General features: G+C 62.2%; 52 protein-coding genes, 1 other RNA gene and 1 pseudogene (2 of these 54 running past the window's edge). 26 read left to right on the top strand and 28 right to left on the bottom strand.

Annotated features, from left to right (window positions below):
- On the top strand, window positions 1-196 hold the final stretch of the coding sequence (locus tag CKW37_RS17905) for a hypothetical protein (RefSeq protein WP_095157045.1). Its footprint begins 254 nt before the window's first position; the window shows 196 of its 450 coding nt (coding positions 255-450); the start codon falls outside the window, past its left edge; it ends in the stop codon at window positions 194-196.
- A gap of 123 nt (window positions 197-319) precedes the next feature.
- On the opposite strand, the gene CKW37_RS17900 is transcribed toward CKW37_RS17905, so the two are convergent.
- From CKW37_RS17900 to CKW37_RS17860, 11 genes and pseudogenes are all read right to left on the bottom strand, one after another.
- The gene (locus tag CKW37_RS17900; RefSeq protein WP_143502029.1) at window positions 320-901 is read right to left on the bottom strand and encodes a hypothetical protein; all 582 of its coding nucleotides are present in this window, start codon (window positions 899-901) and stop codon (window positions 320-322) included.
- A gap of 32 nt (window positions 902-933) precedes the next feature.
- The gene (locus tag CKW37_RS32490; RefSeq protein WP_143502027.1) at window positions 934-1533 is read right to left on the bottom strand and encodes a hypothetical protein; all 600 of its coding nucleotides are present in this window, start codon (window positions 1531-1533) and stop codon (window positions 934-936) included.
- Entirely contained in the window at window positions 1505-1963 is a 459-nt protein-coding gene (locus tag CKW37_RS32985; RefSeq protein WP_177454440.1) for a hypothetical protein, read from the bottom strand. The genes CKW37_RS32490 and CKW37_RS32985 overlap by 29 nt, the downstream gene beginning before the upstream one ends.
- A 262-nt stretch (window positions 1964-2225) precedes the next feature.
- Complete coding sequence (locus tag CKW37_RS17890) at window positions 2226-2612, bottom strand: PAAR domain-containing protein (protein WP_095157043.1); 387 nt, start codon at window positions 2610-2612, stop codon at window positions 2226-2228.
- A gap of 458 nt (window positions 2613-3070) precedes the next feature.
- Entirely contained in the window at window positions 3071-3295 is a 225-nt protein-coding gene (locus CKW37_RS32485) for a hypothetical protein (protein WP_143502025.1), read from the bottom strand.
- Window positions 3296-3692: 397 nt separating this feature from the next.
- Window positions 3693-3794 (bottom strand): annotated as a pseudogene (locus CKW37_RS33275) (hypothetical protein); the annotation flags it as partial.
- Window positions 3795-4186: 392 nt separating this feature from the next.
- Window positions 4187-4283: signal recognition particle sRNA small type (gene ffs / locus CKW37_RS17880), an RNA gene on the bottom strand.
- A gap of 121 nt (window positions 4284-4404) precedes the next feature.
- Entirely contained in the window at window positions 4405-6762 is a 2358-nt protein-coding gene (gene ligA / locus CKW37_RS17875; RefSeq protein WP_095157041.1) for an NAD-dependent DNA ligase LigA, read from the bottom strand.
- An 87-nt stretch (window positions 6763-6849) separates the two neighbouring features.
- The gene (gene zipA, locus CKW37_RS17870; RefSeq protein ID WP_095157040.1) at window positions 6850-7716 is read right to left on the bottom strand and encodes a cell division protein ZipA; all 867 of its coding nucleotides are present in this window, start codon (window positions 7714-7716) and stop codon (window positions 6850-6852) included.
- A gap of 201 nt (window positions 7717-7917) precedes the next feature.
- Window positions 7918-11406, bottom strand: a complete 3489-nt coding sequence (gene smc / locus CKW37_RS17865) for a chromosome segregation protein SMC (protein ID WP_095157039.1) — start codon at window positions 11404-11406, stop codon at window positions 7918-7920.
- Window positions 11407-11408: 2 nt separating this feature from the next.
- Window positions 11409-12068 carry a GntR family transcriptional regulator gene (locus CKW37_RS17860; RefSeq protein ID WP_095157038.1) on the bottom strand — a complete coding sequence of 220 codons (660 nt, stop codon included), beginning with the start codon at window positions 12066-12068 and terminating at the stop codon, window positions 11409-11411.
- A gap of 398 nt (window positions 12069-12466) precedes the next feature.
- Between CKW37_RS17860 and xdhA the strand changes: the two genes are divergently transcribed.
- The 4 genes from xdhA (at window position 12467) to guaD (ending at window position 18591) form a co-directional block, all read left to right on the top strand.
- Window positions 12467-13921, top strand: coding sequence for a xanthine dehydrogenase small subunit (xdhA, locus tag CKW37_RS17855; RefSeq protein WP_095157037.1), 1455 nt, complete (start codon window positions 12467-12469; stop codon window positions 13919-13921).
- Window positions 13914-16313, top strand: coding sequence for a xanthine dehydrogenase molybdopterin binding subunit (gene xdhB / locus CKW37_RS17850; protein WP_095157036.1), 2400 nt, complete (start codon window positions 13914-13916; stop codon window positions 16311-16313). The genes xdhA and xdhB overlap by 8 nt, the downstream gene beginning before the upstream one ends.
- A 117-nt stretch (window positions 16314-16430) precedes the next feature.
- A complete protein-coding gene (gene xdhC, locus CKW37_RS17845) occupies window positions 16431-17276 on the top strand; it encodes a xanthine dehydrogenase accessory protein XdhC (protein WP_095157035.1) in 846 nt (281 codons plus the stop codon).
- 10 nt (window positions 17277-17286) lie between these two features.
- Entirely contained in the window at window positions 17287-18591 is a 1305-nt protein-coding gene (gene guaD / locus CKW37_RS17840) for a guanine deaminase (RefSeq protein ID WP_095157034.1), read from the top strand.
- A gap of 90 nt (window positions 18592-18681) precedes the next feature.
- Here the strand turns inward: guaD and CKW37_RS17835 are convergent, their stop codons facing one another.
- Complete coding sequence (locus CKW37_RS17835) at window positions 18682-19452, bottom strand: GntR family transcriptional regulator (protein WP_095157033.1); 771 nt, start codon at window positions 19450-19452, stop codon at window positions 18682-18684.
- A gap of 469 nt (window positions 19453-19921) precedes the next feature.
- Between CKW37_RS17835 and CKW37_RS17830 the strand changes: the two genes are divergently transcribed.
- A complete protein-coding gene (locus CKW37_RS17830) occupies window positions 19922-21157 on the top strand; it encodes an NCS2 family permease (protein ID WP_225422462.1) in 1236 nt (411 codons plus the stop codon).
- Window positions 21158-21329: 172 nt separating this feature from the next.
- Here the strand turns inward: CKW37_RS17830 and uraH are convergent, their stop codons facing one another.
- Window positions 21330-21683 (bottom strand): hydroxyisourate hydrolase, encoded by a 354-nt coding sequence (gene uraH / locus CKW37_RS17825; protein WP_095157031.1) that lies wholly within the window; start codon window positions 21681-21683, stop codon window positions 21330-21332.
- Window positions 21684-22073: 390 nt separating this feature from the next.
- Between uraH and puuE the strand changes: the two genes are divergently transcribed.
- From puuE to CKW37_RS17805, 4 genes are all read left to right on the top strand, one after another.
- A complete protein-coding gene (puuE, locus tag CKW37_RS17820; RefSeq protein WP_095157030.1) occupies window positions 22074-23003 on the top strand; it encodes an allantoinase PuuE in 930 nt (309 codons plus the stop codon).
- Window positions 23000-23515, top strand: a complete 516-nt coding sequence (gene uraD, locus CKW37_RS17815; RefSeq protein ID WP_095157029.1) for a 2-oxo-4-hydroxy-4-carboxy-5-ureidoimidazoline decarboxylase — start codon at window positions 23000-23002, stop codon at window positions 23513-23515. Before puuE ends, uraD begins: the two co-directional genes overlap by 4 nt.
- Before the next feature lie 68 nt (window positions 23516-23583).
- Entirely contained in the window at window positions 23584-24087 is a 504-nt protein-coding gene (locus tag CKW37_RS17810; RefSeq protein ID WP_095157028.1) for an ureidoglycolate lyase, read from the top strand.
- A 48-nt stretch (window positions 24088-24135) separates the two neighbouring features.
- Window positions 24136-25488, top strand: coding sequence for a urate hydroxylase PuuD (locus tag CKW37_RS17805; RefSeq protein WP_095157027.1), 1353 nt, complete (start codon window positions 24136-24138; stop codon window positions 25486-25488).
- Between the two features lie 46 nt (window positions 25489-25534).
- Here CKW37_RS17805 and CKW37_RS33270 read toward each other — a convergent pair whose 3' ends face one another.
- Window positions 25535-25669 (bottom strand): hypothetical protein, encoded by a 135-nt coding sequence (locus tag CKW37_RS33270; RefSeq protein WP_256587794.1) that lies wholly within the window; start codon window positions 25667-25669, stop codon window positions 25535-25537.
- On the opposite strand from CKW37_RS33270, the gene CKW37_RS17800 reads away from it, so the two are divergent.
- The 3 genes from CKW37_RS17800 (at window position 25668) to CKW37_RS17790 (ending at window position 29097) form a co-directional block, all read left to right on the top strand.
- The gene (locus CKW37_RS17800; RefSeq protein WP_095157026.1) at window positions 25668-27023 is read left to right on the top strand and encodes a nucleobase:cation symporter-2 family protein; all 1356 of its coding nucleotides are present in this window, start codon (window positions 25668-25670) and stop codon (window positions 27021-27023) included. The two genes, CKW37_RS33270 and CKW37_RS17800, sit on opposite strands and share 2 nt — an antisense overlap.
- Before the next feature lie 138 nt (window positions 27024-27161).
- On the top strand, window positions 27162-27950 hold the full coding sequence (locus CKW37_RS17795) for an outer membrane protein OmpK (protein WP_095157025.1): 789 nt from the start codon (window positions 27162-27164) through the stop codon (window positions 27948-27950).
- 361 nt (window positions 27951-28311) lie between these two features.
- Window positions 28312-29097, top strand: coding sequence for an outer membrane protein OmpK (locus CKW37_RS17790; RefSeq protein WP_095157024.1), 786 nt, complete (start codon window positions 28312-28314; stop codon window positions 29095-29097).
- Here CKW37_RS17790 and CKW37_RS17785 read toward each other — a convergent pair.
- Window positions 29081-30772, bottom strand: coding sequence for a phosphoethanolamine transferase (locus tag CKW37_RS17785; protein WP_095157023.1), 1692 nt, complete (start codon window positions 30770-30772; stop codon window positions 29081-29083). The two genes, CKW37_RS17790 and CKW37_RS17785, sit on opposite strands and share 17 nt — an antisense overlap.
- 51 nt (window positions 30773-30823) lie before the next feature.
- Window positions 30824-31117, bottom strand: a complete 294-nt coding sequence (locus CKW37_RS17780) for a hypothetical protein (RefSeq protein ID WP_095157022.1) — start codon at window positions 31115-31117, stop codon at window positions 30824-30826.
- 231 nt (window positions 31118-31348) lie between these two features.
- On the opposite strand from CKW37_RS17780, the gene CKW37_RS17775 reads away from it, so the two are divergent.
- Window positions 31349-33298 carry an LTA synthase family protein gene (locus CKW37_RS17775; RefSeq protein ID WP_095157021.1) on the top strand — a complete coding sequence of 650 codons (1950 nt, stop codon included), beginning with the start codon at window positions 31349-31351 and terminating at the stop codon, window positions 33296-33298.
- Between the two features lie 34 nt (window positions 33299-33332).
- Here CKW37_RS17775 and CKW37_RS17770 read toward each other — a convergent pair whose 3' ends face one another.
- On the bottom strand, window positions 33333-34241 hold the full coding sequence (locus tag CKW37_RS17770; RefSeq protein WP_095157020.1) for a DUF808 domain-containing protein: 909 nt from the start codon (window positions 34239-34241) through the stop codon (window positions 33333-33335).
- Window positions 34242-34418: 177 nt separating this feature from the next.
- On the opposite strand from CKW37_RS17770, the gene CKW37_RS17765 reads away from it, so the two are divergent.
- The gene (locus tag CKW37_RS17765; RefSeq protein WP_095157130.1) at window positions 34419-35027 is read left to right on the top strand and encodes a TetR/AcrR family transcriptional regulator; all 609 of its coding nucleotides are present in this window, start codon (window positions 34419-34421) and stop codon (window positions 35025-35027) included.
- Between the two features lie 84 nt (window positions 35028-35111).
- On the opposite strand, the gene CKW37_RS17760 is transcribed toward CKW37_RS17765, so the two are convergent.
- The gene (locus tag CKW37_RS17760) at window positions 35112-35552 is read right to left on the bottom strand and encodes a heme-binding protein (protein ID WP_095157019.1); all 441 of its coding nucleotides are present in this window, start codon (window positions 35550-35552) and stop codon (window positions 35112-35114) included.
- Between the two features lie 255 nt (window positions 35553-35807).
- Between CKW37_RS17760 and gcl the strand changes: the two genes are divergently transcribed.
- The 9 genes from gcl to CKW37_RS17715 all read left to right on the top strand — a co-directional run bounded on the left by gcl (window position 35808) and on the right by CKW37_RS17715 (window position 47518).
- On the top strand, window positions 35808-37583 hold the full coding sequence (gene gcl / locus CKW37_RS17755; RefSeq protein WP_095157018.1) for a glyoxylate carboligase: 1776 nt from the start codon (window positions 35808-35810) through the stop codon (window positions 37581-37583).
- Between the two features lie 57 nt (window positions 37584-37640).
- Complete coding sequence (hyi, locus tag CKW37_RS17750; RefSeq protein ID WP_095157017.1) at window positions 37641-38423, top strand: hydroxypyruvate isomerase; 783 nt, start codon at window positions 37641-37643, stop codon at window positions 38421-38423.
- 160 nt (window positions 38424-38583) lie between these two features.
- Window positions 38584-39477 (top strand): 2-hydroxy-3-oxopropionate reductase, encoded by an 894-nt coding sequence (locus CKW37_RS17745; protein ID WP_095157016.1) that lies wholly within the window; start codon window positions 38584-38586, stop codon window positions 39475-39477.
- Window positions 39478-39639: 162 nt separating this feature from the next.
- Entirely contained in the window at window positions 39640-40920 is a 1281-nt protein-coding gene (locus tag CKW37_RS17740) for a glycerate kinase (protein ID WP_095157015.1), read from the top strand.
- Window positions 40910-42325: a pyruvate kinase gene (gene pyk, locus CKW37_RS17735; protein ID WP_095157014.1), complete on the top strand. Its 1416-nt coding sequence runs from the start codon at window positions 40910-40912 to the stop codon at window positions 42323-42325. The genes CKW37_RS17740 and pyk overlap by 11 nt, the downstream gene beginning before the upstream one ends.
- 157 nt (window positions 42326-42482) lie before the next feature.
- The gene (locus CKW37_RS17730; RefSeq protein WP_095157013.1) at window positions 42483-43349 is read left to right on the top strand and encodes an urea transporter; all 867 of its coding nucleotides are present in this window, start codon (window positions 42483-42485) and stop codon (window positions 43347-43349) included.
- A 110-nt stretch (window positions 43350-43459) separates the two neighbouring features.
- Window positions 43460-44284, top strand: coding sequence for an ion transporter (locus tag CKW37_RS17725; RefSeq protein WP_095157012.1), 825 nt, complete (start codon window positions 43460-43462; stop codon window positions 44282-44284).
- Between the two features lie 91 nt (window positions 44285-44375).
- On the top strand, window positions 44376-45377 hold the full coding sequence (locus CKW37_RS17720; RefSeq protein ID WP_095157011.1) for a sulfate ABC transporter substrate-binding protein: 1002 nt from the start codon (window positions 44376-44378) through the stop codon (window positions 45375-45377).
- Window positions 45378-45502: 125 nt separating this feature from the next.
- Entirely contained in the window at window positions 45503-47518 is a 2016-nt protein-coding gene (locus CKW37_RS17715) for a mechanosensitive ion channel family protein (RefSeq protein ID WP_256587798.1), read from the top strand.
- Between the two features lie 63 nt (window positions 47519-47581).
- Here CKW37_RS17715 and CKW37_RS17710 read toward each other — a convergent pair whose 3' ends face one another.
- A complete protein-coding gene (locus tag CKW37_RS17710; RefSeq protein ID WP_095157009.1) occupies window positions 47582-48502 on the bottom strand; it encodes a class I SAM-dependent methyltransferase in 921 nt (306 codons plus the stop codon).
- A 32-nt stretch (window positions 48503-48534) separates the two neighbouring features.
- Window positions 48535-49437: a DMT family transporter gene (locus CKW37_RS17705; RefSeq protein ID WP_095157008.1), complete on the bottom strand. Its 903-nt coding sequence runs from the start codon at window positions 49435-49437 to the stop codon at window positions 48535-48537.
- A 134-nt stretch (window positions 49438-49571) separates the two neighbouring features.
- Here CKW37_RS17705 and CKW37_RS17700 point away from each other — a divergent pair, with 134 nt between their 5' ends.
- Window positions 49572-50009 (top strand): Lrp/AsnC family transcriptional regulator, encoded by a 438-nt coding sequence (locus tag CKW37_RS17700; protein ID WP_095157007.1) that lies wholly within the window; start codon window positions 49572-49574, stop codon window positions 50007-50009.
- 21 nt (window positions 50010-50030) lie between these two features.
- Here CKW37_RS17700 and CKW37_RS17695 read toward each other — a convergent pair whose 3' ends face one another.
- From CKW37_RS17695 to CKW37_RS17685, 3 genes are all read right to left on the bottom strand, one after another.
- A complete protein-coding gene (locus CKW37_RS17695) occupies window positions 50031-51251 on the bottom strand; it encodes a D-amino acid dehydrogenase (protein WP_095157006.1) in 1221 nt (406 codons plus the stop codon).
- Window positions 51252-51370: 119 nt separating this feature from the next.
- A complete protein-coding gene (locus CKW37_RS17690; protein ID WP_095157005.1) occupies window positions 51371-52066 on the bottom strand; it encodes a histidine phosphatase family protein in 696 nt (231 codons plus the stop codon).
- A 291-nt stretch (window positions 52067-52357) separates the two neighbouring features.
- Window positions 52358-52696, bottom strand: a complete 339-nt coding sequence (locus tag CKW37_RS17685) for an FKBP-type peptidyl-prolyl cis-trans isomerase (protein WP_095157004.1) — start codon at window positions 52694-52696, stop codon at window positions 52358-52360.
- Between the two features lie 144 nt (window positions 52697-52840).
- Between CKW37_RS17685 and CKW37_RS17680 the strand changes: the two genes are divergently transcribed.
- Window positions 52841-53350, top strand: a complete 510-nt coding sequence (locus CKW37_RS17680; protein WP_095157003.1) for a D-alanyl-D-alanine carboxypeptidase family protein — start codon at window positions 52841-52843, stop codon at window positions 53348-53350.
- Here CKW37_RS17680 and CKW37_RS17675 read toward each other — a convergent pair.
- From CKW37_RS17675 to CKW37_RS17655, 5 genes are all read right to left on the bottom strand, one after another.
- The gene (locus tag CKW37_RS17675) at window positions 53343-53747 is read right to left on the bottom strand and encodes a GFA family protein (protein ID WP_095157002.1); all 405 of its coding nucleotides are present in this window, start codon (window positions 53745-53747) and stop codon (window positions 53343-53345) included. The two genes, CKW37_RS17680 and CKW37_RS17675, sit on opposite strands and share 8 nt — an antisense overlap.
- A 78-nt stretch (window positions 53748-53825) precedes the next feature.
- Complete coding sequence (locus tag CKW37_RS17670; RefSeq protein ID WP_095157001.1) at window positions 53826-54764, bottom strand: 2-hydroxyacid dehydrogenase; 939 nt, start codon at window positions 54762-54764, stop codon at window positions 53826-53828.
- 43 nt (window positions 54765-54807) lie between these two features.
- On the bottom strand, window positions 54808-55218 hold the full coding sequence (locus CKW37_RS17665) for a hypothetical protein (RefSeq protein ID WP_095157000.1): 411 nt from the start codon (window positions 55216-55218) through the stop codon (window positions 54808-54810).
- 12 nt (window positions 55219-55230) lie between these two features.
- Entirely contained in the window at window positions 55231-56433 is a 1203-nt protein-coding gene (gene ccmI, locus CKW37_RS17660) for a c-type cytochrome biogenesis protein CcmI (RefSeq protein ID WP_095156999.1), read from the bottom strand.
- Window positions 56426-56796, bottom strand: the 3' portion of a protein-coding gene (locus tag CKW37_RS17655; RefSeq protein WP_095156998.1) for a cytochrome c-type biogenesis protein. Its footprint extends 106 nt past the window's final position; 371 of the gene's 477 nt are visible here — the last part of the coding sequence; its start codon lies beyond the right edge, outside the window — the gene reads right to left on this strand; the stop codon is at window positions 56426-56428. Before CKW37_RS17655 ends, ccmI begins: the two co-directional genes overlap by 8 nt.

Raw genomic sequence — 56796 nt, 5'->3', positions numbered from 1 at the left:
AAACTTCACCGATACCGAATTCACCCAGATCATGGACGCCCGGCAACGCATCATGGCCGGCCAGCAACCCAGCGCGGAACAGAAGCCAGCGATGGAAAAAATGGTGACGCTGATGCAAAAGCGCTACGAGGATCCCAGCTACAAGGAAAAAGGGAAGGCTCTGTACGACGCCATTCTTGCTGACCTGGACAAGTAAGGCCGGAGTCCACAAGCCTGTCATGGTGGCTGTGCGTGTGGGCACCTTTGGGTACGCCGGATTCCATGTTCCCGGGCGGCCAATCCGCTGGCAGTCGCCACCGAATGGCAGTGGATCAGAAATTTACTGTGGGGCAGGACAACTCTTCACGGCTGCTTCGAATGCCTTGGTGTAATCAACGTAGGTTTCTGGGTTGTGGGGCCTTGCCGTTACAACGAAGCGATAAGCTCTACTCAAACGGAGGATCTGGTCAACTTCTAAAGCCCATTTGAAGCCCGCATGATCAGTCAAAAGAAAGAACTTATGACTTTCACCGACCCCAGAGTAAGCATATTGAAGATTTCTATACCACTCAGGCTTTTCAATAATAGCGCGGATTGCTTCCTTGACAGAGCCAGCATCGCGACGACTCAAATAGTTCATCTCCCCGATAGCCACATCGTCTAGCGCACTCAACTCTGCTAATGGTACGGGCAAGCGCTCGCGACTTATGACACGGGAATATTTGCAGTCAAATACCCAAAGACCACTTTTCACGTATTCATCACCGTAAATCACTACGCTGCTGCCTAAGTCAGTTTTATATACACTGGTCAACACCCTTATTCCATAGTCGACCCCAAGCAACAAAAATGGGGTGAAAACCATGACTGCAATCCACAAGCCTTTATTTTGGGAAAAACTCAAAATATGCCCCCAGGTCATTAAAGAATCGCGCCGCGACGGAGAGCAAAGGATCACAAACCTTGCTGCGGAGCAGGACAGCTCTTCACGGCCGCTTCAATTGCCTTGGTGTGATCAACATAGGTTTCTGGATTGTAGGGCCTTCCTGTTAAAACGAATCGGGCGCTTCCACTCAAACGAAGTGACTCGGAGACTTCTACAGCCCATTTCACACCAGCGTGATCCGCCAACACAAAAAATTTGTGACTTACAATATCGCCGCTTGTTGCGCCAACGCCAGAATAAATATACTGCAGGTCTTTGTGCCACTCCGGCACTGCAGTTATAGCCGTGATCGCTTCCTTGGCAGAGGCGACATCACGACCATTGAAATAATACATTTGCCCAAACGTTAGCGTTTCCAGAACACTCAGCTCCGCTAATGGTGCGGGCAAGCGCTCTCGACTGATTGCGCGAGAATATTTACAGTCAAATACCCAAAGACCACTTCTCACATAGTCATCACCGTAAATTACCACGCCGTTGCCCAAATCTTTTTTATATACGCTGGTCAAAACTCTTATACCATAGTCGATCGCAACCAGCAGAAACAGAGAGAAAACCATGATTGCGATCCGCAAGGTTTTATTTGGGAAGAAATTCAAAGTACCCATCCGGTGCGCCCAGTGGCGTATCGCCTGAAACAACAGGATTGATTGCACCCACTGCCTGATAGGTGAAATCCAGATTTTGGTCATTTTTAGCGCGCTCGGCATCCAATGTATTCCAGCGATCACACCACTCTTGTTGAGGTGCGACGTCGTTGGTGACTTTACAAACACTCCCCATCCGACGCTCGCTGAACGACCCCCAAGTATTTTTGTAGTCCGACCGCCGAATGAAGGCGCCCACCTTGATCCGCAGATGATTAGCCAGCAACTGGGCCAGGCTTTCATTGGTCTGCGGGAATAACTGAACACCGTCTTCGATTGGATAGTCCGAGAGATTGCCCATGCCCGTGCGACAGGCATAGCTGTCGAGCCGGGCCGTTTCGGAGAAGGCTTCCGGCGAGATGTCGTGGTAATCCAGCACATCCAGCGACATCTGGAAGTGCCCCGGGAGTTGGTAGCCAAAGGCAATTTGCTGGGGTACGCCATGGCTGAAAATCGACAGTTGCTCGATCGGCGACTGCCGCCTCTCCTTTCCATGGTTCAGATAGTCAATGAATTCCTGAGTCGTTGTGATTTCGACGATGTCCGCACCACCGAGCCATTGTCGTGCTGGCTACCGGCGACGGCGATCAGTTCAGGCGTCAGTGGTTTGCCAGACGTTATCGAGCGCGACTTATTGGCCCCTGCCGAAGCAATCACAGCCTGCTGGTGCTGAGCGAAGGATTGTTGCCCCAGGCTGGATTGGCCGGGCTGCTTGAAGCCGTGGTCGAGGGCTGATTGTGCCTCGGCGCCATGACGCTGTTGGTGGACTCGTAAGAGAAGCCGAAGTCCGAGGGAATCAACCCGGCGTAACACGGGCAGCCACTGAAGCTGTCCAGGCTTCCCGCGACCAGTACGCCTTCGTTGATAAATGACGGAATGCCGCCGTGGATCTGATAGGTCTTCCCGGTCACGCCGCACGTCACCGAGTCACCCTGACGGGCCGAAGGCAAACCCTCGATGATGAATTCGCTGTCGCCGGTTAGCACCTGACCACCACAGGTGGTCTTGTCGCCAATGCGAATGAGGTAGCCGAGCACCATGAATCTGCGTCCTTCTGCTTTGTCCAAAACCTCCCGGGAAATAGCTCCCAAGGCCAAGGACAGATGCTTGCAAGAGGACAGCTTGATGGTAAGCAGGCGGATTCCGAGCGCTAAGCAGGATCTTTCCGATAGCGCTATCAGTCACCGCAAAAAGGTCCAAAGGATAATGCCTGCACCCTTACCCACTCAGGGCAGCATGCACCGCCAAAGCCATCCGGCACAGCCACAGGCCAGACTCCATTACGGATTCATCGCTTTTATCGGGACAAAGGAATTCAGAAAAGAGAAGACGACGGAACAGGCAATGCTGCCTAACCCGCAGGTCAGTACAGGCTATGCAGCACACCCCGCCAACATCAGGACAACGCCTGCGGCCAGTCCCTTCAGCGTCCTTCCTTTCATTTCTGCCTTCCCAGTGTTGTGCCCGCCAACCCGGCAAAGAATCGTAAAAAAGGCATTTAGAAATGCTTCTGAGGCGCGCATTTTCGGTCGCCGGACTGCACGGCGTTGCATGCATCTTCGGCGGCGCTGTAGGCGTCCAGGTATTGCTTGCGTTCATCGATACGCTGTTGAGGGGTGCCGCCAGGACATCCTCCGTCGATCATATCGATAGCCGTCTTGGTCATGAACATTACCGTCTCGGTGCTGCTGGTGACGGAGGCGTTATTGGGGATCTTCGTCATCCGAGGTGTCGCTCGAGGTGTCGCCCAAGGTGACGACATCCATGACAACCATGAAAGGCAGGGCAACGCTCATGATTCCGACACCAAGAACGTCGCCGTCCTTGGCGGAGTCGACGATCATCTGACCAGTCTGGCCGGTATGGGTAGAGCAGCCGGCAAGCGCCAGCATTGCCATGACGGTTAGAATTTTCCGCATGTTTGATTCCTGTAGGGACGGGACACTGGTTTCTTGGCCAATGGCTGCGCCCTTCGGAATTTCTGCCCGCAAGCGTTTGTGATGCCCGGATAGGCCTCGACTCTCTTCGGCCGCCCAGGTCAATGCCAATGCGCCTTTATCGTCTTCCATTTCCCAGGGGCTATACGAATACGGAGTTCTGCCTGGATGGATTGCGCCGAAGTCTGCTACCCGAACTGGGTTTTCTTCAGCTACGTAATCGTCCAGACACTTCGGCAGCAATGTGAACTGCGTCCGAACCTCACCCTCAATGAATCGCTTCATGATTGTCCCTGCCACGATCACGATAATCAGGAGGTTAGACAATCGCTGATGTTTTCACACAATCTGGGCCGTTTTCTGCCATAGGCGCCCTCCTCAAGCAGCGCCCCAAAGGCCCCTATCTGCTCGCGATGCAGGTCAGCCGCCAAGCGCATGACCGCAAAAAAAGAGAGTTCCCCCATTCCGATCAGACGCGCTTTTCACCCAAGGCAGCGTCAAGACAGGCACGAATGTAGGACACATCCCGATTCAACACCGGACGCTTACTGACTTTTATTGAGAGAAGAAACCTCAGAAAAGAGGCAATGACAGAACAAGCGATGCAGGCTGATCCGCAGGTGAAGGGTGTTGCCGACAGGGTCAGAGAGACTTTCAGACCCCGGAAATGGAGGCGGCCCCACCAGCCACACCCCGGCACACAATGTTCCCGCTGTGGCTGCTGCCTTCCGGCTCTGACCAGGTTCACGGGTAATCGTTGCGGGGGGACCGATGGGGCCACCACTACGCGACTCGCCAAGTGGCGAGCCGCGCCATTGTACCGGTCTGAGAGGGAGTTACAACCTCCAGCGCGAGAAAAAACCATCATTTCTCAATGACTTGTCCCGCTGACCGATCAGACGCTGATGCCCTGCTCCGCCAAAAAGGCCACGAATGCGTCCTCGTCCATCACCTTCACCCCCAATTCACTGGCCTTGGCCAGCTTGGAGCCGGCACCGGGGCCAGCGACGACGCAGTGGGTCTTGCCCGACACGGAACCGGCAACTTTCGCACCGAGGCTTTCCAGTTTGTCTTTGGCGATATCACGGCTCATGCGCTCCAGCGTACCGGTCAGCACCCAGGTCTGGCCGGCCAGGGGCAAGCCTTCGGCAACTTTCTTCTCGCTTGCCCAGTGCATGCCGAACTCCAGCAACTGGGCTTCAATGGCACGTGCCAGTTCGCGGTTGGCTTCAATCAGGAAGAATTCCCGCACGGCTTCGGCCTGCTTGGCCGCCAGGGCCTGGCGCAGGTCGATGCCGTCGGCTTCGATGATTTTTTCCAGACTGCCCAGCTTGGCCACCAGCTTTTCCGCGCCGGTGGGACCGACCGAGGAAATATCCAGCTTGGCGATCATTCCGGCCAGGGTCGTGCTGGCGGCGAACTCGGCGCTCAGTTCGCCTTCGTCCTGAAGCTGCATGCCGCAGTCCAGCAGTTGCTGGATGACGTTGCGGTTGTGCTCGTCCTCGAAGAAGTTGTGAATCTCGTAGGCAACTTCGAGACCGATGTCCGGCAGGTAGGTCAGCACCTGCGGCAACGCCTTCATCACGCGCTGTAACGAGCCCAGCGAGCGAGCCAGGACCTTGGCGGTTTCCTCGCCCACATCAGGGATGCCCAGCGCATAGATGAAGCGCGCCAGACCCGGACGCTTGCTGTCTTCGATGGCGGCCAGCAGTTTGTTGCTGGAGACTTCGGCGAAGCCTTCCAGCTCGACCACCTGTTCATAGGTCAGGCGATACAGATCAGCCGGCGAGGCGATCAGGCCCTCGTCCACCAGTTGCTCGACGCTCTTCTCGCCCAGGCCTTCGATGTCCATGGCGCGGCGCGAGACGTAGTGAATGATCGCCTGCTTGAGTTGCGCCGCGCAGGCCAGGCGGCCGACGCAACGGTACACCGCGCCTTCGCTGACGGTCTCCTTGCCCTTGCTGCGCTTGACCAGTTGCGTGCGTTCAACCTGCGAGCCGCACACCGGGCACTCGGTGGGAATCTGCACCGGACGGACGCTGGCCGGGTCACGCCGCTCGGTGACCACTTGCATGACCTGCGGAATGACGTCGCCAGCGCGGCGGATGATCACCGTGTCGCCGATCATCACGCCCAGGCGCTCCACTTCGTCCATATTGTGCAGCGTGGCATTGGCCACGGTGACGCCAGCCACCTTGACCGGCTTGAGCCGCGCCACCGGCGTGACGGCACCGGTCCGGCCGACCTGGAATTCCACATCGAGCACTTCGGTGAGTTCTTCCATGGCCGGGAATTTGTGGGCGATGGCCCAGCGCGGCTCACGGGCGCGGAAGCCCAACTCGCGCTGGGAGGCCAGGCTGTTGACCTTGAACACCACGCCGTCGATCTCGTAGGGCAGATCGTTACGTCGCGCGCCGATGTCGTGGTAGTAGGCCAGGCACTCCTCGATTCCGGCGGCGTGTCGCAACTCGCGGCTGATGGGCATGCCCCAGGTCTTGAGCTTTTCGAGGATGCCGATATGGGTGTCGGCGATCGCCTCGGACACCTGGCCCAGACCATAGCAGCAGAATTCCAGCGGGCGGCTGGCGGTGATCTTCGAATCCAGTTGGCGCAGGCTGCCGGCAGCGGCGTTGCGCGGGTTGGCGAAGGTCTTGCCGCCGATCTCGGCCTGGGCGGCGTTGAGTTTGTCGAAGCCGGCCTTGCTCATGAACACTTCGCCGCGCACTTCCAGCACTTCGGGCCAGCCGGTGCCGTGCAGCTTGAGCGGGATATTACGGATGGTGCGCACGTTGACGCTGATGTCCTCGCCGGTGGTACCGTCGCCGCGGGTGGCGCCTTGCACCAGTTGACCGTTGCGGTACAGCAGGCTCACGGCCAGACCATCGAGTTTGGGCTCGCAGCTGTAGTCGACGGGCGCACCGCCACCGAACAGGTCGCCAGCCGGCAGGTCCAGGCCTTCGACCACGCGGCGGTCGAATTCACGCAGGTCGGTTTCCTCGAAGGCGTTGCCCAGGCTGAGCATCGGCACTTCATGACGCACCTGGCTGAAGGCGGACAGCGCCGCGCCGCCTACACGCTGGGTCGGCGAATCCTCGCTGACCAGTTCCGGGTGCTCGGCTTCCAGCGCCTGCAGTTCGCGGAACAGGCGGTCGTACTCGGCATCCGGCACGCTGGGCTCATCGAGCACGTAGTAGCGGTAGTTGTGCTGGTCGAGTTCGGCACGCAGTTCGAGGATTCGGGTTTCGGCATTCATGGCGGGATTCTCGTGCAAAGCAAAAGAGCAGCCGGGGCTGCTCTTGCATGTTTCGGTGAGGCTGGCGGGGCATGCCCGCCATTGTTCTTAACGTTTCTGGGTCAGGGCGCGGCGCTCGAACTCGACGATGCGCTGACGGTAGTGCTCGATGGTCTGGGCGGTCATGACGCTGCGCTGATCATCTTTCAATTCGCCGTTCAGCTCGTGGGCCAGTTTGCGCGCGGCGGCGACCATCACGTCGAACGCCTGCTTAGGATGCCGTGGGCCCGGCAGGCCGAGGAAGAAGCTGACGGCGCGGGTGCTGAAGTGGTCAATGTCGTCCAGGTCGAAGACGCCCGGCTTGACCGCGTTGGCCATGGAGAACAGGACTTCGCCATTGCCCGCCATGCTTTCGTGACGGTGGAAGATGTCCATTTCGCCGAAGCGCAGGCCGCTTTCGAGGATGTTCTGCAACAGGGCCGGGCCTTTGAAGCCGCCTTCGTCGCGGGAGATCACACTGATTACCAACACTTCCTCGACTTGCGGCAGTTCCTTGCCTTCGCTGGCGGAACCGTAGCCGGTGGTCTTGGTGTTTTCCGCAGGGAAGTCGTCGTCGATGTCACCGAACAGATCAGGCTCGCGCGAATCGGCGCTCAGGTTCAGGTCGCCCTGCTGTGGCTCGGTGCCACGTTTGCCGCGTTTGTTGGCCTTGCCGGCCTTTGGCTCGCGTGCAGGCGCGCTCATCGACGGCAGATCATCCTCGTCGAGTTGCGGCTCCTTGTGCGTGTCGAGTACGCGGGGTGGCCCCAATACTTCGGCGCTGGTTTCTTCATCCGGGATATTGGACAAACTGCGGTCCAGACGGAACTTCAACTTGCCCTTGCCGCCGCGCATGCGGCGCCAGCCGTCAAAGAGAATACCGGCAATGACTATGATGCCGATGACGATCAGCCATTCGCGCAGACCGATTTCCATGTAATCCCGTGCCTCTGTGAAAAATGCTGAAAAATAAAAGGGTTAAAACCCTTTAAAACGTGGCGCCAACTCTATGTTCTGACTGACGTTTTACCCACGTACGAAAAATTGACATTAAGCTAGCACGACCAAAGATAACTTTACACCGTCTGTCGCAACGGACAGGTTCATTTAGCCCGGGTTCGTGCTTCATATCTCGTATCAGGCGTCGACCATGGCCATCGCCTCCTCCACATCCACCGCCACCAGCCGCGAGCAGCCTGGCTCGTGCATGGTTACCCCCATCAGTTGATCGGCCATTTCCATGGCGATCTTGTTATGGGTGATATAGATGAACTGCACGGTCTGACTCATCTCTTTTACCAGCCGCGCATAACGGCCGACGTTGGCATCGTCGAGCGGTGCATCGACTTCATCGAGCATGCAGAACGGTGCCGGGTTCAATTTGAAGATGGCAAATACCAACGCCAGGGCGGTCAGCGCTTTTTCACCGCCGGAGAGCAAATGAATAGTGCTGTTCTTCTTTCCTGGCGGGCGCGCCATGATCGTTACCCCTGTATCGAGTAAATCTTCGCCCGTCAGTTCCAGATACGCACTGCCGCCACCGAAAACTTTTGGAAAAAGTGCCTGCAAACCGGCATTTATCTGATCGAAGGTATCTTTGAAACGATTACGCGTTTCCTTGTCGATCTTGCGAATGACGTTTTCCAGCGTGTCCAGGGCTTCGACCAGATCGGCGTCCTGGGCATCGAGGTAGCGCTTGCGCTCGGACTGTTGCTGGTATTCCTCGATTGCCGCGAGGTTGATTGCGCCCAAACGCTGGATGCGCCCGTCAAGGCGCTCCAGTTCGGCCTCGGCCTCCTGTTCGTTGGCCTCCTCGGTCAGGGTCGCCAGCACGCCGTCCAGGTCGTAGCCGTCGGCATGCAGTTGCTCGTGCAGGGTCTTGCGCCGCACGCTCAGGCCTTGCCATTCCATGCGGTGCTGCTCGAGCTGGCCGCGCAGCAACTGGGATTGTTGCTCGGCCTGGCTGCGGCGCTTCTCGGCGTCACGCAACTCGCGGTCGGCATCCTCCATGTGCAGACGCGCCAGACGCATTTCTTCGTCGACGCTCATGCGCTTTTCCAGCAGTTCTTCGAGCTTGAGGCGCAGCTCTTCCAGCGGCGCCTCGCCCTCTTCCAGGTTCAGGCTCAACTGTTCGCGCTTTTCGCTCAGGCGCTCGGATTGCAGCTCCAGGCGCTCCAGGGCCTGGCGGGTGGAATCGTGCTGGGCCCGCAGCGAGCCGAGGCGCACCGCGAGCTGGTGGGCGTGATCCTTGTGTTGACGCGCTTCCTGGCGCACCCGGTCGAGGTGTTCGCGCAAGCCATCGCGCTGGGCCAGGAGCATTTCCCGCTGCTCGGTATCCTGAGCCATCAGTTCCAGCGCTTCCTGCAGCACTAAACGGGACTCGCCCAGTTGTTCCTGCTCGATCCCACGCTGCTCCGCAGATTCCGCCAGTTCGTCTTCAAGACGCCGACGACGCAGGCCCAGTTGCTCGGCGCGGGCCTTGCCAGCGGACAGGCGCGCCTTCAGCTCACCTTGCTGGCGGGCTTCGTCCTGGGCACGGCGGCGCAGTTGTTCACGGCCGTCTTCAAGCTGGCGCTGCTGGTCGCGCTGGTCGTTCAGTTCTTCGTCCAGTTGCGCCAGCCGGGCTTGCTGTTCTTCCTGTTCCAGGCCAAGACGCTCCAGCTCCTGGCCGCGGGCGAGCACGCCGCCCTGAGCATCACTGGCACGGCTGACCCGCAGGAAGTGGCGGCCGACCCAATAACCGTCGCGACTGACCAGACTCTCGCCCTCGGCCAGTTGTCCGCGCAGCGCCAGCGCCCGATCGAGACTCTCCACCGGCTTGACCCGGCCCAGCCACGGCGACAGATCCACCGCGCTTTCGACCTTGTCCAGCAGACTGCCCGGCACCTGCGCGGCGCCAAGGCTGGCGTCCAGCAGGCGCAGTTCGCCCTGGTCGAAACCGTCGAAGCCCAGATCGCTGAACGAATCCACCAGCACCGCTTGCAGGTCGGCGCCCAACACGGTTTCCACCGCCAGCTCCCAGCCCGGCTCGACGCGCAGGCCTTCGGCCAATCGCGGGCGCTGCTCCAGGCCATGCTCGCGCAGCCACTGGGCGGCGCCGCTGCCAGGTTCCAGCGCAGCCTGTTGCAAGGCTTCCAGCGATGCCAGACGACCACCAAGACGCTGCAACTCGCCCTGCGCCTGCTGCTGGGCCTGGGTGGCCTGTTGCAGGCGTTCGCGCAGGTGATCGAGGCGCTCGGCAGACTGTTGTTCTTCCAGTTGCAGGTCTTCCAGCAGCAGTTCGCTGCTGGCAACTTGCTCGGCCAGCTCGAGGATCGCCGCGTCTTCCGGGTCGGCGCTGAGCTGATCGCGTTCTTCGCCCAGCTTGCGCTGGCGCTCGGCCAGGCGTTCGAGGCTGTGTTCCAGTTGCTGGATGCGCGACTGCTGCACCTCGGCCTGGCGGCGCGGCTCGGCGGAACGGGCGTTGAAGCTGTCCCATTGTTCCTGCCAGCCGTGCATGGTGGTTTCGGCTTCTTCAAGTGTCGCGGAGGCTTCCTCGGCCGCGGCCAGGGTCATTTCCTGTTCCGGGTCGAGCATCTCCAGTTCTTCGCCAAGGGTCGCCAGCAAGGTGCGGTCGTGCCCCAGGTGCGATTCGGTTTCCTGGCGCGAGCGCTCGGCTTCCTTGAGGTCGTCCTGCAATTGGCGCAGGCGCTGCTGGCCGTGCTGGATACTTTGCTCGACCCGGGCGATGTCGCCGCCGACCGAATAGAAGCGGCCCTGGACCAGATTGAAACGCTCGGACAGTTCGTGATGACCATCGCGCAACCGCTCGATACTCGCATCGGCGTTGCGCTGCTCGGCCACCAGCGCCTCGAAGGACACTTCCTGGTCGCCGATAACGCTTTCGCGCTGGCTGACCTGGGTGTCCAGCGCGCGCCAGCGCAGGGCCGACAGTTGCGCCTTGAGCTGGCGTTCTTCGGCCTTGTATTCCTTGTATTTCTCCGCCGCCTGGGCCTGCCGGTGCAGGCGTTCGAGCTGGCGCTCCAGCTCTTCGCGCAAGTCGGTCAGGCGCTCGAGGTTTTCGTGGGTGCGGCGGATGCGGTTCTCGGTTTCGCGGCGGCGCTCCTTGTACTTGGAGATGCCCGCGGCTTCCTCGATGAAGTTGCGCAGTTCTTCCGGCTTCGCCTCGATGAGCTTGGAGATCATGCCCTGCTCGATGATCGAGTAGCTGCGCGGGCCCAGGCCGGTGCCGAGGAAGATATCGGTGATGTCACGGCGCCGGCACTTGGTGCCGTTGAGGTAGTAAGTGTTCTGCGCGTCGCGGGTGACCTTGCGCCGGATCGAGATCTCGGCGTAGGCGGCGTATTCGCCCACCAGGGTGTTGTCGCTGTTGTCGAAGACCAGTTCGATGCTGGCCTGGCTGACCGGCTTGCGGCTGGTGGAGCCGTTGAAGATGACGTCGGTCATCGATTCGCCGCGCAGGTTCTTCGCCGAGCTTTCGCCCATGACCCAGCGCACCGCATCGATGATGTTGGACTTGCCGCAGCCGTTAGGGCCGACTACCGCGGCCATGTTGCTGGGAAAATTGACGGTGGTCGGGTCGACGAACGACTTGAACCCCGCCAGGCGAATGCACTTCAGGCGCATGGTCAGTCAGTCACCAGGGCCGACAGCACCAGTTCACAACTGCGTCCGCAGTACTCGGTGAGCACCTGGCGGATTCGCGCCAGGTCACCGGCGACCACCGCCTGAAGCAATTCGGTGAACAGCACCAGGAAGTCGTTCATTTCCGCCTTGCGCTGGTCCAGGGCCAGGTAATAGGTGCGACTCATGGCCGGCTGCAGGTTCTCGACGGTTTCCTGCAGGTAGGGATTGTTGGCAAACGGATAGGCGGCGCGCATCACCGCGAAGCTCTCTTCGACGAAGGCCTTGATGTCCTGGCGCGCGCAAGCCTCTTGCAGGCGCTGCTGAATGGCCAGGAACGGCGCCAGCTCGGCATCGCTGGTGCGCCGCGTGGCGACGGCATTGCCGAGCAGGATGTACAGCTCGCTCATCAGGGTGCAGAGGCTGCGCACGTTGAGTTCGTTGAGAACGGTCACGTGGGCGCCACGGCGCGGCAGGATGGTCACCAGATGACGGCGTTCGAGAATCAACAGGGCTTCGCGCACCGAGCCACGGCTGACATTCAGTGCCTGGGTGACCTTCTGTTCCTGGATGCGTTCTGCAGGCTTGAGTTCACCCCGGATGATCCGTTCGGCCAGGTAGTGGGCAATTTGCTCGGAGAGGCTGTCCGGCGCCTTGAACGTCATGGTTTTCCTTCAAAATCGTTGAACGGCTAAAAACGCGGAAGTGTAACGCAAATGCCCACTGCCAGCATGCTGGAGCCGTCATCCCCGCGAGGCTTTTCCTACAACACGCTCTCCCCCTCTGGAACGGCCTCCCGCCGTGCGCGCTTCACCCTTCGCGAAAGGATCCCCACAAGGCTAGCTGACGCTTCAACAGCCCGCATCAGTCGTTTCACTCGTCTATTTAGGAATTCAGCTACAGAAAGCCTGCTTAACTGAAACACAGGGATTAGCGCATTGGGAGAGCGGCCGAATGGATTTTCTTGACCTACAGGTCAGAAAATCATTGACCGGAAAGTCAAGGCTGAATACATTTCGCCTCAGTCCGCTCAACAACAATAATTCGCTTGTGAGGCCCTTCCGTGATCCAGTTTCTCTTGAACCAGGAGTTGCGCAGTGAGCATGCCCTGGACCCCAACCTGACGGTACTCGAGTATCTGCGCGAGCACCTGGGTAAAACCGGCACCAAGGAGGGCTGCGCCAGTGGTGACTGCGGCGCGTGCTCCGTGGTGGTCGCCGAACGCATTACTGACGAAAACGGCCAGGACAGCCTGCAATACCGCAGCCTGAACTCCTGCCTGACGTTCGTCTCGTCGCTGCACGGCAAACAGTTGATCAGCGTCGAAGGCCTCAAGCACCAGGGCAAGCTGCACAGCGTGCAACAGGCGCTGTCCGACTGCCACGGCTCGCAGTGCGGTTTCTGCACGCCGGGCTTCGTCATGTCTCTGTTCGCCCTGCAAAAGAACAGCGATCAGCCCGACCTGCACAAAGCCCACGAAGCCCTCGCTGGCAACCTGTGTCGCTGCACCGGCTACCGGCCGATCCTCGCCGCCGCCGAGCAGGCCTGCTGCCAAGCCCAGCCCGACCAGTTCGACGCCGCCCAGGCGCAGACCATCGCCCGCCTCAAGGCCATCGCGCCGACGGAAACCGGAGAACTCAACAGCGGCGACAAGCGCTGCCTGGTGCCGCTGACCGTGGCTGACCTCGCCGATCTCTATGGCTCGCACCCGGAAGCCCGGCTGCTGGCCGGCGGCACCGACCTGGCGCTGGAAGTGACCCAGTTCCACCGGACGCTGCCGGTGATGATCTATGTCGGCAACGTCGCCGAACTCAAGCGCGTCGAGCATTTCGACGACCGCATCGAGATCGGCGCGGCCACCCCGCTGACCGACTGCTACGAAGCCCTGCACACTGAATACCCGGACTTCGGCGAGTTGCTGCACCGCTTCGCCTCCCTGCAGATCCGCAACCAGGGCACCCTTGGCGGCAACATCGGCAACGCCTCGCCGATCGGCGACTCGCCGCCGCTGCTGATCGCCCTCGATGCGCAGATCGTCCTGCGCAAGGGCGACAACACCCGCACCCTCAAGCTGGAAGACTATTTCATCGACTACCGCATCACCGCGCGGCAGGAGAGCGAGTTCATCGAGCGCATCATCGTGCCGAAAGCCAAGGCCAACTGGGTCTTCCGCGCGTACAAGGTGTCGAAACGGCTGGACGACGATATTTCCGCGGTGTGCGCCGCCTTCAACCTGCGCATCGACAACGGTGTGATCGAGCACGCCCGGGTTGCCTTCGGCGGCATGGCGGCGATCCCGAAACGCGCCCGCGCCTGTGAAGCCGCGCTGACCGACAAGCCGTTCAACCAGGCCACCCTGGAGAAAGCCTGCCAGGCCCTGAGCGAAGACTTCACACCGCTCTCGGATTTCCGCGCCAGCAAGGAATACCGCCTGCTGGGCGCGCAGAACCTGCTGCGCAAGTACTTCATCGAACTGCAAACACCGCACATCGAGACCCGGGTGACCGATTATGTCTAACCACCACGCGCCCAAGAGCCAGGCGGAAATGGCCGAGCTGTTCGCCCAGGACCTGACCACCGGTGTCGGTCGCAGCGTCAAGCACGACAGCGCCGACAAACAGGTGTCCGGCGAGGCCGTGTACATCGATGACCGCCTGGAATTCCCCAACCAGTTGCACGTGTACGCCCGCACCGCCGACCGCGCCCACGCGCGCATCCTGAAAGTGGACACCACGCCGTGCTACGCCTTCGAAGGCGTGCGCATCGTCATTACCCACGAAGACATTCCGGGCCTGAAGGACATCGGCCCGGTCGTGGCCGGCGACCCGCTGCTGGCCATCGACAAGGTGGAGTTCTTCGGCCAGCCGGTGCTCGCCGTGGCCGCCCGTGACCTCGACACTGCGCGCCGCGCGGCGATGGCGGCGATCATCGAGTACGAAGACCTGGAGCCGGTGCTCGACGTGGTCGAGGCGTACCGCAAGAAACACTTCGTGCTGGACAGCCACACCCACCAGCGCGGCGACTCCGTTACCGCCCTGGCCAGCGCCCCGCACCGTCTGCAAGGCACTTTGCACATCGGCGGCCAGGAACACTTCTACCTGGAAACCCAGATTTCCTCGGTGATGCCCACCGAAGACGGCGGCATGATCGTGTTCTGCTCGACCCAGAACCCCACCGAAGTGCAGAAACTGGTCGCCGAAGTGCTCGACGTGCCGATGAACAAGATTGTCCTCGACATGCGCCGCATGGGCGGCGGCTTCGGCGGCAAGGAAACCCAGGCGGCCAGCCCCGCCTGCCTGTGCGCGGTGGTTGCACGCCTGACCGGCCAGCCCACCAAGATGCGCCTGCCGCGCGTCGAAGACATGATGATGACCGGCAAGCGCCACCCGTTTTACGTCGAGTACGACGTCGGTTTTGACGACAACGGTCGCCTGCACGGCATCAACTTCGACCTGGCCGGCAACTGCGGCTATTCGCCGGACCTCTCGGGCTCGATCGTCGACCGCGCCATGTTCCACTCCGACAACGCCTACTACTTGGGCGATGCCACGGTGCACGGCCACCGCTGCAAGACCAACACCGCGTCCAATACCGCCTACCGTGGCTTCGGCGGCCCGCAAGGCATGGTCGCCATCGAAGAAGTGATGGACCATATCGCCCGCCATCTGGGCCGCGACCCGCTGGACGTGCGCAAGGCCAATTACTACGGCAAGACCGAGCGCAACGTCACCCATTACTACCAGACCGTCGAACACAACCTGATCGAGGAAATGACCGCCGACCTCGAAGCGAGCAGCGACTATGCCGAGCGCCGCGAGTCGATCCGCCGCTTCAACGCCCACAGCCCGGTATTGAAAAAAGGCCTGGCGCTGACCCCGGTGAAATTCGGCATCTCGTTCACCGCGACCTTCCTCAACCAGGCCGGTGCGCTGATCCACATCTACACCGACGGCAGCATCCACCTGAACCACGGTGGCACCGAGATGGGCCAGGGCTTGAACACCAAGGTCGCCCAAGTGGTGGCCGAAGTGTTCCAGGTCGATTTCGACCGTATTCAGATCACCGCCACCAACACCGACAAGGTGCCGAACACTTCGCCGACCGCGGCCTCCAGCGGCGCCGACCTGAACGGCAAGGCCGCGCAGAACGCTGCCGAGATCCTCAAGAAACGCCTGGTCGAGTTTGCCGCGCGGCAGTGGAAGGTCACCGAGGAAGACGTGGAATTCCGCAACGGTCACGTGCGCATCCGCGACGAGATCGTCAGCTTCGAGACGCTGGTGCAACAGGCGTACTTCGCCCAGGTATCGCTGTCGAGCACCGGGTTCTACAAGACGCCGAAGATTTTCTATGACCGCAACCAGGCGCGTGGCCGGCCGTTCTACTACTTCGCCTTCGGCGCCGCCTGCGTCGAAGTGATCGTCGACACCCTGACCGGCGAGTACAAGATGCTCCGCGCCGACATCCTCCACGACGTCGGCGACTCGCTGAACCCGGCCATCGACATCGGCCAGGTGGAAGGCGGCTTCGTTCAAGGCATGGGCTGGCTGACCACCGAGGAACTGGTGTGGAACGCCAAGGGCAAGCTGATGACCAACGGCCCGGCCAGCTACAAGATCCCCGCGGTGGCGGACATGCCGCTGGATATGCGGGTGAAGCTGGTGGAAAACCGCAAGAACCCGGAAGACACCGTGTTCCATTCCAAGGCCGTGGGCGAGCCGCCGTTCATGCTCGGCATCGCCGCCTGGTGCGCGATCAAGGACGCCGTGGCGAGCATCGCCGATTACCGCGAGCATCCGCAGATCGACGCGCCGTCGACACCGGAGCGGGTGCTGTGGGGCTGTGAGCAGATGCGCAAGGTAGTGGCGGCACGGGCAGTTGCAAAACCGCAAGTGGAAACCGTGACCCACTGACGCCGCCTCCCCCTGTAGGAGCGAGCTTGCTCGCGATAGCGATCGAACAGGCGCCATCGCGAGCAAGCTCGCTCCTACACAAGGGGCGACATCGAATCCTGAAGAGGATCAGAAATCATGCACCAATGGATCAATGCCCTCGCCGAGCTACAGGAACAGGGCGAGCCCTGCGTCCTGGTGACCATCATCGAGGAGCGCGGCTCGACCCCGCGTAATGCCGGCTCGAAGATGGTGGTCAGCGCCAACCGTCTGTTCGATACCATCGGCGGCGGGCACCTGGAATTCAAGGCCATGCACATCGCCCGGCAGATGCTCACCGAAGGCCGTGAATCGCCGCACCTGGAGCGCTTCAGTCTTGGCGCCAGCCTCGGCCAGTGCTGCGGCGGCGCCACGGTACTGCTGTTCGAACCCATGGGCGCGGTGCAGGCGCAGATCGCCGTGTTCGGCGCGGGCCACGTCGGCCGCGCTCTGGTACCCTTGCTCGCCGCGCTGCCCTGCCGGGTGCGCTGGATCGACTCGCGCGAGCAGGAATTCCCCGAGCACATTCCCGCCGGCGTCTGGAAAGTCGTCAGCGAGGAGCCGGTGGATGAGGTCGACGAGCTGCCCCCCGGCAGCTACTGCATCGTCATGACCCACAACCATCAGCTCGACCTGGAACTCACCGCCGCCATCCTCAAGCGCAATGACTTCACCTGGTTCGGCCTGATCGGCTCGAAGACCAAGCGCGCCAAGTTCGAGCACCGCCTGCGCGACCGCGGCTTCGAAGCCGAGCGCATGCAACGCATGCGTTGCCCGATGGGGCTGGCCGAGGTCAAGGGCAAGCTGCCGATCGAGATCGCCGTGTCCATCGCCGCCGAAATCATCGCCACCTATAACGCCAGCTTCGGCCTGCACAACCCGGCCGCGAACGCTGAACCCATCGCCCAACTGCTGCCGCCCTCACGGCGCAGCCACGCCATTTGACGAGAGTGTTATGAGCGCAACCCGCAAAGCCTACCGATCCGCCATCCTGCACAGCGTCGCCGACCCGGCCGAAGTCGGCATCGAGGCCTCCTTCGAGTATTTCGAAGACGGTCTACTGGTGGTCGACAACGGCAAGATCAGCCGCCTCGGCCATGCCAGCGACCTGCTGCCGACGCTGCCCGCCGATATCGAAGTGGTGCATTACCAGGACAGCCTGATCACCCCCGGCTTCATCGACACCCACATCCACTTCCCGCAGACCGGCATGATCGGCTCCTACGGCGAACAACTGCTGGACTGGCTGAACACCTACACCTTCCCGTGCGAACGCCAGTTCGCCGACAAGGCACATGCCGACAAGGTGGCGAAGATTTTCGTCGAAGAGCTGCTGCGCAACGGCACCACCACTGCCCTGGTGTTCGGCAGCGTTCACCCTGAATCGGTCAACGCCTTCTTCGAAGAGGCCGAGCGCCTGGACCTGCGGATGATCGCCGGCAAGGTGATGATGGACCGCAACGCCCCGGACTACCTGACCGACACCGCCGAATCCGGCTACGCCGAAAGCAAAGCGCTGATCGAGCGCTGGCACGGCAAGGGCCGCCTGCACTACGCGGTGACTCCACGCTTCGCGCCGACCAGCACCCCGGAGCAACTGCAACTGGCCGGGCAACTGCTGGGCGAATACCCGGACCTGTACATGCACACCCACCTGAGCGAGAACCTCAAGGAAATCGACTGGGTGAAATCGCTGTTCCCGGAACGCAGCGGCTACCTGGATGTGTACGACCACTTCAAGCTGCTGGGTCAGCGCTCGGTGTTCGCCCACGGCGTGCACCTGTGCGACGCCGAATGCCAGCGCCTGGCCGAAACCGGCTCGGCGGTCGCCTTCTGCCCGACCTCCAACCTGTTCCTCGGCAGCGGTCTGTTCAACCTGTCGCAGGCCGAGCAGTTCAAGGTCAAGGTGGGCCTGGGCACCGACGTCGGCGCCGGCACCAGCTTCTCGCTGCTCAATACGCTGAACGAGGCCTACAAGGTCATGCAGCTACAGGGCACTCGCCTGCATCCTTTCAAGTCGCTGTACCTGGCCACCCTCGGCGGCGCTCGCGCACTGAGCCTGGATGACCGGATCGGCAGCCTGCGGGCGGGCAATGACGCCGACTTCGTGGTGCTCGACTATAAGGCCACGCCGCTGCTGGACTACCGCCTGCAACAGTCCAACAGCATCGAGGAAACCCTGTTCGTGCTGACCACCCTGGGCGATGACCGCACCATCCGCCAGACCTTCGCGGCGGGGAACTGCGTGCACCAGCGCTGATCTTTCCTGACGGAAACGACACGGGGCCAGTTCCCGCAAGCCTTCACTCAGGCTTGCGGGGACTGGCCCCGTGTTCATTGGTGGCGCTTATCAGCTTTTGGCCGAGACCGAACCGCCGCGTTTCTTGCTCTGCAGCAGGTGTGAGAACACCGCGTGCAGGTCGTCCGAGGCGCTTTCCTCGTCGAGGTTGAGCTTGCTGTCGATGTGATCCATGTGATGCATCATCAGGTTCACCGCCAGGGTCGCGTCGCGGGCCTCGATGGCATCGATCAACTGCATGTGCTCGTCATAGGAGCAGTGCGAGCGGTTGCCGCTTTCGTACTGGGCAATGATCAGCGAGGTTTGCGACACCAGGCTGCGCTGGAAACTCACAAGCGGCGCGTTGGCGGCGGCTTCGGCCAGCTTGAGATGGAACTCGCCGGAGAGACGGATGCCGGCGCCACGGTCACCGCGGGAGAAGCTGTCGCGCTCTTCACGGACCATCACGCGCAGTTCGTTCAGCTGCTCGACGGTGGCGTGCTGCACGGCAAGTTCGGTGATCGCCCGCTCCACCATGCGCCGGGAAAAGAACACCTGACGCGCTTCTTCCACGGTTGGGCTGGCAACCACGGCGCCGCGGTTGGGGCGCAACAACACCACACTTTCATGGGCCAGACGCGACAAGGCGCGGCGGATGATGGTGCGGCTGACGCCGAAGATCTCGCCCAGGGCTTCCTCACTCAACTTGGTACCCGGCGCCAATCGCTGTTCGAGAATGGCCTCGAAGATATGCGCGTAGACGATGTCATCCTGGGTACCGCTGCGGCCACCGGTCTTGCCGGCCCGCGGGGCTTTCTTGAGGGGTTGTAGCTGTTCGTTCATGGGCACTCGCGCACGAAGATTCGCCTATCGGACCTCGACTGTAATACCAGCCAGTGGGGCGATGGCAAGTCCTGAGTAGAAAATTAACGGCTAAAGGTATTGCCGCATTGTACACAGCAAACTGCATTTCTGCAGGCGGCGATCTCCGTTATAGCGCCCGCCACCTCTAATGTGCGCACACCTAATAAAACAGTATTTGCATTCTTTGTATACAAACGCATAATCCACCGGGCAACTTCCTGACTCAAAGGTCAACATTCGAGTCGGTCGCCTTGCCAACCCTTCCCTCGCAGAGCCCCGAGTGATCGTGCAGGACCAGCTCTGAAAAACAAGAAAGACTTGAGGAGTACACGCTGTGGAAAGCCGCAAATCCGACGCACCTACGCTGGATCTTGCCCCACCGCTCGAAACGAGCTGGCTGGAGCGGATTTTCAAACTCAAGCTACACGGCACTACCGTAAAGACTGAAATGATCGCCGGCCTGACGACCTTCATCACCATGGCCTACATCATCTTCGTCAACCCCAACATCATGGCCGACGCCGGAATCGACCATGGTGCCGCCTTCGTCGCCACCTGCATAGCCGCCGCCCTGGGCTGCCTGCTGATGGGGCTCTACGCCAACTGGCCGGTCGGGCTGGCACCCGGCATGGGCCTGAACGCCTTCTTCACCTACACCGTGGTCGGGACCATGGGCTACACCTGGGAAGCCGCGCTGGGCGCGGTGTTCGTCTCCGGGGTGCTGTTCATGTTCCTGACCCTTTCACGCGTGCGCGAATGGCTGCTGAACAGCATCCCGGTCAGCCTTCGTCATGCAATGGGCGCCGGCGTCGGATTGTTTCTCGGACTGATCGGCCTCAAGACCGCGGGTATCGTCGTCGACAGCCCGGCCACCCTGATCAAGCTCGGCCACCTGAACGAACCCGGCCCGCTGCTGGCAGCCATCTGCTTCCTGATGATTGCCGTGCTCAGCTACCACCGGGTGTTCGGCGCCATCCTCATCAGCATCATCACCGTCACTCTCGCCGGCTGGGGTCTGGGCCTGGTGGAGTACGGCGGCGTGTTCTCGCTGCCGCCGAGCCTGGCGCCAACCTGGATGGCCATGGATGTCGCCGGGGTGTTCAACGTCAGCATGATCGCCGTGGTTCTGGCGTTCCTCTTCGTGCACATGTTCGACACCGCCGGCACCCTGATGGGCGTCGCCCAGCGCGCCAACCTGGTGAATGCTGACGGCCGCATCGAAAACCTGTCCCGTGCACTCAAGGCAGACAGTGCGTCGAGCGTGTTCGGCGCGGTGGTCGGCGTGCCGCCGGTGACCAGCTATGTGGAGAGTGCTGCGGGCGTTGCCGCCGGTGGTCGCACCGGTCTGACGGCGGTGGTGGTGGGCTTGCTGTTCGTCGCAGCGATGTTCTTCGCGCCGCTGGCGGGCATGATCCCCGCGTATGCCACCGCAGGAGCGCTGATCTACGTCGCCATGTTGATGATGGGCAGCATGGCCCATATCGAATGGGACGAAGCGACCGACACCATTCCCGCGATCGTCACGGTGATCATGATGCCGCTGACGTTCTCGGTCGCGGACGGCATTGCCCTGGGCTTCATTACTTATGTGGTGCTCAAGGCATGTACTGGCCGGCATAAGGAAGTCTCGGCCAGCCTGTGGGTGCTGTGCGCGATCTTCATTGCCAAGTTCATCTTCCTTTAAGGGATAGATGGCGGGACAGGAGCCTCACCTTCGGGTGGGGTTTTTTTTGAGCTGCACGTTGCAAGCGGCAAGCGATCAGACAAGCTGGGCAGCCCGGCACAAAAACAGCAGACGAAAAAAAGCCCGCCAGTGTGAGCGGGCAAGGACCTACGAAGATTCTTCTAGCGACCAACTAGCTTCCGCGATAGGTCGAGTAACTGTAAGGCGAGATCAGCAGCGGAACGTGGTAGTGCTCCTGCTCGGCATTGATGCCGAAACGCAGCACAACCACATCAAGGAAGGCCGGCTGCGGCAACTGCACGCCACGCGCGCGGTAGTAGTCGCCGGCACTGAACTGCAACTGGTAAACACCGCTGCGGTAGTCATCACCCTGCAGCAGCGGCGCGTCGACGCGGCCATCGCTGTTGGTCAGGGCAGTGTTCACCAGCTCCAGTTGCTGGCCTTCGACACGATAGAGCTCGACCTTGATCGAGCTTCCAGGACAGCCATGTGCGGCATCCAGTACATGCGTGGTCAAACGTCCCATTGCTTGCTCGCCTCATTGTTCAATCTGTGGGCAAAAAATACCCGCACAGCACCAGGATCGACCACGGTGGTGTGCGGAAGCTGGATCATTAAGACATTTTATTGAAAAATTGTACACAATTTTTCTAACCAGATTGGGCTTCAGCCAATCCCTCCTTCTGTAAATAAGCCATCAGTCGCAAAGCCAGGGCTTTGGCAGACACCAGCGTCATTTGCTGACCAATCAGGCAGGTTTCTTGCAGTCCTTTCTTTATAGGTATGCTGAAAGAAATGCGGAAAAACAGGCTTACAAATCGTCAATAAAGTTGTATACAATCACACCCATCGACGTGGCCCAACGCAACCTGCGACCGCCACCCTCCCGTGTTTACGTACAAGAAGGAAGACTGCAGTGAGCGCTGATTATCCTCGCGACCTGATCGGTTACGGCAATACCCCTCCCCATCCGCGCTGGCCGGGAAATGCCCGTATCGCGTTGTCTTTCGTGCTCAATTATGAAGAAGGCGGCGAACGCAACATCCTTCACGGCGACAAGGAATCCGAAGCCTTCCTCTCCGAGATGGTCTCCGCCCAGCCGCTGCAAGGCGCGCGCAACATGAGCATGGAATCGCTCTACGAATACGGTAGCCGCGCCGGCGTATGGCGCCTGCTGAAATTGTTCAAGGACAGCGGTGTACCGCTGACCGTCTTCGCCGTGGCCATGGCCGCGCAGCGCCACCCTGACGTGATCCGCGCCATGGTCGAAGCCGGCCATGAGATCTGCAGCCACGGTTACCGCTGGATCGACTACCAGAACATGGACGAGGCCCAGGAGCGCGAGCACATGCTCGAAGCCATCCGCATCCTCACCGAGTTGACCGGTAAACGCCCGGTAGGCTGGTACACCGGCCGTACCGGCCCGAACACCCGTCGCCTGGTGATGGAGGAAGGCGGCTTCCTCTACGACAGCGATACCTACGACGACGACCTGCCTTACTGGGAATCGAACAACCCGACCGACAAACCGCACCTGGTGATCCCCTACACGCTGGACACCAACGACATGCGTTTCACTCAGGTCCAGGGCTTCAACTGCGGCGAGCAGTTCTTCCAGTACCTCAAGGACGCCTTCGACGTGCTTTACGAAGAAGGCGCCGAAGCGCCGAAGATGCTTTCCATCGGCCTGCACTGCCGCCTGATCGGTCGTCCGGCACGCCTGGCTTCGCTCAAGCGCTTCATCGACTACGCAAAAAGCCACGACCAGGTCTGGTTTGCCCGCCGCGAGGACATCGCGCGCCACTGGCACGCCAACCACCCTTACACCGCAGAGAACGCCCAATGACCGCTTTCAAGACCCTGACCCCTTCGTCCCTGGACCGCGCCGCGTTCGTCGAGGCTTTCGCCGACATCTACGAACACTCGCCATGGGTCGCCGAGAAAGCCTTTGACCTGGGCCAGCTCGAAGAAGTGGATCAGATCGAAAACCTGCACCAGCGCATGAGCGACATCCTCCTGAGCGCCGACCATGCCGCCCAACTGGCGCTGATCAACGCTCACCCGGACCTCGCCGGCAAGGCCGCCATCAAGGGTGAACTGACCGAGTCGAGCACCAATGAACAGGCCGGCGCCGGTATCCACCAGTGCACCGCCGAAGAGTTCGCGCGCTTCACCACGCTCAACGATGCCTACAAAGACAAGTTCGGCTTCCCGTTCATCATGGCGGTCAAGGGCAGCAACCGGCACCAGATCCTGGCGGCCTTCGAAACCCGCATTCACAACGATGCCGAGACCGAGTTCAAGGAAGCCCTGGCGCAGATCAACCTGATCGCCCTGTTCCGCCTGCTGCAACTGTAAGACCTTGCGCGCCGGCCCGGCCGGCGGCTACAGCCTGATAACAACACACAGAATCAAGAGACCTACGCATGCGCACTTTAGTGATTGAGCCCCTGAGCAAAGAAGCCTTCGCCCCTTTCGGTGACGTGATCGAAACCGACGGCAGCGACCACTTCATGATCAACAACGGCTCGACCATGCGCTTCCACAAGCTGGCGACGGTCGAGACCGCGCAGCCGGAAGACAAGGCGATCATCAGCATCTTCCGCGCCGACGCGCTGGACATGCCGCTGACCGTGCGCATGCTGGAGCGCCATCCGCTGGGCAGCCAGGCCTTCATTCCGCTGCTCGGCAACCCCTTTCTGATCGTGGTCGCGCCTGTTGGCGACGCACCTGTATCGGGTCTCGTCCGCGCCTTCCTGAGCAATGGAAAGCAGGGCGTCAATTACCATCGCGGCGTTTGGCACCACCCGGTGCTGACGATCGAAAAGCGGGATGATTTCCTGGTGGTTGATCGCAGTGGTTCCGGCAACAACTGCGACGAGCATTTCTTCACCGAGGACGAGCAACTGGTCCTCAATCCCCACCAATAAGAAAAGGCTGGCCATCGGTTTTCCGGTGACCGGCAAGAGGTAAAGACTGTGGAAGCACATCTGTTGGAATGGCTGAACCTTAGCGTGCGCTGGGTTCACATGATTACCGGCGTGGCCTGGATCGGCGCGTCGTTCTACTTCGTCTGGCTGGAAAACAACCTGAACCGCTCCAACCCGCGTGAAGGGCTGTCCGGTGATCTCTGGGCGATCCACGGTGGCGGTATCTACCACCTGGAGAAGTACAAGCTGGCCCCGCCGAAAATGCCGGAGAACCTGCACTGGTTCAAATGGGAAGCCTACTTCACCTGGATGTCCGGTATCGCGCTGCTGTGCGTGGTGTTCTACTTCAACCCGACCCTGTACCTGCTGGCCCCTGGCAGCAGCCTGTCGGGCGCTGAAGGGATCGCCATCGGCGTCGGTTCGCTGATCGCTGGCTGGTTCATCTACGACTTCCTCTGCGACTCGCAACTGGGCAAACACCCTGCCCTGCTCGGTCTGGTGCTGTTCGTCCTGATCATCGCGGCGTGCTACGGCTTCAGCCAGGTGTTCAGCGGTCGTGGCGCGTACCTGCACACCGGCGCCATCATCGGCACCATCATGGTGGGTAACGTGTTCCGCACCATCATGCCGGCCCAGCGTCAGCTGGTCGCCGCCATCGAAGCCAACAAGACCCCGGATCCGGTCCTGCCGGCCAAGGGCCTGTTGCGCTCGCGCCACAACAACTACTTCACCTTGCCGGTGCTGTTCATCATGATCAGCAACCACTTCCCGAGCACCTACGGCAGCCAGTACAACTGGTTGATCCTGGCAGGTATCGCAGTGGCCGCGGTCCTGATCCGTCACTACTTCAACACCCGTCACGACAGCAACAAGTACGCCTGGGCCCTGCCCGCCGGCGCACTGGCGATGATCTGCCTGGCCTACGTCACCGGCCCCAAGCCGGTCTCGACCGCGCCTGAGCAAGCCGCCGCGAAAGTCCAATACCAGCCGCTGCCGGAAACCGCACTGGGTGGCAAGACTGCCGCCGAGAAAGCCGCCGAAGACAAAGCCGCAGCCGAACAGGCCGCCCAGGCGCCAGCCGCCCCTGCCGCGCCCGTCGATGCACCTGCCCAGGCAACCGCCGCGGCCCAGGCTGCCGGTGGTGGTTTCGACAAGATCCACAGCGTCATCCAGGAACGTTGCACCGTGTGCCATTCGGCCAAGCCGACCAGCCCGCTGTTCAGCACCGCGCCAGCCGGCGTGATGTTCGACACCCCGCAACAGATCCAGCAACTGGCACCGCGTATCCAGGCCCAGGCCGTCGCCAGCCAGATCATGCCCCTGGGCAACATCACCCAGATGACTGCCGAGGAACGCAAGCTGGTCGGTGACTGGATCGCCAAAGGCGCTCCCGTCAACTAACAGCAGTCGCAAGTTACAAGCTGCAAGTCAGAGCGGTCCTCCTTTGTCAGGAGGTCTCCGCTTCGGCTTGCGGTCGAGAGACCAGCAACAACTGCACGCCTGATGGCGGCGGCTTCTTCTTGAAGCTTGCCGCCTGAGGCGTGCAGCTAAAAACAAGAACAAAACCGTTGAGGTGCTGCATGTCCGAGTCTCGCAAGGCGTACATTCCCGTTGCGCCGCCACGACAGCCCCTGCCCTTGCTGCAATTGATCCTCGTCGGTCTGCAGCATGTGTTGCTGATGTACGGAGGTGCCATCGCGGTGCCGCTGATCATCGGACAGGCTGCCGGACTCTCCCGTGAAGAAGTTGCTTTCCTGATCAATGCCGATCTGCTGGTCGCCGGTGTCGCCACCATCGTTCAGTCGTTCGGCATTGGTGCTGTAGGGATCCGCATGCCGGTGATGATGGGTGCCAGCTTCGCCGCCGTCGGCAGCATGGTGGCCATGGCCGGGATGCCTGGCGTCGGCCTGCAAGGGATCTTCGGCGCGACCATCGCCGCCGGGTTCTTCGGCATGCTGATCGCGCCCTTCATGTCCAAGGTGGTGCGTTTCTTCCCGCCATTGGTGACCGGCACGGTCATCACCTCGATCGGCCTGTCGCTGTTCCCGGTTGCCGTCAACTGGGCCGGTGGCGGTGCCTCCGCCAGCACCTTCGGCTCGCCGATCTACCTGATCGTCGCCGGCCTGGTCCTGGCCACCATTCTCCTGGTCAACCGCTTCATGCGCGGTTTCTGGGTCAACGTTTCGGTACTGATCGGCATGGGCCTGGGCTACATCCTGGCCGGCTCGATCGGCATGGTCGACCTCTCCGGTCTCGACGAAGCACCCTGGCTCCAGGTCGTGACGCCGCTGCACTTCGGCATGCCGACCTTCAGCCTCGCACCGGTCCTTTCCATGTGCCTGGTGGTGGTGATCATCTTCGTCGAATCCACCGGCATGTTCATCGCCCTGGGCAAGGTGACCGATCGCGAAGTCACCCCCGGCATGCTTCGTCGCGGCTTGATGTGCGACGCCGGCGCTTCCTTTGTCGCCGGTTTTTTCAACACCTTCACCCACTCCTCGTTTGCCCAGAACATCGGCCTGGTGCAAATGACCGGCGTACGTTGCCGCTACGTGACCGTGGTGGCGGGTGGCTTGCTGATCCTGCTCAGCCTGCTGCCGAAGGCCGCGTTCCTGATCGCCTCGATTCCGCCGGCGGTACTGGGCGGTGCGTCGATCGCCATGTTCGGCATGGTCGCCGCCACCGGCATCAAGATCCTCCAGGAAGCGGACATCGCCGACCGGCGCAACCAGTTGCTGGTCGCGGTCAGCGTCGGCATGGGCCTGATTCCCGTCGTGCGTCCGGAGTTCTTCGCGCAAATGCCGCAGTGGATGGAACCGATCACCCATAGCGGTATCGCCATGGCCACGGTCAGCGCCCTGGTGCTGAACCTGCTGTTCAACATCCTCGGCGGCGCCGAGCGCGCTGCGCACAACGAAGCCTCCGCCCACCATTGAGCCTTTTGGGCGGCGCTTTCGCCGCCCCGGCAAACCCGAGCAATACGCAGGACCGTCGACCCGTGGGAGCGGGTCGGCCGGGGCGCTTCGCGCCGAAAAAACCGCAACGAACAATAACAATTAGCCGGGAATCACAACATGAAACGCATCACCACTTCCCTCCTCCTGGGCAGCAGCTTGCTGGCAACACTTCCAGCGGTGGCGGGGGATCTTCTGCTGTGGCAATCCAACAGCCTCAGCTATTTGTACGGCAAGGACTTCCAGGTCAACCCTGCGATTCAGCAGACCATTACCTTCGAACACGCCAACAAGTGGAAGTACGGCGACACCTTCCTGTTTGTCGACAAGATTTTCTACAACGGCCAGGCCGACCGCGGCAAAGGCTACCGCACCTACTACGGCGAGTTCACCGAGCGCTTCTCGTTCGGCAAGATCTTCGACACCAAGGTCGAACTCGGCCCGATCAAGGACGTGCTGCTGGCCGTGAGCTACGAGTCCGGCGAAGGCGACAACGAGGCCTACCTGATCGGCCCCGGCTTCGACCTGGCGATTCCCGGCTTCAACTACTTCACCCTGAACTTCTACAACCGTCACACCGAAGGCAGCCGTGCGGGCGACAACGTCTGGCAGATCACTCCGACCTTCTCCTACACCATTCCCGTGGGCAAGTCCGACATCCTCATCGACGGCTACATTGACTGGGTGGTGGACAACGACGAAACCAAGAAGCGCGGCACCTACCACGCCAACCTGCAGTTCAACCCGCAGGTCAAATACGACCTCGGCAAGGCCCTGAACCTCGGCGCCAAGCAGCTCTACGTCGGTTTCGAGTACAGCTACTGGAAGGACAAATATGGCATCGAGAACAGCGGTCGTCTCGATACCAACCAGAGCGTGACCAGTGCTTTGGTGAAGGTGCACTTCTAAAACCTGACCAGGTGAAAGGATTTTGTTCCACCGGCTCCAGGACGGAGCACTTGAGGGCCAGCGCGCAAGCCAGTAACCTGCGCGCCCCCTCGACCGGGGCGGAAGGATTCCGCCCCCGTTTACTGACCGCTCAGTCAATGAATACGGGCGGTTGGTAGATGTAAGCGCCAACAGTCGTAACCGCTTTGAACTGTTCAGAAAGACGTCGAGCAGGATTGCTGCACCCTTTCGGAAAGATGGGGCCAGCGCTTGCCTTTTTTTTGTGGGCGATCGCAAAAACCTGACCCGGAAGGCAACTCGATCAACCCGACGACGCCGACTCAAGAGCGTCGCTAACAGAATCAATCAAGGGAGCAACCCGATGCGCTTTACCAACAGCCTGATCCTCGCAGGTGGCCTGCTGGCCGCCAGCTCCGCCATGGCCGGCGACCTGTTGCAATGGCAGAACAACAGCCTGACCTACCTGTACGGCAAGGATTTCGCGGTCAACCCGGAAATCCAGCAGACCTTCACCTTCGAGCACGCCGATGCCTGGAAGTACGGTGACAACTTCCTGTTCATCGACAAGATCTTCTACAACGGCAAAAAAGACAGCAGCAACGGCCCGAACACCTACTACGGCGAGTTCAGCCCGCGCCTGTCGTTCGGCAAGATCTTCGGCCAGGACCTGTCGTTCGGCCCGGTCAAGGATGTGCTGCTGGCCATGACCTACGAGTTCGGCGAAGGCGACACCGAGTCCTACCTGATCGGCCCTGGTTTCGACCTGGACATCCCCGGCTTCGACTACTTCCAGTTGAACTTCTACCAGCGCAACACCGAAGGCAGCCGTGCCGGCGACAACGTCTGGCAGATCACCCCGGTGTGGGCCTACACCATCCCCGTGGGCAAATCCGACATCCTCATCGACGGCTTCATGGACTGGGTCGTCGACAACGACGAAACCAAGCGCCGCGGCACCTACCACGCCAACCTGCACTTCAACCCGCAGATCAAGTACGACCTCGGCAAGGCGCTGGACCTGGGTGAGAAACAGCTCTACGTCGGTATCGAATACGACTACTGGAAAGACAAATACGGCATCGAAAACAGCTCTGGCTTCGACACCAACCAGAACACCGCCAGCCTGCTGGTCAAGGTGCACTTCTAAGCGCATCTCCCGTCGCCTCGGCGGCGGCAACCTCTCCAGGCCCCTGCATGCAGGGCCTGAAGAGGTCCAGTTGTTCTCGATAGACCGCCGTTCGCACGCTCATCAGACCCAGTGTCGAATGGAACAGGTTGTCGTGGGACAACGGCAATTCCCGCTGCGCCCGCAGGCAGCCCTGGGTAATGCCGGTCCGAGTCGAAAAGGCGTCGGACAGCCAGGCCACCATCGGCACCCTGGTCTGCTCACTGGGCGCCATCGCGTAAGGCAGGCCATGCAGGTAAACGCCCTTCTCCCCCAGTGACTCACCGTGATCGGACACGTACAGCATGGCCGTGTGGAACTGCGCCTCCCGACTTTTCAGCAGATCGATAACGCTTGCCAGCACATGGTCGGTGTAAGCGATCGAATTGTCGTAGGCATTGACGATGGTCCCGTTGCTGCATTTGTCCAACTGGCTGGTGTCGCAGGTGGGCGTGAACCGGCGAAACGCCTCGGGATAGCGCTTGAAGTACGCCGGGCCATGGCTGCCCAGCATGTGCAGGACAATCACCGTATCGTCGGCACTGCGATCGATCCGCTCGGCCAGCCCGTGCAACAGCGCTTCGTCGAAGCAACCATCGGCATTGCACAGCTCGCTGATCCCCAGCTTGCCGATGTCTTCGCTCGGCACCCGGTCGCAGACGCCCTTGCAGCCTGAATTGTTGTCGCGCCAGAGCACCGCCACGCCAGCCCGGTGCAATACGTCGAGCAACCCTTCGCGGCCGCGGGCATGGAAACTCTTGTACTCGCGACGCCCCAGGTCCTGGAACATGCACGGGACCGAAATCGCCGTGGCCGTGCCGCAGGAACTGACATCGGTGAAGCTGACCACCTCACGCGAAGCCAGCGCCGGGTTGGTCTGCCGAGGGTAGCCATTGAGCGAAAAACTGGCCGACCGCGCGGTTTCCCCGACCACCAGCACCAGCACCTTGTGCCGCCCCCGCTGCCCGGCTTCGGCCACTCGCACCGCATCCAGCCCCACCGGCTCGAAGGCGGCGGGCGTACGCAATTGCCGCTTGGCATAGCTGTGCACGGCGCCGACGAGGTTCGACGGCACCAGCATCAGGCGCAGTTCCCGGTTATTGCGCAGCAACGACGCGTAGGACTGGTAGGCCAGCGCCAGAATGATCCCTATCAGCAGCAATGCCCCCAGCAGGCTGCCCAGCTTCAATAGCGCGGCGCGGGTCCAGCCATGCCTTGCCAGTGGAATGCGGCTGACCACTATCGCCGGCACGACCCCGACCAGCAGCACCCAGATCAACAGGCCCGGCCCCAGCAGATCAAATACTTCACGGCGTTCGGTCTGCATCGCGTTAATCAACATGGAGTAGTCGATCATTATTCCGAAGCTGCTCATGAAATAACTGACGACCGCAGACAATAAAAGCATCAGGATCAAAACAGCCCGCGTCAGTTTCCCCCACGCCAATAAACCCAGGACTACAAAGTTAAACAGGCAAACTAACAGTGGAAGACTGGCGAGAAAGAAAACATGTTCATTATTCCAGCCATCCACCGCATTCCACAGGTGCCGCCAGAAAGAAGCGTTCATGACCAGACTCAGCCACACCGAAACCAGAAATACCAACAATGGCGCCGGAATCTTCCAGGTCGCCCGCTCAAGCGGCTCAACATTCATGCGTGTCTCCTGACACTGGTTCAACTATCCCTGAAACACCGGATCGCACGCTCAGCGAGCGGTGCGAAGACGCTGGCGAACGCACCAGATGGCCAGCGCCGGAGCGCCGAAGCCCGCGAAAAGAAGGGCCAGCAGCATGCCCGAGCGGTCGAGGAAGATCAGCACATCCAGCAGCAGCAAACCGAGGCTGACGAGCACGGCCAAGGCCGGCACACCCCACTGCCCCAACGTGCGTGGCCGGCGAAAGATCAAGCGTGAATTGAAGGCAAGTAACAGCCACATCAATGCGGCAGCAAGATAAACGCCCAGATGATAAACATCGTAGGACAACTTCAAAACGGACATGGCGCGACTTCCCTGCGCAAACGATGGCAAAAACTATTATCACTTCTAGCCGAACTTCCTTGCCCAGCCTGTGCGCAACGAATTTTAGACGAACCTTTCATACTTTCCAGACATGACATTTACATTTCTTTCTCTTTTCACTTGTTAGCGTTCACCGCCTACACTCGCCAGTGCCTGAATGAACGCCGCATCCGTTCCAGGCAATGGACACAATTAAAAAGGGAATTAATGATGTACACACCCAAAACAGCGCCCATGCGCTATTTGCTGTTGCTGACCGCCACTTGGCTGGGGATTTTCACGCTGACCCGCGCCGCCCTGCTGTTCACTCACCTGGACGAAGCCGGGCATGCGTACCTCTCGATTTTCACCATCGGCGTGCTCAACGACCTGGCCTTCCTGGTCTACGCTGCACTTCCACTGACCCTGTTCGTGCTGCTCTGCCCTCGACGGCTCTGGGTATCGCGGTTCAATCGCTGGCTGCTGCAAGGCGTGCTGGCGGTGAGCATCTACGCGATGCTCTTCACCGCAGTCGCCGAGTGGCTGTTCTGGGACGAATTCGGTGTGCGCTTCAACTTCATCGCGGTGGACTACCTGGTCTATTCCGACGAAGTGCTGAACAACATTCTTGAGTCCTACCCCATCGGCGCCCTTCTGGGCGGTCTCGGTGTACTGACCCTGGTGATCTGCGTACTTCTGCGCAAGCCGCTGCTGCGCGCCCTGCATGCACCGTTTCCGACGTTCCGGCAACGCGCCGCACAGGCCGCCGGCGTGGCGGTACTGGTGCTCTTGAGCATGCAGTTCCTCGACCAGAACAGCCTGCGTAGCCAGGGCGGCAACACCTACCAGCGCGAGTTGGCCAGCAATGGTCCGTACCAGTTCTTCGCCGCCTTCCGTAACAACGAACTGGATTACCAGCAGTTCTACGGCACCCTGCCCGAAGCGGCGACCGCCGAGCAGATCCATGCCGAACTCAACCAGCCCGGCGTGACCTTCCTCGGCAAGGAACCCATGGACATCCGCCGCACCGTGAGCAACCCCGGCACGCCGCGCACGCCCAACATCGTCCTGGTCACCATCGAAAGCCTGAGCGGCAAGTACCTCGGCAGCAACGGTGATCCACGCAACCTCACGCCCAACCTCGATGCACTGCGCAAGCAAAGCCTGTACTTCAACAATTTCTACGCCACCGGCACCCGTACAGACCGCGGCCTCGAAGCCATCACCCTGTCGATGCCACCAACACCGGGGCGTTCGATCGTCAAACGCATCGGTCGTGAAAGCGGCTTCGCCAGCCTCGGCCAGCACCTGAGCGAGGTCGGTTACGACAGCGTGTTCGTGTATGGCGGCCGCGGTTACTTCGACAACATGAACGCCTTCTTCAGCGGCAACGGCTATCGGGTCGTCGACCAGACCAGCGTCGATGAAAGCGATATCAGCTTCAAGAACGCCTGGGGCATGTCCGACGAGGACCTCTACCGGCAGGCGGTCAAACTGGCCGATGCCGATCACGCCAACCAGGTGCCGTTCTTCCTGCAATTGATGACCACCTCCAACCACCGCCCCTACACCTATCCCGACGGCAAGATCGACATCAAGTCAGGCAATGGTCGCGACGGCGCGGTGAAATACACCGACTACGCCATCGGCCAGTTCCTCGCCGAAGCGCGGAAAAAGCCGTGGTTCGACAACACCCTGTTCATCTTCGTCGCCGACCACACGGCCGGCAGCGCGGGCAAGGAAGACCTGCCGGTGCAGAACTACCAGATCCCGCTGTTCATTTATGGACCGAAGCTGATCGAGGCCCGCGAGGAAGGCAAGCTGGCCAGCCAGATCGACCTGGCGCCGACCTTGCTCGGGTTGCTGAACATGAGCTACACCTCGACGTTCTTCGGCCGCAACCTGCTGCTTGAAGACAACCTGCCGCCGCGGGTGCTGATCGGCAACTACCAGCACCTGGGCCTGTTCGACGGCCAGGACCTGGCGATTCTCAGCCCGCGTGGCGGTCTGCGCTTGCACCAGCAGGCACTGGGAGAAAGCCATGAAATCGCGAGCGATGCGGACAATCCGCTGATCAAGCGGGCCATCGCCTATTACGAAAGCGCCAGCTACGGCTTCAAGCAGCGCCTGCTGGACTGGGTGCCGGAGAACCACACACCGCAGACGGCCTCGACGCCTTGAAGAAATGAAAACGGCCCCTCGGGGCCGTTTTACCTCAGGCCTTCACCGCCCGCCAGACCTTGCTCACCCCACCGACCACCGCCAGCACCACCGCACCGGCGACGATACCCACCACACCGCTGAGCAGCGCCGACGTCAAACCACCGCCACGGCCTTCGCTGAAACCCTGGATCGCGTGATGCAGCGGCTCGACGCCGTGCACCAGAATCCCGCCCCCCACCAGGAACATCGCCGCCGTACCCACCACCGACAGCATCTTCATCAGCCACGGCGCCGAATGCAGGATGCCGCGGCCGATTGTTTTGCCGATGCCCTTGGAGGTGTTGGTCAGCCACAGGCCCAGGTCATCGAGCTTGACGATCCCCGCCACCAGCCCGTAGACGCCCGCAGTCATCACCACGGCGATACCCGAGAGCACGATGATCTGCTGGGTCAACGGCGCGCCGGCAACCGTGCCGAGGGTAATGGCGATGATCTCCGCGGACAGGATGAAATCGGTGCGGACCGCGCCCTTGATCTTGTCTTTCTCGTAGGCCACCAGGTCCACCGCCGGATTGGCCGCGGCGTCGCTCAGGGCCGCGTGCTCGGCGTGGTTTTCGTCGGCGCCATGGAGGAACTTATGGGCGAGCTTCTCGAAGCCTTCGAAACAGAGGTAGGCGCCGCCGATCATCAGCAGCGGCGTGACCGCCCACGGAATAAATGCGCTGATCAGCAGCGCCGCCGGCACCAGGATCAGCTTGTTGAGGAAGGAGCCCTTGGCGACCGCCCACACCACCGGAATTTCCCGGTCCGCCTTTACGCCCGTGACCTGCTGGGCATTGAGCGCCAAGTCGTCGCCCAGGACACCGGCGGTTTTCTTGGCCGCCACTTTGGTCATCAAGGAAACGTCATCGAGTACTGCCGCGATATCGTCGATCAGTAGAAGAAGGCTGCTTCCTGCCATTTGCATGTATCTCGCGTAAAGAATAGTTACAGAAGGATAGCCGGTTGCCGCTTGCGATACACCTGCGAACCGCTTGGGACGCCGCCTTGAGCCCCGCGCGAGCCCGGTGCTACCATGCGCCACCGCCTGCCCGGGCCTGCCGCGGTGCGGGCCGAGACCAAGGAACAGCGCCAAACCATGAGCAGCATTCGCGAGCGCAACAAAGAACTGATCCTGCGTGCGGCCAGTGAAGAATTCGCCGACAAGGGTTTCGCCGCCACCAAGACCAGCGACATCGCGGCCAAGGCCGGCTTGCCCAAGCCCAACGTCTACTACTACTTCAAGTCCAAGGAAAACCTCTACCGCGAGGTGCTCGAGAGCATCATCGAGCCGATCATGCAGGCGTCGACCCCGTTCAACGCCGAGGGTGATCCTGATGAAGTGCTCAGTGCCTATATCCGCTCCAAAGTGCGGATCTCCCGGGATCTACCGTTTGCGTCGAAGGTATTTGCCAGCGAGATCATGCACGGCGCGCCGCACCTCAGTGCGCGGCAGGTGGAGCAACTGAACGTCCAGGCCCGGCACAACATCGCCTGCATCCAGCGCTGGATCGACCACGGCCAGATCGCCCCGGTAGACCCGCATCACCTGATGTTCAGCATCTGGGCGGCGACCCAGACCTACGCTGATTTCGACTGGCAGATTTCGGTGGTGACCGGCAAGGCCAAGCTCGATGACAGTGACTACGAGGCCGCGGCGCAGACCATCATTCGGCTGGTGTTGAAAGGGTGTGCGCCGGACAACTGATGTCCGGTTCAAGCGCCTCATCGCCGCGGTTCGGCACCCCGACAAGCCGGCGATGAGGCGATCAACCACTACCCAGCTATCAAATCAAGCCGCAACCCCGGCATCAGCCCGCAACCCCGCCTCTTCGATCGCACTGATCGCGCACTGCTCATCGATATCCGACGTATCGCCGCTGATCCCGATCGCCCCCAGCACCACGCCCGCTTCATTGCGAATCAGCACGCCACCCGGCGCCGGCACCACCGCGCTCTGACCCAGGCCATTGAGCGCGGCAAAGAACGCCGGGCGCTGCTGCGCGTCCAGCGCCAGCAAACGCGAGCCCTTGCCCAGGGCGATCGCGCCCCACGCCTTGCCCATCGCCACTTGCGGGCGCAACAGGCTGGCGCCGTCCTCGCGCTGCAAGGCCAGCACGTGGCCACCGGCATCCAGCACCACCACGGTCAGCGGCGCAGCGGAAATCTTGCGACCCGCAGCCAGCGCGCCATTCACCAGGCTGACAGCGACTTTCAAGCTCAATGCATTCATGAAACGGTCCTCTTTTTGTTAGAAGCCCAGGCGGGCAAGTGAAAACTGATAGAACAAATAGAACACAATGGAGAATATTTTTGTATACAATATTTTCCACATCACGCCCCTGATCGTCGCCAAAGCCTTTTTTACGGCATTTCGACGAAAGCACAGACCGCCGATGAAAATGGATTGACCAGCACTGCGTCCCATGAATAAACTCTGGCAAAAAGCAGTTTGTATACAATTACAAAATCAATGAGGCACAAAACCATGAGCAAAATGAGAGCAATCGATGCAGCCGTTCTGGTGATGCGCCGTGAAGGTGTGGACACCGCGTTTGGCATTCCTGGTGCAGCGATCAACCCGCTGTACTCGGCGCTGAAGAAAGTCGGTGGTATCGATCACGTCCTCGCTCGCCACGTTGAAGGCGCCTCGCACATGGCCGAGGGCTACACCCGCACCAAGGCCGGCAACATCGGCGTGTGCATCGGCACCTCGGGCCCAGCCGGCACCGACATGGTCACCGGTCTGTACAGTGCCTCCGCCGACTCCATCCCGATTCTCTGCATCACTGGCCAAGCGCCGCGCGCTCGCCTGCATAAAGAAGATTTCCAGGCCGTCGACATCACCAGCATCGTCAAGCCGGTGACCAAGTGGGCGACCACCGTTCTGGAACCGGGCCAAGTGCCTTACGCCTTCCAGAAAGCCTTCTATGAAATGCGCACCGGCCGCCCAGGCCCTGTGCTGATCGACCTGCCGTTCGACGTGCAGATGGCTGAAATCGAATTCGACATCGATGCCTACGAGCCGCTGGCAATCCACAAGCCTGCCGCAACCCGCGTCCAGGCCGAGAAGGCCCTCGCGCTGCTGAATGACGCCGAGCGCCCACTGCTGGTTGCCGGTGGCGGCATCATCAACGCCGACGCCAGCGAAAAACTGGTCGAGTTCGCCGAACTGACCGGCGTCCCTGTAGTTCCGACCCTGATGGGCTGGGGCACCATCCCTGACGATCACGAACTGATGGTCGGCATGGTTGGTCTGCAAACCTCGCACCGCTACGGCAACGCCACGATGCTGAAATCCGACCTGGTGTTCGGTATCGGCAACCGCTGGGCCAACCGTCACACCGGTTCCGTGGACGTCTACACCGAAGGCCGCACCTTCATTCACGTCGACATCGAACCGACCCAGATCGGCCGCGTGTTCACCCCGGACCTGGGCATCGTCTCCGACGCCGGCGCCGCGCTGGACGTGTTCCTGGAAGTGGCCCGCGAGTGGAAAGCCGCCGGCAAGCTGAAGTGCCGCGGCGAATGGCTGAAAGACTGCCAGGCGCGCAAATCGAGCCTGCAGCGCAAGACCAACTTCGACAACGTGCCGGTCAAGCCACAGCGCGTTTACCAGGAAATGAACGAGGTGTTCGGCAAGGACACCACCTACGTCAGCACCATCGGTCTGTCGCAGATCGCCGGCGCGCAATTCCTGCACGTGTACAAACCACGTCACTGGATCAACTGCGGCCAGGCCGGCCCACTGGGCTGGACCATTCCGGCGGCGCTGGGCGTGGTCAAGGCCGATCCGACCCGCAAGGTCGTGGCACTGTCCGGCGACTATGACTTCCAGTTCATGATCGAAGAACTGGCAGTGGGCGCGCAGTTCAAACTGCCATACGTCCACGTGCTGGTGAACAACGCCTACCTCGGCCTGATCCGCCAGGCGCAGCGTGGCTTCGAGATGGATTACTGTGTTCAACTGGCGTTCGAGAACATCAACTCGCCTGACCTGAACGGCTACGGCGTCGATCACGTTGCCGTGGTCGAAGGCCTGGGTTGCAAGGCCCTGCGCGTGTTCAAGCCGGAAGAAATCGCCCCTGCCCTGCTCAAGGCGCAGAAGCTGGCCGAAGAGCACCGCGTGCCGGTGGTGGTCGAGGTGATTCTCGAGCGCGTCACCAACATTTCCATGGGCACCGAAATCAACGCGGTCAACGAATTCGAAGACCTGGCACTGGTCGGCAACGACGCGCCAACCGCGATTTCGCTGCTCGACTGATCGACTGTGCGGCCCCGCCCTTCACGGCGCGGGGCCCATCCCAGCAAGGAGACCACCATGCCACGCTTTGCCGCCAACCTGTCCATGCTGTTCACCGAACAGGACTTCCTGGCCCGTTTCAAGGCCGCCGCCGACGCGGGTTTCAGCGGGGTCGAATACCTCTTCCCTTACGACTACAGCTCGACCGAGATCAAGCAACTGCTCGATGCTCACGGCCTGACCCAGGTGCTGTTCAACCTGCCGGCCGGCGACTGGGCCAAGGGTGATCGCGGTATCGCCTGCGACCCGGCCCGGGTCGAGGAATTCCGCGCCGGTGTCGACCTCGCCATCGCCTACGCCAAGGTGCTGGGCAACACCCAGGTCAACGCCCTGGCCGGCATCCGCCCGCAAGGCCCGGACTGCGCCACCGTACGCAAGACCTTCGTCGAAAACCTGCGCTTCGCCGCCGACAAGCTGAAGGCCGCCGGTATCAAGCTGGTCATGGAAATGATCAACACCCGCGACATCCCCGGCTTCTACCTGAACACCACCAAACAGGCCCTGGAAATCCAGGCTGAAGTGGGCAGCGACAACCTGTTCCTGCAGTACGACATCTACCACATGCAAATCATGGAAGGTGACCTGGCCCGTACCGTTGAAACCAACCTGGCCAAGATCAACCACATCCAGTTGGCCGACAACCCGGGCCGTCACGAACCGGGCACTGGCGAGATCAACTACCGCTTCCTGTTCGAGCACCTGGACCGTATCGGCTACCAGGGCTGGGTCGGCGCGGAATACAAGCCGAAGACCACCACCGAAGAAGGTCTGGGCTGGCTGAAGACGCATAACGCTATCTGAAAACGGCAATACCCCCATCACCGTAGGAGCGAGCGTGCTCGCGATGACCTCAGCCGCGCCAACACCGTCGCCGGCCTCATCGCCTTCGCGAGCACGCTCGCTCCTACGGGATGCGCGGCGCCCCCGATCAGAACTCAACAAATAAAAGAGGCAAATTCTCATGGCTAAAATCGGTTTCATCGGCACCGGCATCATGGGCCGCCCAATGGCGCAGAACCTGCAGAAAGCGGGTCACAGCCTGTTCCTGTCCACCCACCACGACGTCGCGCCAGCCGAGCTGATCGCCGCCGGTGCCGTGGCCCTGGCCAATCCGAAGGAAGTGGCCCAGGAAGCCGAATTCATCATCGTCATGGTGCCCGATACCCCACAGGTCGAAGCCGTCCTGTTCGGTGAAAACGGCGTCGCCGAAGGCGTTGGCCCGAACAAAGTGGTGATCGACATGAGCTCGATCTCGCCGACCGCCACCAAAGCCTTCGCCGAGAAGATCAAGGCCACTGGCGCAGCCTACCTCGACGCACCGGTTTCCGGCGGCGAAGTCGGTGCCAAGGCGGCGACCCTGAGCATCATGGTCGGCGGTTGCCCGAATGCCTTCGAACGCACCCTGCCGCTGTTCCAGGCCGTGGGCAAGAACATCACCCGCGTCGGTGGCAATGGTGATGGCCAGACCGCCAAGGTCGCCAACCAGATCATCGTTGCGCTGAACATCCAGGCCGTTGCCGAAGCCCTGCTGTTCGCCGCCAAGAACGGCGCCGATCCGGCCAAGGTCCGCGAAGCACTGATGGGCGGCTTCGCCTCCTCGAAGATCCTCGAAGTGCACGGCGAGCGCATGATCAAGGGCACCTTCGATCCAGGCTTCCGCATCAGCCTGCACCAGAAGGACCTGAACCTGGCCCTGCAAGGCGCCAAGGAACTGAACATCAACCTGCCCAACACCTCCAATGCCCAGCAAGTGTTCAGCACCTGCGCAGCCATCGGTGGTGCCAACTGGGACCACTCGGCGCTGATCAAAGGCCTGGAACACATGGCCAACTTCTCGATCCGCGACGACAAGTAAACACGCGCTGCACGCCGCGCGGCGAAGGGTCCGCGCATCGTTCCCTTCCACCCTCGTGGCTGGCAGTTGCAACCGCGCAACACCGCCCCTGGTTCAGCCTGCACGGAGGCCGTTCCAGGGGCGTTTTCGATTTTGAAGAACAATAAGATTTGGGAGCCTGAGATGTCGGTCGATCCGCAACAATTTCTCCGCGACCTGTTCGCCACGGCCATCGATGCCGCCCATCCGCGTCAGGTCCTTGAAGCACACCTGCCCAGCGACCGCACCGGTCGCGTCATCGTCATTGGCGCCGGCAAGGCCGCCGCAGCCATGGCCGAAGTGGTCGAACGTACCTGGCAAGGCGAAGTCCGCGGCCTGGTCGTGACCCGTTATGGCCACGGCGCCAGCTGCTCGAAGATCGAAGTGGTCGAAGCCGCCCACCCGGTCCCCGACGCCGCCGGCCTCGCCGTCGCCAAGCGTGTGCTGGAAATGGTCAGTGACCTCAGCGCCGACGACCGGGTGATCTTCCTGCTGTCCGGCGGCGGTTCCGCGCTGCTCGCCCTGCCCGCCGAGGGCCTGACCCTGGCGGACAAGCAACAGATCAACAAAGCCTTGCTCAAGTCCGGCGCCACCATCGGCGAGATGAACTGCGTGCGCAAGCACCTCTCGGCGATCAAGGGCGGCCGCCTGGCCAAGGCCTGCTGGCCGGCCACCGTCTACACCTACGCGATTTCCGATGTGCCGGGCGACCTCGCCACGGTCATCGCCTCCGGCCCCACCGTGGCCGACCCGAGCACCTCGGCCGAAGCGCTGGCGATCCTCAAGCGCTACAACATCGAGGCGCCAAAAGCGGTGATCGACTGGCTGAACAACCCCGCCTCGGAAACCGTCAAGGCCGATGACCCGGCCCTGGCCCGCAGCCATTTCCAACTGATCGCCCGGCCCCAGCAGTCGCTCGAAGCCGCCGCGGTGAAAGCCCGCCAGGCCGGCTTCAGCCCGCTGATCCTCGGCGACCTGGAAGGCGAGTCGCGGGAAGTGGCCAAGGTCCACGCCGGCATCGCTCGCCAGGTGGTGCTGCATGGCCAGCCGCTGCCGGCACCCTGCGTGATCCTTTCCGGCGGTGAAACTACCGTGACCGTGCGCGGCAATGGCCGTGGCGGACGCAACGCCGAGTTCCTGCTGAGCCTCACCGAAAGCCTCAAGGGCCTGCCCGGCGTCTACGCGCTGGCCGGCGACACCGACGGCATCGACGGCTCAGAAGACAACGCCGGCGCCATCATGACCCCGGACAGCTACGCCCGCGCCCAGGCGCTGGGCCTGTCGGCCTCGGACGAGCTGGACAACAACAACGGCTACGGCTACTTCGCCGCGCTCGACGGGTTGATCGTCACCGAACCGACCCGCACCAACGTCAACGATTTCCGCGCCATCCTCATCCTTGAGACCGCTCAACATGACGCCTGACAAAAAAGCCAAGATTCTCGCCACCCTCGGCCCCGCGACCCAAGGCATCGACGACATCCGCCAACTGGTCGAGGCCGGGGTCAACATCTTCCGCCTCAACTTCAGCCACGGTGAGCATGCCGACCACGCCATGCGCTACCAGTGGATCCGCGAGGTGGAAAGCCAGCTCAACTACCCGCTGGGCATCCTCATGGACCTGCAAGGTCCGAAACTGCGCGTCGGCCGCCTGGCTGAAGGCAAGGTGCAACTGCAACGCGGGCAAGCCCTGCGCCTGGACCTCGACCCGACTCCGGGTGACGGCCAGCGCGTCAACCTGCCCCACCCGGAAATCATCGCCGCGCTGGAGCCGGGCATGGACCTGCTGGTGGACGACGGGCGTCTGCGCCTGCGCGTGACCGCCAAGCATGTCGACGCCATCGACACCACCGTGCTCAACGGCGGCGAGCTGTCCGACCGCAAGGGCGTCAACGTTCCGCAGGCGGTGCTGGACCTCAGCCCGCTGACCCCAAAAGACCGTCGCGACCTGACCTTCGGCCTGGAACTGGGCGTGGACTGGGTGGCGCTGTCATTCGTGCAGCGCCCTGAAGACATCATCGAAGCGCGCCAGTTGATCGGCGACCGCGCCTTCCTCATGGCCAAGATCGAGAAGCCTTCGGCCGTGACCAAACTGCGCGAAATCGCCGAACTGAGCGACGCGATCATGGTTGCCCGCGGTGACCTGGGCGTGGAAGTGCCGGCCGAAAGCGTGCCGCAGATCCAGAAAAACATCATCGCCACCTGCCGCCAGCTCGGCCGTCCGGTGGTGGTGGCAACGCAGATGCTCGAATCGATGCGCTTCTCCCCGGCGCCGACCCGCGCTGAAGTCACCGACGTCGCCAACGCCATCGGCGAAGGCGCCGATGCGGTGATGCTCTCGGCGGAAACCGCGTCCGGCGAATACCCGCTCGAAGCGGTGCAGATGATGAGCAAGATCATCCGCCAGGTGGAAAGCGGCCCGGACTACCAGACCCAGCTCGACGTTGGCCGGCCAAAGGCCGAAGCCACGGTGTCGGACGCCATAAGCTGCGCCATCCGCCGTATCAGCGGCATCCTGCCGGTGGCGGTGCTGGTGAACTACAGCGAGTCGGGCAACTCGACCCTGCGCACCTCCCGCGAGCGGCCACGGGCGCCGATCCTCAACCTGACGCCGAACCTGATTACCGCGCGGCGCCTGAGCGTGGTCTGGGGCGTGCACTCGGTGGTCAACGATCGCCTGCGCCAGGTCGACGAGGTGTGTTCCACCGCGCTGGAAATCGCCCAGGCCCAAGGCATGGCCAACCGTGGCGACACCTTGCTGATCACCGCCGGTGTGCCTTTTGGCCAGCCGGGATCGACTAACTCGCTGCGTATCGAAACCCTGCTTTGACGTCTTCGCGGGACAAGCCCGCGGCCGCCGATTCATCCGCGTGAATCTGTGGCCGCGGGCTTGCCTCGCGATCCAGGGCCCTAAAAAAAGAAACACCCCTAAACCGTGGGAAAAGATTCGCCCAAAGAGGCGACCCACTTCACTCAGACCTACTGCCATGTACACCAAAAATCTAGTCAACCCCTGCCCCGACTGGGCAACCGCCTTGCTCAACGGTTTCAGTCAGGTGCTGCTGCAGCGTAATCCGCTGTGCGGCCTGTGCTGCCTGCTGGCCATCCTTCTCACCGCCCCGCACCTGCTCGGCGGCGCGCTGCTGGGCGCCCTTTCCGGGTTGCTGGTGGCCCAGCGCCGCGGCTACGACCGCGCCGACCGCCAAGCCGGGCTCTACAGCTACAACGGCGTCCTGATCGGCGTGCTGTTCAGCTACCTGCTGCCGTGGTCATCGCTGCTCGCGCCGCTCATCATCGCCGCGGCCGGGCTCAGCAGCATGCTGGTGCACCAGTGGCTCAAGCGCGGTGGTTCGGTATTGCTGCCGGCCTACACCTTGCCATTCGTACTGATCGGCTGGGCCTTGCTGGTCATCGCCGATCCGGCGGCGGTCGCCAACGCGCCGGTCCCGGCCAGCCCGCTGGATGCGTTGGCGCGGGGGCTGGGACAGATCTTCCTGCTGGATCAGCCGTTGGCGGGCTTGCTGATTGCCCTTGGCTTATTGCTGTCGGACCGCTACGCGGCGGCCTGGGCCTTTACCGGAGCCGCCATTGGCGGCAGCGTCGCGCTGGTGGGCGGTGAAGCGACTGCGGCCTACATGGGCCTTTATGGCTTCAATGCAGCGCTGGCCGCCCTCGCCTTCAGCGGCACCCGCGCCCAGCCGTGGAAGCCGTTGCTGGCGATCATCCTGGCGATCGCCGTGCAGCCGCTGTTCAACCTGCTGCCGATTTCGGGGCTGACCGCGCCGTTTATCGTGGCGTGCTGGATGGTGCGGCTGGGTGGGTTTCGCAAGGTGAAGACAGTAGCTTTGGGCTGAGCTTCATGGCCTCATCGTCGGCAAAGCCGAGATGAGGCCCTGAAAACTTGCACAACTCCCGGCCAGCCCCCTAGGCTTCCCGGCACCACCCGCCTGGAACACATCCCCTCATGAACACCCCTCAGAGCCTGCGCCAGCAGCTCTACGTCATCATCTTCCAAACCGACACCGTCGCCGGCCGCCGCTTCGATACCGCCCTGCTGCTGATCATCCTCGCCAGCCTGGTCATCGTGATCCTGGACAGCATCGACGAAGTTCACCAGAGCTACGCCGGGCTGCTGGCCGGGATCGAGTGGGGCTTCACCGCCGTGTTCCTGGTCGAATACCTGATGCGCCTGTACTGCTCGCCCAAGCCGCTGCGCTACGCCTTCAGTTTCTACGGGCTGGTGGACCTGCTGGCGATCGTGCCGGGGATCATCGCCCTGTATTACAGCGACGCCCAGTACCTGCTGATCATCCGGGTCATCCGCATGCTGCGGATCTTCCGCGTGCTCAAGCTCAGCCCATACCTCAAGCAGGCCCATTACCTGCTCGACGCCCTGCGCGGCAGCAAGCAGAAGATCATCGTGTTCCTGGTCAGCGTCTCGACCCTGGTCACGGTATTCGGCACCCTGATGTACGTCGTCGAAGGTCCCGAGCACGGCTTCACCAGCATTCCCAAGGGCATCTACTGGGCCATCGTCACCCTGACCACGGTGGGTTTCGGCGATATCGTGCCGAAGACACCGCTGGGCCAGGTGATTTCCTCGCTGGTAATGATCACCGGTTACTCGATCATCGCCGTGCCCACAGGTATCTTTACCGCCGAACTGGCCAACGCGATGCGCGGCGAGCAGTTGCGTCACGACTGCCCGGTGTGTCGCAAGAATCAGCACGAACATGGCGCGGCCTTCTGTTCGCGCTGTGGCAATGCGTTGTTCAGGAAAGAGGAATAAGCAAAGCAGCTTTTAATCTTTTTGTGCCTAAGGCGCTTTGGCTATAGTCGCTGGCACAATGCCGTCAATTAACTCCAACAAGGAATGCACAGTGAAAAAACTCTTCAGTGCCTCGCTGCTGGCCGCGAGCCTGGCCGTGGGCAGCTTCGCCCAGGCCGCCCCGGCCCCACTGCTGAACGTCTCCTACGACGTGATGCGTGATTTCTACAAGGACTACAACGCCGCGTTCCAGAAGCACTGGGAAGCCGAGCACAAAGAGAAGATCACCGTGCAGATGTCCTTCGGCGGTTCGAGCAAGCAAGCGCGCTCGGTCATCGACGGCCTGCCTGCCGATGTCATCACCATGAACATGGCCACCGACATCAACGCCCTCGCCGACAACGGCCAACTGGTGCCGAACGACTGGGTCACCCGTCTGCCGAACCACAGCGCGCCGTTCACCTCGGCCACCGTGTTCATCGTCCGCAAGGGCAACCCAAAGACCCTGAAAGACTGGCCCGACCTGCTCAAGGACGGCGTCCAGGTGATCGTGCCCAACCCGAAAACCTCGGGTAACGGCCGCTATACCTACCTGTCGGCCTGGGGTTATGTGCTGAAAAACGGCGGCGACGAGAACAAGGCCAAGGACTTCGTCGGCAAGCTGTTCAAGCAGGCGCCGGTGCTGGACACCGGTGGCCGTGCCGCCACCACCACCTTCATGACCAACCAGATCGGCGACGTGCTGGTGACCTTCGAGAACGAAGCCGAGATGATCGCCCGCGAATTCGGTCGTGATCAGTTCGAAGTGATCTACCCGAGCGTCTCCGCCGAAGCCGAGCCGCCAGTGAGCGTGGTGGACAAGGTGGTCGACAAGAAAGGCAGCCGCGCTACCGCCGAGGCCTACCTGAAATACCTGTGGTCGCCGGAAGCCCAGGAAATCGCCGCCAACAACTACCTGCGCCCGCGTGACCCGGCGATCCTCGCCAAGTACACCGACCGCTTCCCGAAAGTCGACTTCCTCTCCGTCGAGAAAACCTTCGGTGACTGGCGCACCGTGCAGAAGACCCACTTCAATGACGGTGGCATCTTCGACCAGATCTATACCGGCAAGTAATCGGTAGTCAGGGGCCTGTCTTCAGGCCCCCTCCCTAATTCCTCGCAGTAATCCCCCGCCGATCATTGTCTACCCTTTCCGTCACCCCCCGGCCGAAGGAGTAGCCCGTGTTCCGATCCGTACTCATGCTGCTGTTCTGCGCCCTGCTCGGTTCCTCCGCGCTGGCCGCCGGACCGCTGTCCACCCTCACCGAAGAAAAACCCGCCGAATCCGAACCCGTGGTTCAGGGTGGGTTGCTCGGCACCCTTGCCAGTGGGCTGGACGATGTCTCCCAGGAACTGAACATCGACCACCACCTGCTCGATGCCTGGCGCCTGCGCACCGACCGGGCGGCCAAGGAGGTGGATCAACTGGTCACCCGCCATGACGCCGGCGACCTGATGGAAATGACCTGGGATTTCCTGATGCTCACCGCCACCTGGGCCGCCGTATTTGCCCTGCTCGGCTACCTCGGGCGGCTCGCCGCGCGGGCCAGCCAAGGCTCCCGACTGCTGCGCAATCGCCCCCGACCACAAAAGCTGCTGGGCTATCTGTTGCCCTACACGCTGCCCGCCATCATCAGCCTGCCCGCCGCGTTGTTCGTCGCCCGCCAGTTGGACCCCTCGGTGGGCCGCGCCCTGGGCATGAGCCTGGCCTACGCCACCAGCAGCGGTATTTTCTCGACCACCATCATCCTGTGCCTGATCACCCTCTTCGATGTCGGCCACAAACGCACGGCGGTACGGATCATTCGCGAGGCGGCGCCGCGTCCGCTGTTTCTGATCGGTTTCCTCGCCGCCTGGAGCGACGCCCTGACGAGCCCGCAAATCGCCCGCCAACTGGGCGGCAACCTGACCAGCAGCATCGCCGTGGTGACTGGCCTGCTGGCCACCCTGGCCTTTGCGGTGGTGGTACTGCGCTCACGCCGCCCGGTGGCGCACCTGATCCGCAACCGCAGCCTCAAGGACCGCCTGCAACACCGCGCCGTGCAGGAAACCCTGCGGATTTTCTCGGCCATCTGGTACTTGCCGATCCTGATGATGATCATGGTCTCGGCCATCAACCTGATCGGCGCGGGCGAAGAAAGCCAGCGCGCCTTGCAGAAAGCCCTGCTGACCACTGTGCTGTTGATCGGCAGTGTGTTCCTGAGCATCACCCTGCAGCACTTCCTCAACCCGCCGCGCAACCCGGAACAACGCCTGCGGCCCTACAAGGAATTGCTCTTCAGCCTCGCCCACGCCTTGTTGCGCATCGCCATGGCGGTGATCTTCATCGAGCTGCTGGGACGGATCTGGGGCTTCTCGGTGCTGGACTTCGCCCTGCGCAACAGCTTCGGCCGGGCCATCAGCGACTCGCTGAGCAGCATCGGCCTGATCCTGCTGGTGACCTGGCTGCTCTGGGTGGTGATCGACACCGCGATCCAGGAAGCGCTGAAACCTGCACCCGGCCGCCGCGCCACACGCCAGCCCAGCACCCGCACGCGGACCATCCTGCCGATGCTGCGCAACGCTATCAAAGTGGTGCTGGTGGTGATCTGCACCATCACCACCATGGCCAACCTGGGGATCAACGTCGCGCCGTTCCTCGCCGGTGCCGGGGTGGTCGGCCTGGCCATCGGTTTCGGTTCGCAGCAACTGGTGCAGGACGTGATCACCGGGCTGTTCATCCTGATCGAAGACACCATCGCCATCGGCGACTGGGTGGTGCTCGACTCGGGCCATGCCGGCACGGTGGAAAGCCTGACCATCCGCACCCTGCGCCTGCGCGACGGCAAAGGGTTCGTGCATTCGGTGCCGTTCGGCCAAATCAAGGCGGTCACCAACCAGTCACGGCAGTTCGCCTACGCGTTCTTCTCGGTGCAGTTCAGTTATGAGACGGATGTGGACACCGCGCTGAAACTGATCCGCGAAGTGGGCCAGTCCATCAGCGAAGACCCGATCCTGCGGCACAGCCTGCAAGGGCCGTTGCAGGTGTTCGGGGTCGACAGCATGAACCTCAACGGCATGACCCTGACCGCACAATTCCGCACCACCTCGGGCGGGCAGTACGCGGTGAACCGGGCGTTCAATGAGCGGCTGAAGAAATTGGTGGACCAGACGGACGATGTGAGTTTCGCCCAGTACAACCCGGTGCCGGCCAGGGTTGGGGATCCGGCTCAGTAGGTTTTTGGAAGCCTCATCGCTGCGGTTCGGCACTCCGACAAGCCAGCGATGAGGCCCCGACAGTCACCGAAAAACCAAAGCCTTCAACCCACCCGCCACATCCGCATCCGGAAACTCCGGCGGATTCTCCAACCGCTCGACAAACGTCAACTGCGGCGCCTGCTCGGCCATCCCCTGGATCAGGAACTCCGGCCCGATTGCCGGATCATTGACACACGCCAGCACCGTGCCGCCCTCGGTCAACAGCTCCGGCAGGCGCCGCAGGATCTTCGCGTAGTCCTGGGTCAGGGCGAAGCTGCCTTTCTGGAAGGTCGGCGGATCAATGATGATCAGGTCGTACGGCCCGCCTTTGCGCACCTTGCCCCAGGACTTGAACAGCTCATGCCCGAGAAAACCGACCCGCGCCAGGTCATGGCCATTGAGCCGGTGATTGTCCCGCCCCCGCGACAACGCCGCCCGGGACATATCCAGATTCACCACCTGCTCCGCGCCACCAGCGATGGCCGCCACCGAGAAACCGCAGGTGTAGGCGAACAGGTTCAGCACCCGCTTCCCCGCCGCCTGCTCGCGCACCCAGCGCCGGCCGTAACGCATATCGAGGAACAGGCCGCTGTTCTGCTTCAGGCCCAGGTCCAGTTGATAACGCAGGCCGTCTTCGTCGATCACCCGGGTTTCGCAGACTTCGCCCAACAGCCACTGACCCGGGCTTTCCGGCAGATAGCGGTGCTGGATCAACACCGCCGCGCCCGGCCAGTCGGCGCTGGCGGCCAGTGTGCGCAACAGGCTTTCCAGCTCAGCCAGTTGACCTTCAGGCGGCTCGCGGAACAGCGACACCAGCAGCACGCCCTGTAGCCAGTCCACGGTGATCTGCTCCAGCCCCGGCCAGCAGCGCCCGCGGCCGTGGAACAGCCGCCGGGTCTCGGCCGGCGGCGGGTTCAGGGCGGTGAGCAGGTGTTGATGCAGGGTGTCGATGGCAGCGGTCATGGCGGGCAGTCGTTGAGCTAAAGCGGCGTATTCTACGCCCTCGCACCGCGCTCGCGGGCGGCGGATTTGAACCACCAGCCACGCTGCATCCCCGCGGCCGCCAGCAGGATCGCCGCCACGCCCAGCCATTGCAGCGGTTGCAGGCGATGACCGAAGGCGACCCAGTCCACCAGGATCGCGGCGATCGGGTAGATGAACGACAAGGCGCCGGTCAGCGCGGTGGGCAGTTTCTGGATCGCACCGTACAGCAGCACATACATCAGGCCGGTGTGGACGATCCCCAGGGTCACCAGACTGCCCAGTTCCGCTTGCCCGGTGGGCAGCCCGCCAAGGTTGGCGAACGGCGCCAGCAGCAGGATGCCGGTGGTGACCTGAATCAACGCGATCAGGTGCGGCGGTGTACCGCTCAGGCGCTTGATGACCAGCGCCGCCACCGCATAGAGAAAGGCCGCGCCCAGCGCCAGGGCGATGCCCAGCAGGTACTCGCCGCCGCTCTCGCCCTGACTGCCGTGGGCGCTGACGATCGCCAGCATCCCGGCAAACGACACCCCTAGCCAGAACAGCTTGGGCACGGTGATTTTCTCGCCGAGGAACACCGCCGCCAGCCCCACCAGCATGAACGGCTGGACGTTGTACACCGCCGTGCCGATGGCGATGGACGCCCGCGAGTAGGAGGCGAACAACAACACCCAGTTACCGACGATGGCCACCCCGCTCAGCACCGCCAGGGCGAACGTGGCACGGGTGAGAATGCCCGGGCGCAGAAAGCCCATGGCCGCGCAGATCAGCAACAAAGTGCCGGCGCCGAACACGCAACGCCAGAACACCACATCCAGCACCGGTTGCCCGGACACCAGCACAAACCAGCCAATGGTCCCGGAAATCAACATGGCCCCAATCATTTCCAGCGAACCGCGACGTATCGAACTGTCCATCACTCACCTCCGGGAATATGTGACAAAGTATGCCGAGGGTGCGCGAGGCCATTCCATGGGATTAATCAGGCTGAAACCGTCGCCGACCTTTTTTATCAAGGTGATTTCCCGCAATCGCCTAACGAGGGATTTTCATGACCGATGCCATCGACCAACTGCTGCTCAACGCCCTGATGGAGGATTCGCGGCGCTCGCTCAAGGCGCTGGCGAGCCTGACCGGGCTGTCCGCGCCCAGCGTCAGCGAACGCCTGCGCCGCCTGGAAGAACGCGGCGTGCTCAAGGGCTACACCGTCGAAGTCGACCCACGCAGCTTCGGCTACCAGTTGCAGGCCATCGTGCGCATTCGCCCGCTGCCGGGCCAATTGCATGAAGTGGAACGGCAGATCATCGCCATCCCGGAGTTCACCGAGTGCGACAAGGTCACCGGTGACGACTGCTTTATCGCCCGCCTGCACGTGCGCTCGATGGAGCAGCTCGACACCCTGCTGGACAAGCTCAACAGCCACGCCGAAACCAGCACCGCGATCGTCAAGAAGACCCCGGTAAAACGGCGCTTGCCACCGATGGATTGAGGGCTCCGCGAACGGCGGCGATCAGACAAGACCGGGCAGTTCCAGCGCGGGCTGTCCTCCGGCAAGGGCCCGCGCCAGCAGTTGTCCACTGCCGCAGGCGAGGGTGAACCCCAGGGCGCCATGGCCGAGGTTCAACCACAGATTGCGGTACGGGCTCGCCCCCAGCAGCGGCACCCCGGTCGGCGTGGCCGGGCGCATGCCGGCCCATTCCTGCCCGTGGGCGTAGTAACCGGCGTCGGGAAAACTCGCGGCGGCCTGGCGCCGCAGGCTGGCGATGCGCAGTGGGTCCGGTGTTTCATCGAAACCGACAATGTCCACCATGGCCGCCACCCGCAGTTGCTGGTCGATGCGGGCGTAGACAATCTTGCGGTCGTAGTCGGTGACACTCACCTCCGGCGCACGCGCGCCGACCGGCACGGTCAGGCTGTAGCCCTTGAGTGGATACACCGGCAATCGCAACCCCGGCAGGCCCAGTTGCGTAGCTCGATAGCCCGCGCAGAGCACCAGGTTGTCCACCGCCAGCACTTCGTCACCCAACTCCAGCGCCTGGACCACACCCTTGCTGTGACGGATCTTGCTGACGCGCTGGCCCAAGCGGAAATGGCAACGCCCCGAGGCCCGCAAGCGCGCCGCCAAGGCGAGGCAGAAGCGGTGACAATCTCCGACTTCTTCGCTGGGCGTAAACACGCCACCCATGAACGGTACACCGGCCAAGGCCGGCTCCAGCCCAGCCAACTCATCGGCACCGAGCACCTGCTGGTGGTCCGCATCGAACCGCTGGCGGGCCTGGGCAAAGCTGGCGGGATCGCGGAAAACCACCAGCTTGCCATTGCGCCGCCAGGCAAAACCGTCCAGGCCGTCTTCCTCGCGCCAGCGGGTCAAGGTGTCTTGACTGTGCAGCGCCAGCCGCAGCAGCCGCGCGGCGTTGGTGCGGTTGACCGAGCCCCGGCACGCGGCCATAAACGCCAGCAGCCAGCGCCACTGCGCCGGGTCCATGCGCGGACGCAGGCGCAACGGCGAATCGCCGCGCAGCATCCAGCCGAGCGCGTGCCACGGCACCCCGGCATCGGCGAGTGGCGCGACATAGCGATAAGAGAGTTGCCCGCCGTTGGCGAAGCTGGCGCCGCTGGCCAGCGCTTCACCGGCCTCGATCAGCTCCACCGCGAAACCTTCGCGCACCAACGCGTAGGCCGTGGCCAGGCCGATCACACCGCCGCCGATGACTGTTACCCGACTCGTCATGCCCGCAATCCATTTGCCGAAACGGGGCTCAGAGTAAGGCGAGCAACAAGCAGGAACAAGGAAACCCAAAACCCGTAGGAGCGAGCTTGCTCGCGAATGACCGCGCTCCCACCAAAAATCTACCGCACCGCCAACCCGGAAGACTCAACCGCCTGCCCCGGACACTGCACATCCCCACCGTCCAGCCCCTGCTTCACATTGCGACTGAGCATCGTCGCCTTGCCATCGCGCCAGGTCAGGGTCAGCACGTACAGCGAGTCGAAGTCGCTGTTTTCCCAGTCCTCGGTGATCACCCGCTTCTCACCCAGGGCCTTGCCGGCCACGGTGTTGATCAGTTCGGGCAGGTAGCCGTGGGACCAGGCGGTGTACACCGTGGCATTGCGGTACTTGTTGCTCAGCAGTTCGCTGGCCAGGGCGCTGGTGTCATTGGCGCCATACTCGATGTTCACCGGCAGGCCGAGCTTGATGGCGCTGGGGCTGATGGTCATCAGCGGGCGCAGGTAACTGTAGCTGTCGTCATTGGTGCCCTCTTCCACTTCGCGGGTGGGATTGGCGGCGAAGACGTAATCGGCCTTGCCGAATTTTTCCGGTAACAGCGTGGCGAGGTCGAGGGCGCGATTCAGGCCCTGGCAGTTGAGTTGGCCGAGACCTTCACCGGGCTTTTCGGCGTGGCGCAGGAAGACCAGTGTCTGGGTGCCGTCCACCGGTTTGGCGAAACTGTCGAAGGTGGTGAAACCGAGAAGGGCCGCGCCAGCGGCGAGCACGGTGCAGAACAGGACCTGGCGGCGGAAAGGAAGCGTCACGGGCAACTTCATGATGAACCCTTGGCGGAAAGAATCGGGATTGACCCGTCAGTGCTGCCCCGCGGCCGAAGCCGCGGGGCATCCCTGTCTGTCGTTCCTTCCGTGGAAACGGGCGTCCTTTGAGAGTGCAATAAGCCCGATTGGTTCTGTCCCTGGGTGCTTATCCGTAAGCAGGGTTGAATGTAGGTCCTGGCTGTTACGGAATTAAGACGATGCCTCAACCGCGATAAACCATTTCGGCTTCACGCGTCCGAAATCTACCCGATGGTTGGTTTTGAGGGCTTTTTGAAGCATCTGACTTCTTCAGTCGTCGCGGGTCAGCACTTCCAGCAGTTCGATCTCGAACCGCAGGTCGGAACCCGGCGGGATCGACCCCATGCTGCGTTCGCCATAACCCAGGTGCGCCGGCACGAACAGCGTGCGCTTGCCGCCGACTTTCATGCCCATCAGGCCCTGGTCCCAGCCCTTGATCACACGGCCGGTGCCGATCACGCACTGGAACGGCTTGCCGCGCTGGTGGGACGAATCGAACACGCTGCCGTCGGCCAGCGTGCCGGTGTAATGGGTGGTGATCAGGGCGCCCTTGACCACTTCCTTGCCGTCGCCCAACTGGACGTCGGTGATTTGCAGTTCGCCGCTCATAGTGACCTCGTTCAAGCGCGGTAATCGTAGCCGCAGCCTTTTCGCAGGATTGCCGCGGATTTGCAAGGAGCAGGCGGCCATTGGCTATTGGTCTGACACGGGCTAGCCTGAGTCAGACATCCACCTACAGGCGGCAGGGACGAAATGAGCAAGGAGCTATGCAAGGAGCTGGGGATCAGTGAAGACCTGTTGCTGGCGCGGGGGTTTGTCGCCTATCCCGAAGCGCGGGTGCTGGCGATTGCCGAAATCAACGCCGACGAGCGCCGTTTCGAACTGGAGCCAGACGCGGCCGCGGCCTGGAAGCGGATGAAGGCTGACGCCGCGGCCGCCGGGGTCGAGCTGTGGCTGATGTCGGCGTACCGCAGCGTCGCCTACCAGGCCAATCTCATCCGCGCCAAGCTCAAGCGCGGCCAATCACTGGAGCAGATCCTCGCGGTCAACGCCCCGCCCGGCTACAGCGAACACCATACCGGCCGGGCGATCGACATCAATTCGCTGGACATCGACTTCGAACACAGCCGCGCCTACCAGTGGCTGACCCACCATGCGCACAGGTTCGACTTCCATTTGTCCTACCCGCGAAACAACCCGCTGGGCTATCAGTTCGAGCCGTGGCACTGGTGCTACGGCACGACCTTGCTGGCGATCAACTGAACTGCGCGATGACCTCGGCGCCGGTCATGTTGTGGGTCGGGTTGGAGAAGCAGTAGAAGGCCGGTTTTTCATCGACGTAGACCTGCAGGTCGAAGGTCCAGGCCGTGTCGCCATCGAGGACGCCGACCGGGACCGCGTCGAAGCCACCGGCCTTGAGGCGGTAGAACAGATGGGTGCCGCAGCTTGGGCAGAAACCGCGCTGGGCCCAGTCGGAAGAATCGTAGACCGCGGGTTGGGCGCCGCTGAACTGCAGGGGCTGCGTGCTGTGCGCCACCAGCAGCGGACCGCCGCTCCATTTACGGCACATGCTGCAATGGCAGGCGCTGACGCGGGTTTCATCGAGGGTGACGGAGAGCTGGATGGCGCCGCAGAGGCAGGTGCCGTGGTGGGTTGGCATAACGGGGCTCCTTGCGTTTATGAGGTGGCGGGTGAGTCTAGCAGTGGGGATGGCGGCGCTGTGCTTGATCTGAACTCCCTAAGCAGTCACCGGCGTCAACACCGGCTCCCCGGCAAAAAACGCCTGCAGGTTCTTCAGCACCAGCGCCACCGTATCCCGCGCCGCCTCAGGCGACTGCCCGGCCACATGGGGCGTCAGCACCACGTTGGGCAGCGCTTTGAGTGCATCCGGCACATTCGGCTCGTCATCGAACACATCCAGCGCCGCGCCGGCAATCCGCCGCTCACGCAACGCCGCAACCATATCCGCCGTGGACACCACACTGGCCCGGGCAATGTTCACCAGGAACCCCTCCGGCCCCAGCGCATCCAGCACCGCGCTGTCCACCAGTTGCCGGGTATTGGCACCACCAGGCGTGGCGACGATCAGAAAGTCCGACTCCCGCGCCAGCGCCAGCGGGCTGTCGCAGTACGAATAGGCCACGTCGTCTCGCCGGGAACGGTTGTGATAGCTCACCTGCATATCGAACCCGAGTGCGCCGCGCCGGGCGATTGCCAGCCCCACCGCGCCCAGCCCGAGAATGCCCAGGCGCTTGCCCGAGATCGACGGGCTGATCACCCGGTTCCAGTGCCCCTGACGGGTGCTGGCATCGGCCTGGGGAATATTGCGCACCGCGGCGAACAGCAAGGCCATGGCGTGATCGGCCACCGCCGCGGCATTGGCGCCGGCGCCATTGGTGACAGTGATGCCCCGCGCGGCAGCAGCGGCCAGGTCGACCTGCTCGTAGCCAGCACCGATCACGCAGATGATTTGCAAGGCCGGCAAGGCGGCGATTTCGTCAGCAGACAAGCCCAGCGGGCCGCGGGTCAGCACCGCGTCGATTTCGCCGCCGTGGCGCGCGATGGCCTCGGCGCGCAAGGCCGGGGTCTGCGCGCGAATCAGGTGATAACCGTGGTGTTCCAGCAGGGGCAGGTAGTCGTCGACCGTCTCGACCAGCACCAATACCGTCTTTGTCATTTCAGGCTCCCAGGCATTTCAGCGAGCCCGCATTATGCTCCGGTCACTGGCCAAAAGCCCGTCCCAGACCGCCAGGCACCCCGCTGCTGTCGGTGTCCTGCCACGGGCCATCAGCGCTGGTCGCCCAGGTCCAGCCGTTGTTCCAGCGGTAGTAGGTGCGCTGGCGGTAGAAGGTGTTGGTCTTGCCCTCCAGCACGTAGACGCCCAGGCGCGGGTCCCAATGGCTGGCGCCTCCCGGTGGCGGGGCGAAGCTGGCGGAGGTGCGCGGCATGGGTTTCTGCGATGGGGTGACCGGCTTGGTCGGGACTGGCTTGGTCGGGCCCGGTTTGATCACCGGGCCTGGCGGGGGTGTGGTCTGGATCGGCGGCAGCGGCTCGCGCTCGGGCTGATGCACCGTACATGCGCTGAGCCCCAGGGCCAGTGAAATCAGGGTCAGGCGTACGGTGCTGTTCATGAGGGCGCTCTCTTACGGGTCCGGGCTGTCGATGGTCAGGTGTTGCGGCGCCTCGGTGCTGGTAGCCAGCGGTGAACCGCTGCCGATCCATTCGCCCTTGGTGGGCTGGCCGGAGCGTGAGATGCGCGCCACAAGTTGGACTTCGGCGAAGCTCGACAGTTTCATGTTCGGCATCATCGCGTCGCTGTCGCTCAGCTCCACCTCGATGGGCAACTGCGCGACGGTGACCCGCTTGGCCGCCAGCGGCATCGGCGGACCGGAGGCGGCGCGGGCGAAGATGAACACGGTGTCGTCCGGCTTGACCTTGTCTTTCAGCGCCGCCGCCAGCTCGACCCGCACGGTCAGTTTGGCGCCGCTGGCCGTAGTGGCCGGTGCGGACGCCTTGCCTTCGCCGGCCGCCAGTTTTTCCTTGGCCTTGTCGATGCCGCCCAGCAGCGCGGTGCGCGAGGCGTCGCCTTCAGGCAGTTGCACCAGCAGGCGGTTCCAGTAGTCGATCGCTTCCTGGTAGCGCTCGCCCTCGAAGGCGGCGATGCCCAGCAGGCCGAGGCTGGTGACTTCGTTCGGGTCGGCTTTCAGGGCTTCATCGGTGATCGCCTGGAACTGCGGCGTCCACTGCTTGTTGTTGGCGAAATACAGCGCCTGCGCCCATTGGCCAAGCAGCTCCGGCTGACGACCCGCCACGCCGACGGCGCGTTCGAAGGCCTTGGCCGCGTCCGCTGGACGCTCCTGGGCCATGTAGGCGCGACCGAGGAAGTACAGGCCCTCGGCATTCTCGGGCTGGGCGGCGACGGCGCGCTCCAGGCGCGAGGTCATTTCGTCGAGCGATTGCGGCGCCTGGGCGAATTCCTGGGCCAGTTCCACCTTGTCGCTGGAACCGAAATGCAGGTACAGCCCGACCGCCATCAGCGGCACCAGAAACGCCGCCACCAACGGCAACGCCTTGCCCAGCCGGGCACTGCGGGTCGGCTCGGCGTTGTCGGTGTCGGCCAGCAATTCGCGGGCCGCTTCGTCACGGCCACGGGCCAGTTGGTCGGCGTTGAGCACGCCCTCCTCGCCCTGGGCCTGCAATTCGGCGACACGCTCCTGGTACAGGGCGACGTTCAGGGCGGTACGGTCTTCTTCCTGCTGCGCACGACGGCCACGCAACACCGGAATCAGCAAAAAGCTCAGGGCTACCAGGAGCAGCAGGCCTGAAGCGAGCCAGAAATCAGTCATGGGTCTGTTCTTTGTCCAGCAGTTTGGCGAGGCGCTCACGCTCCTCGGGAGAAAGGTCGGCCGAACCAGCGGCCGCCGGTACGCGGCGTTTGCGGACGATCACCACCAGCACGCCGAAGCCACCGGCGAGCAGCAGCGCCGGACCGAACCAGAGCAGCCAGGTGCGGGCGGTCAGGGCCGGCTTGTAGCGAACGAAGTCGCCGTAGCGATCGACCATGAAGTCGACGATCTGCTGGTTGCTCTTGCCTTCGCCGAGCATGCGGAAGATTTCCCGGCGCAGGTCGGCGGCGATGGGCGCGTTGGAGTCGGCGATGTCCTGGTTCTGGCACTTGGGGCAGCGCAGTTCCTTGGTCAGCTCGCGGT

Origin of the sequence: Pseudomonas sp. Irchel 3E13 (assembly GCF_900187455.1) — a bacterium.
Taxonomy (GTDB): Bacteria; Pseudomonadota; Gammaproteobacteria; order Pseudomonadales; family Pseudomonadaceae; genus Aquipseudomonas.
The sequence above is the reverse complement of the archived record's forward strand: the minus strand, read 5'-3'. Positions and strand labels throughout refer to the sequence as shown.

Excerpts from the sequence above, each read along its gene's own strand:
- CKW37_RS17900 (WP_143502029.1), bottom strand. The coding sequence starts at position 901 with ATGACCTGGGGGCATATTTTGAGTTTTTCCCAAAATAAAGGCTTGTGG.
- CKW37_RS32490 (WP_143502027.1), bottom strand. The coding sequence starts at position 1,533 with ATGGGTACTTTGAATTTCTTCCCAAATAAAACCTTGCGGATCGCAATC.
- CKW37_RS32985 (WP_177454440.1), bottom strand. The coding sequence starts at position 1,963 with ATGTCGCTGGATGTGCTGGATTACCACGACATCTCGCCGGAAGCCTTC.
- CKW37_RS17890 (WP_095157043.1), bottom strand. The coding sequence starts at position 2,612 with ATGGTGCTCGGCTACCTCATTCGCATTGGCGACAAGACCACCTGTGGT.
- CKW37_RS32485 (WP_143502025.1), bottom strand. The coding sequence starts at position 3,295 with ATGACGAAGATCCCCAATAACGCCTCCGTCACCAGCAGCACCGAGACG.
- ligA (WP_095157041.1), bottom strand. The coding sequence starts at position 6,762 with ATGAATGCCGAAACCCGAATCCTCGAACTGCGTGCCGAACTCGACCAG.
- zipA (WP_095157040.1), bottom strand. The coding sequence starts at position 7,716 with ATGGAAATCGGTCTGCGCGAATGGCTGATCGTCATCGGCATCATAGTC.
- smc (WP_095157039.1), bottom strand. The coding sequence starts at position 11,406 with ATGCGCCTGAAGTGCATTCGCCTGGCGGGGTTCAAGTCGTTCGTCGAC.
- CKW37_RS17860 (WP_095157038.1), bottom strand. The coding sequence starts at position 12,068 with ATGACGTTCAAGGCGCCGGACAGCCTCTCCGAGCAAATTGCCCACTAC.
- xdhB (WP_095157036.1), top strand. The coding sequence starts at position 13,914 with ATGTCTAACCACCACGCGCCCAAGAGCCAGGCGGAAATGGCCGAGCTG.
- xdhC (WP_095157035.1), top strand. The coding sequence starts at position 16,431 with ATGCACCAATGGATCAATGCCCTCGCCGAGCTACAGGAACAGGGCGAG.
- guaD (WP_095157034.1), top strand. The coding sequence starts at position 17,287 with ATGAGCGCAACCCGCAAAGCCTACCGATCCGCCATCCTGCACAGCGTC.
- CKW37_RS17835 (WP_095157033.1), bottom strand. The coding sequence starts at position 19,452 with ATGAACGAACAGCTACAACCCCTCAAGAAAGCCCCGCGGGCCGGCAAG.
- CKW37_RS17830 (WP_225422462.1), top strand. The coding sequence starts at position 19,922 with ATGATCGCCGGCCTGACGACCTTCATCACCATGGCCTACATCATCTTC.
- uraH (WP_095157031.1), bottom strand. The coding sequence starts at position 21,683 with ATGGGACGTTTGACCACGCATGTACTGGATGCCGCACATGGCTGTCCT.
- uraD (WP_095157029.1), top strand. The coding sequence starts at position 23,000 with ATGACCGCTTTCAAGACCCTGACCCCTTCGTCCCTGGACCGCGCCGCG.
- CKW37_RS17810 (WP_095157028.1), top strand. The coding sequence starts at position 23,584 with ATGCGCACTTTAGTGATTGAGCCCCTGAGCAAAGAAGCCTTCGCCCCT.
- CKW37_RS17800 (WP_095157026.1), top strand. The coding sequence starts at position 25,668 with ATGTCCGAGTCTCGCAAGGCGTACATTCCCGTTGCGCCGCCACGACAG.
- CKW37_RS33270 (WP_256587794.1), bottom strand. The coding sequence starts at position 25,669 with ATGCAGCACCTCAACGGTTTTGTTCTTGTTTTTAGCTGCACGCCTCAG.
- CKW37_RS17795 (WP_095157025.1), top strand. The coding sequence starts at position 27,162 with ATGAAACGCATCACCACTTCCCTCCTCCTGGGCAGCAGCTTGCTGGCA.
- CKW37_RS17790 (WP_095157024.1), top strand. The coding sequence starts at position 28,312 with ATGCGCTTTACCAACAGCCTGATCCTCGCAGGTGGCCTGCTGGCCGCC.
- CKW37_RS17785 (WP_095157023.1), bottom strand. The coding sequence starts at position 30,772 with ATGAATGTTGAGCCGCTTGAGCGGGCGACCTGGAAGATTCCGGCGCCA.
- CKW37_RS17780 (WP_095157022.1), bottom strand. The coding sequence starts at position 31,117 with ATGTCCGTTTTGAAGTTGTCCTACGATGTTTATCATCTGGGCGTTTAT.
- CKW37_RS17775 (WP_095157021.1), top strand. The coding sequence starts at position 31,349 with ATGTACACACCCAAAACAGCGCCCATGCGCTATTTGCTGTTGCTGACC.
- CKW37_RS17770 (WP_095157020.1), bottom strand. The coding sequence starts at position 34,241 with ATGGCAGGAAGCAGCCTTCTTCTACTGATCGACGATATCGCGGCAGTA.
- CKW37_RS17765 (WP_095157130.1), top strand. The coding sequence starts at position 34,419 with ATGAGCAGCATTCGCGAGCGCAACAAAGAACTGATCCTGCGTGCGGCC.
- CKW37_RS17760 (WP_095157019.1), bottom strand. The coding sequence starts at position 35,552 with ATGAATGCATTGAGCTTGAAAGTCGCTGTCAGCCTGGTGAATGGCGCG.
- gcl (WP_095157018.1), top strand. The coding sequence starts at position 35,808 with ATGAGCAAAATGAGAGCAATCGATGCAGCCGTTCTGGTGATGCGCCGT.
- hyi (WP_095157017.1), top strand. The coding sequence starts at position 37,641 with ATGCCACGCTTTGCCGCCAACCTGTCCATGCTGTTCACCGAACAGGAC.
- CKW37_RS17745 (WP_095157016.1), top strand. The coding sequence starts at position 38,584 with ATGGCTAAAATCGGTTTCATCGGCACCGGCATCATGGGCCGCCCAATG.
- CKW37_RS17740 (WP_095157015.1), top strand. The coding sequence starts at position 39,640 with ATGTCGGTCGATCCGCAACAATTTCTCCGCGACCTGTTCGCCACGGCC.
- pyk (WP_095157014.1), top strand. The coding sequence starts at position 40,910 with ATGACGCCTGACAAAAAAGCCAAGATTCTCGCCACCCTCGGCCCCGCG.
- CKW37_RS17730 (WP_095157013.1), top strand. The coding sequence starts at position 42,483 with ATGTACACCAAAAATCTAGTCAACCCCTGCCCCGACTGGGCAACCGCC.
- CKW37_RS17725 (WP_095157012.1), top strand. The coding sequence starts at position 43,460 with ATGAACACCCCTCAGAGCCTGCGCCAGCAGCTCTACGTCATCATCTTC.
- CKW37_RS17715 (WP_256587798.1), top strand. The coding sequence starts at position 45,503 with ATGCTGCTGTTCTGCGCCCTGCTCGGTTCCTCCGCGCTGGCCGCCGGA.
- CKW37_RS17710 (WP_095157009.1), bottom strand. The coding sequence starts at position 48,502 with ATGACCGCTGCCATCGACACCCTGCATCAACACCTGCTCACCGCCCTG.
- CKW37_RS17705 (WP_095157008.1), bottom strand. The coding sequence starts at position 49,437 with ATGGACAGTTCGATACGTCGCGGTTCGCTGGAAATGATTGGGGCCATG.
- CKW37_RS17700 (WP_095157007.1), top strand. The coding sequence starts at position 49,572 with ATGACCGATGCCATCGACCAACTGCTGCTCAACGCCCTGATGGAGGAT.
- CKW37_RS17695 (WP_095157006.1), bottom strand. The coding sequence starts at position 51,251 with ATGACGAGTCGGGTAACAGTCATCGGCGGCGGTGTGATCGGCCTGGCC.
- CKW37_RS17690 (WP_095157005.1), bottom strand. The coding sequence starts at position 52,066 with ATGAAGTTGCCCGTGACGCTTCCTTTCCGCCGCCAGGTCCTGTTCTGC.
- CKW37_RS17685 (WP_095157004.1), bottom strand. The coding sequence starts at position 52,696 with ATGAGCGGCGAACTGCAAATCACCGACGTCCAGTTGGGCGACGGCAAG.
- CKW37_RS17680 (WP_095157003.1), top strand. The coding sequence starts at position 52,841 with ATGAGCAAGGAGCTATGCAAGGAGCTGGGGATCAGTGAAGACCTGTTG.
- CKW37_RS17675 (WP_095157002.1), bottom strand. The coding sequence starts at position 53,747 with ATGCCAACCCACCACGGCACCTGCCTCTGCGGCGCCATCCAGCTCTCC.
- CKW37_RS17670 (WP_095157001.1), bottom strand. The coding sequence starts at position 54,764 with ATGACAAAGACGGTATTGGTGCTGGTCGAGACGGTCGACGACTACCTG.
- CKW37_RS17665 (WP_095157000.1), bottom strand. The coding sequence starts at position 55,218 with ATGAACAGCACCGTACGCCTGACCCTGATTTCACTGGCCCTGGGGCTC.
- ccmI (WP_095156999.1), bottom strand. The coding sequence starts at position 56,433 with ATGACTGATTTCTGGCTCGCTTCAGGCCTGCTGCTCCTGGTAGCCCTG.